The sequence below is a fragment of the Flavobacterium sp. HJSW_4 genome (genome assembly GCF_042436695.1).
In the GTDB taxonomy this organism is placed as follows: Bacteria; Bacteroidota; Bacteroidia; order Flavobacteriales; family Flavobacteriaceae; genus Flavobacterium.
Map to the genome: position 1 here is coordinate 1 of NZ_JBHNPP010000027.1, position 57,671 is coordinate 57,671.

A 57,671-nucleotide genomic window follows, 5' to 3' on the forward strand; every position below is an offset into this window, starting at 1 on the left:
TCTTTTATTGATGTAACATATTCTAAAGAAGGATATTTGTACACTCTAATAGTAGCATCAGACGATAATACTTTATTTGTTCCGTCTGTTACATCTTTAGTGTAAACGGGAACAAAAAGTTTATCTCCAGATACAGCAGCTCCAGTTGGCCAGTGTAAAACCTTTTTGTTTGCTGGATCTACAGCAAAATCATTAAACTTACGTCCTTCTATAGAAACTGTTGCAGGATTGTAAATCATAAGTTCGTAATCTGAAGAACTTCCATCCCAAGTTGCACCAATATTGATTAGTTTTTTATCATCTGTATAACCAACAGCATAAGACGATTCGAAAGCTAATTTTCCATCTTGCACTAATTTACCTGAGCTGTTAAGTTTAAAAGAAGCGGCTCCTTCATCATCAGTACTTAAAGCAAAAAATGTATTTTCGATAGGAAAACAAGTTCCGTTTTGCTCGATTCCAACTCCTTTAGCGCTTATTTCGCCAGTCATTAACTGATCTAAAGAATTGAAATCAAGAATATACTGCGTGTAATCGTCAAGCCAGTAAGAGGCAACATATTTAGTACCATTTATCGTTGGTTCAGTTGTTTCGGTTGAATCATTGTCACTGCTACATGAAAAAATAGAAAGCGACAGACAAGCCAATGCAAAGCATTTTGCAAATTTGTTTACAAACATGATTTAAAGTATTAAGGTTATTATTATTTAATTATTGAATAAAGTATCTGAACTTAACAGAGAAAGAGCGACCTGGTTTTTGAACTTTAAAATAGTCGTATACCTTTACATCTGTGATATTTCTGCACTCAAAAGCTAGATTATAGGTTCCGTTGAAGAAAGAATAAGCAATCATTGCATTTTGGGTAAACTGTTCCGGAATTGCCTTTTTAGTTTCTAAACTTCCCAAAACTGGCCACGTCAGATAAAAATCGTCAATGTAATTTGCACTTGCGTTTAAAGAAAGTCGGTCTCCTTTATATTTGATATTTTTAAAATTGAAAGTCAGGTCGGCATTTCCAAAAAAGATTGGAACGTTTGGCAATTGTGCATCATATAGTGCATCTGGACTTGTTGTTCCGGTTTTAAATTTGTTTTTATTGAGACTTTTTTGGTAAGTACCATTGACTTCGAAAGTAAGCAGATCTTTATATCCATATCTAAAAACTCCGTCAATACCTGTAATTTGTACGTTTTGAAGGTTTTCAAAAATGGTTTTATCTCCGTCTTGTTTCTCTCTAATGAAATCTTTTGCTTGTCTGTAGATCAAACTTGTTTCGGCACTAAAATGATTATTAGTTTGCTGGGTAAGAAAAGCCAATCCAAAATTTGCATTATCGCTGCTCTCTGGTTTCAATTCAATATTACTGTTGATTGTTAATCCGTCGCCCAGCATTTCTGTCGCTGAAGGCAAACGATAAGCATGTTCGAATGAAGCTTTTATCTGAAATTTATCTGATAAATGATACGCCGAACTCGCTCCATAACCATAATTATTGGACGATGCAGATTGACTAATCGAATTGGAAACCATTTTGGTAGACAAATCATACATCTTACCAAAAGCAGAAATGGCAAGTCGATTATCTAAACCGCTAAAATTGTAGCCAAAACCTAAAATGCTTTTGTCAATAGTTGGTTCACCTAGATCAACGACTTTTAGAAACTCTTCTGTTGCCTTTCTTTTGTATGCTAAATACGTATAATTTAAAGCAATAGAATGCTGACTATTTAATTGATATTTCAAATTAGACGTTAATTGTGCATTTGCCTCATCGTATACATAAATTGTTTTATTGCCCAATTCTCCTTTGTCTCCTGCATTGGCAAACTGTCTGTAAACGTAATTTCCAGTCCAATCGTAAACTCTTGAAGAAGTATCTATAGAACGATTATTTACTAAAGCATAAGTAGAATTAATATTCAAAGACAAGCCTTTAGTAAAAAGATTATCCTTTTTATATTTTAAAGAAGTGATAAAACTTTCACTGTCTGTAAAAGCCTGACCAACGACTTTCTGCATGGTTCTTCCCTGCTGAATTTCTTTTTTATTTCCTGCCATTGCAAAACCAACAAGCAAATAATCTGCAAAACTTCTGTTCTTAAATCCAGCTTCAGCCATTATTGTTCCTGACTTGTATGCATCGTGAAAGTGTCTGTATTTCTGCTCTGGCAAAAACTTAGAAGTGTTTTTATCTACCACACTTACATCAACTTTATAATCATTATCAGAATAATTAGCAAATGCATTAATGTTGGCAATAAAACCATCTCTACCAGAAAATCTAGTATTCACCGCAGCTCTGTGCGTATTAAACGAACCATAACTGTAAGAAGCATCAATATAACGATTTACATTTTTGTTCGTTACGATATTAACCGCTCCACCCAATGCATCAGCACCTAATTCTATTGGCACAACACCTTTGTAGACATCAATTCGTTCCGCCATATTTACTGGAATATTATTCAGCGTAAGCGCAGATCCATAACTATCCATTGGCACGCCATCTAGGAAAAACTTAACCTGACTTCCTGAAAAGCCATTTAGAGAAAAATTGAAAGCAGAACCTAATCCTCCGTATTCGCGAATACGAACTCCTGTAGTTTTATTCAAAACCTGATTTAAATCTTGAGATGTGTTGTATGTTTTTTTAAGATCGACTGCCGTAATATTATAAGCCTGTTCTCGAACGCGTTGCACTTTCGATTTACCTGTTACAGCCACTTCATTTAAAGCCGCCATATCTTCTTGAATGGTAATATTTTCAACAGTTTTACCGCTTTCTTTTAAAGTTATTGCTGTTTCTGTTGCTTTATAACCTGTATACGCAACCACCAATGTGTAATTGCCTGGTGCAAGGGTAAATTTGTATTCACCTTTACTATTAGTTAATGTCGCATAAGGCGTTCCTTTTAGCGCAACCGAAACTCCTTCTTGCGGTTTTCCAGCATTTAAAATGACTCCGTTTAAAATCGATTTGTTCTTTTGTGAATACCCTTGAAAAGAAGTTAACAGAATTGTAATCAAGAGCAATAATCTAGGTAATTGCATTAGAATTTTTTGATTTTGAAAATTAAAGTGTCCCAAATTTAGGGTCTTCACCAAGTTTTTCCAAGTTTATTTTTAATTATTCTAAATAAAAACAGTATTTAACTTTTAAAGAAGAAATTCAATAAAAAAAATACGCTTTCTTAAGAAATAATTAAGATTACATTAATTTTACCTTAAAAATTAAAACACCAAAAGTTAAATATTCATACATTGTTTTAAATGAAATCGAAATAAAAAGCATAAAAAAAGCCCGCTTATCAAATAAACGGGCTCTTAAATCATGCGGTATAATATTAGATTTCCATATCCAAAATCGTTTCTTTCATTTCTTCAATAACTAATTTAATATCTTTTTCTGTCGTTCGCCAATTTACAAATGAAGCTCTAATTCCTTTTTTGTTTTGATAAACTGTTGGCGTCATAAATACTTTTCCAGTATCATTTAAAGCAGATAAAAACTCACTTACTTTTTCCTGATTGTGTTCTCCCTTCAGCGTAAAACAAACATTATTTAGACGAATTGGAGCTAACAACTCAAAACCATTTTCTATTAAAGCATTTCCAAAATGCAAGGCCAATGTGGTACTACTTTCAATAATGTCTCTAAAACCTTCTTTTCCATACGCTTTAAGCGAAAACCAAGCAGGCAACGCACGCAAACGACGTGAATTTTCAGGAAGCACATTCAAATAATTAAAATTCTCTAAAGGATTCCCTAAATAAGGTGCATTTGAATTCTGAAACGTTTCAATCTGTAAGTTGACGTGATCTTTTTTAATTAAAAAGAAAGCGCTTTCATAAGGAACATTTAGCCATTTATGACAATCAATTGTAATACTATCTGCTCCTTCCCAGCCTTTTACCAAATGATTGTATTTGTCTGAAACCGCTGCAAAACCACCAAAAGCTCCATCAACATGCCACCAGAAATTGTATTTTTCCTTTAATGCTGCAATGGCTTCAAAATCATCAAAATCGGCAGTATTTACAGTTCCTGCACTTGAAATCAAGATGAAAGGTTTTCCGTTTAACTTCTTAATATTTTCTTTTAAATCAGCAATATCAAGTGCTTCACGGTTTCCTTCAATCGTTTTTACCGTGGTGTAATTCTGGCTTCCAATTCCTAAAAGCGATAAACATTTTACAGAAGAAGAATGCGGTGTCGCCGTTAGAATATTAACTGTTTCTGAAATCCCGTTTTTAGCAAAATCTTTTCCAAATTGTTTGCCATACCATTGTCTGGCAACTCCAAGCGAAGTAAAGTTTGACATTGTCGCGCCAGTAACAAATCCTCCCAAAAATGTATCTGGAAGATCTAAAAGTTGCAGCAATAAATTGATTGTTTCAAATTCTATTAATGCCGATGCGCCTCCTTGTGCTTTTATGGCCTGCGTATTTTGATCGTAAACAGCCGCAAGCCAATCGCCCACGATAGAAGCTGGAGTTGAACCGCCTGTTACAAACCCCCAATATCTTGGCCCTGAAGAAGAAACCATTAAAGGAGCCAATCTTTCATTAAACTCTTTTAAAGCATTAATAGAACCTAATCCTAATTCATTTAAAGTCGTTTTTGGATCAATTGTATAGGTATTTGACGTTGGAATATTTTCGATATCATTCAGAAAATCAATTCCTTGTTGTTTTGTTTTTTCTAAAATATTTTCAAAATCGTTAAGATCTTGCTGTAATATTGAATTCATAAGTTTGTTGTATTAGTTATGTTGCGCAAATAGCACAGATATTATTAGATTTATAAAAAAGTGTATTTAAAAAGAGCGCTCTACCACTTGGTTTTCTCGGAAAATCGAGAAACTAGCATTGACGAAATCACGTCACCATTTGCATTTAATAAAGTTGCAATTGGATCAACTAAAGTCCCTAAAATCATAGCAACGGGCAAAGCTTGTTCCATCGGAAAGCCATAAACGGTAATGGCAAGAACTTCTCCAATGTAACCGCCATTTGGAATTCCTCCTTCAACAATGGAAACGATTACTGTAATTCCTAATGCCAAAAGAATGGTTGAAGGTTCTGTGAAGTCTTTTCCAAACATGGCAAACAGAAAAGTAATTTTTAAGATGGACGACATACTTGAACCGTCTTTATGCAAAGGCGCTCCAAGCGGAATTACGAGATTTCGAACATGCGCAGGAATTCCCATTTTTTGTGCTGCATCCAAATTTGCTGGAATTGTTGCAATACTACTGCAAGTTCCTATTGCAGTTAATGAAGGCGTTATATTATTACTCCAAAAAACTTTAAAAGCCCGTTTCCCGCCCGCTATAAAAGCATATAAACTGAAAAATGTAAAGAAGTAAAAAATACAAGCGGCATAATAAACTGCCATTGGTTTCGCGTAAACGCCAAACAATTGTGGCCCGAAAATACCAACCTGATAAGCAAAATAAGCTCCTAAACCTATTGGTGCAAATTTCATGATGATGTTTAGCAATTGCTTCATGACTTCGTTTCCTGAATCTAGAAAGCTCTTGAAAGCATTTCCTTTTTCTCCTGATTGCAAAGTGGCAAAGCCAATTAAAAACGAAAATATAATTAGAGCCAACATGCTTTTTCTTGACAATAATTCGAAGAAATCATTTGTCGTAACCAATTTTGCAATCTGATCGCCAACAGATCCGGATTGAATATCTTCAAAAGGAACTTTCGCAATGGCAATATCTTCATGAATTGGAAAAAGATAAACGGCAAAAATCATGACGATTGCAGAAATCAAAAGTGTACTTAGGAAAACCAAAATCATTATTCCGAATAGTTTTCCGAGTTTTTCTTTTTGTTCCAAATTCGCAACCGACGAGCCAATTGTAAAGAAAATCAACGGAATAATAGCTGTGAAAAGTAAATTCAGAAAAATATCTCCAATTGGTTTTATAACCAGAACTTTTTCTCCGAAAACTAATCCAAAAATACTCCCAACTATAATACCTCCAAGAAGTAGAAGTATACTGCTGTAACTTTGTAGAAAATTGATTTTTTTAGTTTCCATAATGATAAAAGGATTATTTAAAGTTCAGCAACCTTTAGTTTTAAACACATAGAAACATAGATTTTTTTCTGGAAAAGATGTTTGAAAGAAACTAGTTTCTAACACATAGTCCTGAAGCTTCGGGATGTATTTGTGCAAGTGAAACCTCTTTATTGATTCCAATAAACTATGTTTCTATGTGTAAAAAATTTTGTGCTGTCCTATTTCTCTAGCACTATTGTAGTAAAAGCTCTGTCAACCAATTCGCCTGTTTTGCTTTTTACTTTTTCGGTCTGCGTTTCGGTGTAAACAATTTGAAAAGCGGTTTTCCCAATTAATTGCTGCGCTTTTTCTGTGCTGTAAAGCTCAAATTCAAATTGAGTAAATGGTAATGTTTTCATGAAATCTTCTTCAGCAAATGTCAAGCAGAAATTTCCATTTGGTTTTAAAACTCTGTAGATTTCTGAAAGCAATTCTTCTGGCTTCTGCCAAAAATAAATGGTATTTACTGTGAATATTTTGTCAAAAGATTCATCTTCAAACGGAATTTTATTTCCGTCATAAATCGAAAAGAATGCCTGTTTTTGAGAAACAAAATTTCTATTAATCTGGCGTGCTTCCTGAAACATCAATTCAGACATTTCAAGTCCGTAATATTTTAGGTTTTCTGCTTGCTCGAAAAGAAATTCAACGTGGCCTGCGTTTCCGTGACCTAATTCTAGAATTTTATTTTCCTTTGAAATATTTAGATTTTGAATGGAATGTTTGGTCATATTGATGTTCGTTTCGTTCATCATATTTCCCATTTCGATTCCTTTTTCTCCCGATGGATGTTTTAACTGAGAAGCGATGGCTTGTAATTCTTCATTTTTCATAATACGAAAATTTTAAACTTCTAAATTAAACAATATCTTAATTCAAATTCCAAATTTTGAAAATTCCAAATTCCATTTTTTTGTCATTTCGACGAAGGAGAAATCTTCGCAAGTAGCTCCGCAAAGTTTTTCAATCTTTGTCGATTTAGCAACGGAGATTTCTCCTTCGTCGAAATGACAAACTGTGCCGACAACTTTATCAAAGTTTTAAACTTTGACAAAGTTCTATGCGCTTGCAATTAAAAAACCTGACTAGCAATCTGGCGAATATTCTCAGATTTACCCATTGAATAATAGTGTAAAAACGGAACTCCGGCTGCTTTTAATTCTAATGACTGCTGAATCGCCCACTCGATTCCGACTTGTTTGATTTCAGCGTTATTTTTGCATTTGTCCACCGCATCGATTAAATCTTCAGGCAAATCGATTCTGAAAATTTGTGGTAGAACTTGTAAATGTCTTTGAACGGCAATTGGCTTAATTCCAGGAATAATCGGAATTGTAATGCCCATTTCTCTTGCTTTTTCTACGAAAGCAAAATATTTAGCGTTATCAAAAAACATTTGCGTAACTACATAATCAGCTCCGGCATCTACTTTTTCTTTTAATCTTTTTAAATCAGATTGTAAAGAAGGAGATTCTAAGTGTTTCTCTGGATAACCTGCAACACCAATACAAAAATCTGCTTTGTTATCAGCATCGATTACTTCATGCAGATATTGCCCGCAGTTTAGATCTTTAATTTGTTTTACTAAATCAATTGCATAATGATTTCCACCTGCTTTTGGTACAAAAGACTGTTCATCTTTCATTGCATCGCCACGAAGTGCCATTACGTTATTGATTCCTAAATAATGACAGTCAACCAGCATGTATTCGGTTTCTTCTTTTGTGAAACCACCGCAAAGCAAATGCGGCACCGTGTCAACATTGTATTTATGTTTTATAGAAGCGCAAATTCCAAGCGTTCCCGGACGCATACGAGTCAGTTTTTTGTCCAAAAGTCCGTTACCTTTATCAATGTAAATATACTCCTCACGAGAAGTCGTTACATCAATAAACGGCGGATTAAACTCCATTAACGGATCAATATTATCGTATAATTCCTGAATACTTTTGCCCTTTTGAGGCGGAATAATTTCAAATGAGAATAATGTTTTTCCTTTGGCGTTTTCTATATGTTCTGTTACTTTCATTTTAAGTCTTAAAGTTGTAAAGTCGAAAGTCGAAAGTCTTTCCTTTCGGACTTTAGACTTTGGGCTTTAGACTAATTAGTTTGCTATATTTAGGATTCAACTAGTTCTAAAGTCAAAAGTCTTTCCTTTCGGACTTTATGACTTTCGACTTTATGACTAATTTTTAATCTGCTATATTAGGATTTAACCATTTCATTGCATAATCAAGCGGGACATTTCGGCGTTTTGCGTAATCTGTAACTTGATCTTCTTTTATTTTTCCTAATCCGAAATATCTACTTTTTGGATTTCCGAAATAATATCCTGAAACTGAAGACGCTGGCCACATCGCCATACTTTCTGTCAGTTTTACTCCTGTTTGTTTTTCAACATCTAAAAGCTTCCAAATCGTTGGCTTCTCTAAGTGATCCGGACAAGCTGGATAACCCGGAGCAGGACGGATTCCTTTATAATTTTCTTTAATTAATTCTTCGTTTGTTAAAGCTTCTTCTGAATCATAGCCCCAGAAATCTTTACGCACTCTCTCGTGAAGATATTCGGCGAAAGCCTCTGCAAAACGATCTGCAAGCGCTTTAACCATAATCGAATTATAATCGTCTAAATTCTTTTCGTATTCTGCTGCCCATTCATCTACACCAAAACCAGTTGTTACACAGAAAGCGCCCATGTAATCTTCGATTCCGCTTTCTTTTGGAAGAATAAAATCGGCTAAAGCGATATTTGGAGCACCTTTCGTTTTTTGTGATTGCTGACGAAGCGTTAAGAATTTCTCTAAAACTTTTCCATTTTCATCACGCAATTCGATATCGTCGTCATCAACCTGATTGGCAGGGAAAATTCCGTAAATACCTTTTGCCTTTAGTTTTTTCTCTTCTAAAATGACTTTCAGCATTGCCTGAGCATCGTTAAAAACAGAAGTCGCTTGTTCACCTACAACCTCATCGGTCAAAATTGCTGGATATTTTCCATACAATTCCCACGTTTGGAAGAATGGCGTCCAGTCGATATACGGAACTAAAACATCCAATTCAACTTCGATTGTTTGCGCACCGATTACTTTTGGTTTCACAGGAGTATATTCGCTCCAATCTAATGGTAATTTATTTTTACGCGCATCTTCGATCGTCAAGAAGTTTTTGTCTCTTGAACGATTTAAAAACGTTTCTCTAAACGAATCGTATTCTGCACGAATATCTGCTGCATATATTTTTCGATTATGATCTAACAGGTTTCCTGCAACAGTAACGGCTCTCGAAGCATCGTTTACGTGAATTACAGTTTCTCTGTATTGAGGCGCAATTTTCACGGCTGTATGCGCACGCGAAGTTGTTGCTCCACCAATCATAATCGGGATTTTAATTCCTTGTTTGTCTAATTCTTTGGCCAAATAAACCATTTCGTCAAGCGAAGGCGTGATCAATCCGCTTAATCCGATAATGTCTACTTCGTGTTCGATTGCCGCTGCAATGATTTTCTCCGGAGGAACCATTACACCTAAATCTACAATCTCGTAATTGTTACAAGCCAAAACTACCGAAACGATGTTTTTTCCAATATCGTGAACGTCACCTTTTACAGTCGCCATCAGGATTTTTCCGTTTCCAGATTTGTCTCCCGCTTGTTTGCTCGCTTCAATAAATGGCAATAAATAAGCAACCGCTTTTTTCATTACACGAGCCGATTTAACAACCTGAGGCAAGAACATTTTTCCGCTTCCAAATAAATCTCCAACCACATTCATTCCCGTCATCAAATTGATTTCGATAACTTCAATTGGTTTTGTAGCTGCCAAACGCGCTTCTTCAACATCTTCTTCAATAAAAGCATCAATTCCTTTTACCAAAGAATGTGTAATACGCTCCTGAACAGTTCCAAAACGCCATTCTTGAACCGCTTTTTCGTCGCTTTTTACTTCGCCTTTTACATTTTCTGCAAAATCCAAAAGTCGTTCTGTAGCATCGTCGCGTCTGTCTAGAATTACGTCTTCAACGTGTTCTAATAAGTCTTTCGGAATATCATCGTAAATCGTCAACATTTCTGGATTTACGATTCCCATCGTCATTCCTTCTTTAATGGCGTGGTATAAAAACACTGAGTGCATCGCTTCACGAACAACGTCATTTCCTCTAAATGAGAATGAAACGTTACTCACACCACCACTAATGTGCGCGTGAGGCAAGTTCTCGCGAACCCATCTTGTTCCTCTAAAAAAGTCCAATGCATTCAGGCGGTGTTCTTCCATTCCTGTTGCAACTGGGAAAATATTCAAATCGAAAATAATATCTTGCGGAGGGAAACCTACTTTGTTTACCAAAATATCATACGAACGCGCACAAATTTCCACACGACGATCGTAATTATCAGCCTGCCCCACTTCGTCAAAAGCCATGACAATAGCGGCAGCACCGTAACGTTTGATTAATTTAGCATGATGAATAAATGCTTCTTCTCCTTCTTTTAACGAAATCGAGTTGACAACACTTTTTCCTTGTACTACTTTCAGACCCGCTTCGATAATTTCCCATTTCGAACTGTCGATCATAATCGGCACTCTCGAAATATCTGGTTCTGCAGCAATTAAGTTTAGGAATTTGGTCATAGCAGTTACACCGTCCAACATTCCTTCATCCATATTAATATCGATGATTTGCGCTCCTCCTTCTACCTGCTGTCTTGCAATATCAAGTGCCTCGTCATACTTCTCTTCTTTGATTAATCGAAGGAATTTTCGCGAACCCGTTACATTCGTACGCTCACCAACGTTTACAAAAACGCTTTCTGGCGTAATAATCAAAGGTTCTAATCCTGATAATACAAGGTCTCTTCTTTTTTCTGTCATTTCTTTTTTAAGTTACTAAGATCCTGAGATACTAAGGTTCTAAGTTTTTTAATCTATATTTTTTAGGTTTTTAAGCCTGTAATCTTTTTATTTTGGGCGTGATTCGCCGCGGCGAACCGGGCTATCCGTTACAAGTCCTCGACCAATTCCGTTGTCACTGCATTGGTCTGCGGGCTTTTCACTTCTATCCCTCACGCAAACTCGGTTTCATAAGAAGTTTTATGTTCTTCTAATTTATTTCCACTTCCATTTTCCTAAATACTCAGCTTTTACATCATCATATTCATAATATTTAGTTTTTGTAAAACCCGCTTTTACAAGTGTTATAGAATCGGGTTTTAATTCTCGTAAAATAATAAAGTGTCCTTTTTCTGGATTATTTAAATCATATCTTACTTTATAAAATTTATTTACAAGATTCTGATCTGCTTTAGCTGCTCCTCCTAAAATCTTTTTATTATCTACATAAAAGCAATATCTTAAAAAACTCGATTTACCTGACTTTTTAATTCTCAAAGTAAGTCCTATTGTTTCTCCTTTAAATGTCTTTCCATATTCATGATTTCTTTTCTCTCTGCATTCTGTAAAAACTATGACTGAAAGAAGGGAAATAATAAAAGGGACTATGAAATATTTAAGTCTATTATATTGCTTCATTGCAATTTCTATTCAAACGTTGGCGCTACTCTCGGCTTATAATCCTTTGCAACCTCAGCCATTAAACGAATATGATCTGGAGTTGTTCCGCAACAACCACCGATGATATTGATTAAATTATCCTCTAAATATTCTTTAATGAATACCTGAGTTTGTTCTGGCGTTTCATCGTATTGTCCGAAAGCGTTTGGCAATCCAGCATTTGGATGCGCCGAAACATTAAAACTTGTATGCTGTGCTAATGTTTTCAAATACGGTTTCAATAAATCGGCTCCTAAAGCGCAATTGAAACCAACACTCAATAACGGAATATGCGAAACTGAAATCAAAAAAGCTTCAACCGTTTGCCCAGAAAGTGTTCTTCCTGAAGCATCGGTAATCGTTCCTGAAACCATGATCGGAATATCGATATTACGTTCGTCTTTTACTTCTTCGATTGCGAAAAGTGCTGCTTTTGCGTTTAACGTATCGAAAATCGTTTCTACTAAAAGTAAATCACAACCTCCGTCCATTAAAGCTTCTACTTGTTCTTTGTATGCAATTCGTAAATCATCAAAAGTTACGGCTCTGTAGCCTGGATCGTTTACGTCTGGTGACATACTTGCCGTACGGTTTGTCGGCCCTATTGAACCTGCTACAAAACGTGGTTTATCTGGATTTTTTGCTGTGAATTCATCCGCAACTTCTCTCGCCAATTTAGCCGATTCATAGTTTAGTTCGTAAACCAAATCTTCCATGAAATAATCGGCCATACCGATTGTGGTTCCAGAGAATGTATTGGTTTCTACGATATCTGCACCCGCATCAAAATAGGCAGTATGCACTGCACGAATGGCGTGTGGCTGTGTCAGGGATAATAAATCGTTATTTCCTTTTAATGGATGCGGGAAATCTTTGAAACGCTCGCCACGGAAATCTTCTTCTGAGAAGTTGTAACGTTGTAACATGGTTCCCATTGCTCCATCAAGGATTAGGATATTTTTCTTTATTGCTTCTTGAATTGTAATCGACATATTCTTTTCTTTTAGATTCTAAGACCCTAAGGTTCTAAGATGCTAAGTTTTTTTATTATTAATTCCAAAAATGCACTATTGCTGGCTCATTAGCCCCGATTGAAGTGGAAATCCTTTTATCCGCCGCGGCGGACAAAAGATTGCAACGAAAAGCGGGAACTATTGACTGCAAAAATGCGCCAATGATTCGCTCCTTACCGAAATTGCTTTCAGTAAATTATTTGTATGTTGTCTGGAAAAGTTTTAGGAAATACGAGAATGTATTTGTGTTATCTATCTTAAATACTGTGTTTTTACAGTAAAAAGTAGAATTTAGCACCTTCTTTATAGTAAAGGGTTGCTAAGGTTTCATCGGGTCTATCCCTCCGCCTTTCGTGATAACGAACAATAAATTTTAAGAACAGTGCAAAGGTATGAAATGGCAATACGATTTGCAAATGTTTTTTTTAAGTTGCTAAGATTCTAAGACACTGAGTTTCTAAGTTTTCCTTTTGGAAATTTATATTTTAAACAATCAAGCTCCGGAGGAGTATAATATTTATAGAAAATAATAACCTAACATAGATAAGCTCCAGCGGAGCGAAATATATGCCGCTCCGCTGGAGCTCTTTTCTAACGCATAATTTCTAATCTATAAATATTTCATCCCTCTGGGATTCTCTGTGATGAATAAAAAAAGCTCAAACTTATAGTTTGAGCTTTCTATATAAAAATCTTAGTAGCTTAGAAACTTAGCCTCTCAGCAACTTAAACAATCGCTTTAACAACTGCCTTAGGAGCTTCTTTACGAGTTCCGTCGAAACCGTCTACTCCAGATACTGTCGTATATTTCAATACGTATTTTTTACCTGGGTTGATGATTTGGTATGCTGCCTGACACATTAAAGTCGCTTCGTGGAAACCACAAAGAATTAATTTTAATTTTCCAGGATATGTATTTACGTCTCCAATGGCGAAGATTCCAGGAATGTTTGTCTGGTAATCTAATGCATTATTAACTTTAATTGCATTTTTCTCGATTTCTAATCCCCAGTCTCCAATTGGACCTAATTTTGGTGTTAATCCGAAAAGTGGAATGAAATAATCACAATCGATTTTACGGTGCGCTCCGTTTTCTTCGATATCCAAAGACTCTACGTGTTCTGCTCCGTTGATTCCGATAACTTCTGCTGGAGTGATTAATTTGATTTTTCCAGCTGATTTTAATTCTTGTACTTTTTCTACAGAATCTAAAGCTCCTCTAAATTCATTTCTACGGTGAATTAAAGTTACTTCTGAAGCTACGTTTGCTAAGAAAATTGACCAGTCTAATGCTGAATCTCCTCCTCCTGCAATAACAACTCTTTTATCTCTGAATTTCTCAGGATTTTTGATAAAGTATTTTACTCCTTTATCTTCATAAAACTCGATATCTTCGATAAGTGGTTTACGAGGCTCGAAACTTCCTAAACCTCCAGCGATTGCGATAACTGGCGCGTGGAATTTAGTTCCTTTATTAGACGTTACAATGAAAGTTCCATCTTCTTGTTTTTCGATTGTTTCTGCACGCTCTCCTAAAGTAAAACCTGGTTCAAACTGCTTAATTTGCTCTTGCAAACCGTCGATTAGATCTCCAGCTAAAACTTCTGGGAATCCAGGAATATCATAAATTGGCTTCTTAGGATATAATTCTGAAAGCTGTCCTCCTGCTTGCGGTAAAGCATCTAAGATATGACATTTTAATTTCAATAATCCTGCCTCGAATACGGCAAATAAACCTGTTGGTCCTGCTCCAATTATAAGTATATCTGTTTTAATCATTATGTTGTTGTTTATAATCATTCTTAATAACGCAAAGAAACGAATAAATCCTTGTACTTTCAATGATTTTTATCATTTATTTCTTCCCGAAACTTTTTTACTCTTTATTTTTTAATGAAGAAGTGATCTCATTCATTCTTTTAACCTTTTCTTCAAAATTGCCTTTTAGTGTCTTTCGGTATTCATTGAGATTTTCAACCATTTGATTGATATCTTCTGGAATTACTTCTTCGAAAAACTCCCGAAGCCTTTTGGCTGTTGTTGGCGATTTTCCGTTGGTTGAAATGGCAATTTTTACATTTCCTTTCGTTACGATTCCGCCCAAATAATAATCACACAAATCTGGCGTATCGGCGATATTGCAAATCAAATAGCGTTTTCTAGCTAAATCGTACACTCTTTTATTGACTTCAAGATTATCTGTACAAGCGATTACCATGTGGCGCTTTTTGAGCATTTTCTTTTTGAACTTCGATTTTGTCAATTTTATCGAAGGATGCTGCTCTGCTAGAATTTTTATTTCTAAATGAAATTCTTTTGCTACTACCTCTACATTTGCATTCGGACTTGATTTCAACAAGAAAGAAAGCTTTTCCAGACCTACATTTCCTCCACCTACAATCAATACATTTAAATTGTGAAGCTTTAGAAATATTGGATATAATTCGTTTTGTTCCATTTTAATTTATTTTCATCCAATCAAAATTAGATGATTTTCTTCAATCGATCATTTTTTTCCAACGAATTGGTTCTGACGGAACATTTTATCCAACTCCTTTTTTTGACAAAATTCTTCGTAAAATCCTTTTAATTTATGGCTTTCGCGAACCACTTCGCCTAAAACGATAATGGCTGGAGAACCTAATTCTTTTTCTTTTACGATTTCTAAAATAGAATCGACTGTTCCTACGCCAACTTTTTCTTCTGCTGTTGTTCCGTTTTGAATGATGGCAACTGGCAGATTTCCTTTGTTTTCTTTTTGAAACAAATCGATAATCTGAGGCAGTTTGTGCATTCCCATCAAAATTACAACTGTTGCAGAAGATTGTGCTGCCAAAGCTACATCTGAAGATAATTTTCTATCTGATGTTGTGCCGGTAATCGCCCAAAAGCTTTCTGAAACGCCTCTTTTTGTAATCGAAATTCCTTGACTTGCTGGAACCGCCACTACAGATGAAATTCCTGGAACGACAATCGTTTCAATTCCGAAACTTTCTGCAAATTCTATTTCTTCGCTTCCTCTTCCAAAAATAAACGGATCGCCGCCTTTTAATCGAACTACATTTCCATACGTTAAAGCATTATCTACAATCAATTGATTGATTTGATCTTGCGAGTAAGCATGGTTTCCAATTCTTTTTCCAACAAAAATCTTGATGGCGTTTTTTGGCGCGTAATCCAGAATTTCTTCGTTAGCCAAGGCATCGTATAAAACCACATTAGCTTCAACCAGTGCTTTTACAGCTTTTAGCGTCAATAATTCGGGATCGCCCGGACCTGCACCGACTAAAGTTATTTTTGGTTTTATATTAAGCATTTGCTAATTCTTGTGCTCTGAAAGTTTCGATTTTATCAAAGAAAACAATGGCTTGCGCGATGTAATCTTTAGCGAAAGCTTCAGATGGTTCATTTTTATTGATTTGGTAAACCAAGTCTTTAAAAGTTGAATTCAATTCGATTTTATTCGTATCGATAAAAACAGTATCAAACAAATCAACGATTCCTGCGTGGTGGTTTGTTTTTTGGTTTTCTGCTAATAATAAAGCTTTTGCTCCATTTACAAATCCTGCGTAAGCGTGATAAATTGCATCTGACCATTTTTGGTTGTCGAAAGCTTCCTGTGCGAAAGAGATTTTTTCTTTAGCTTCTAATAATAAAGTCGCCACTAAATCGATCACAACACCAGCACATTCTCCAACTCCAACTGCTTTTACGTAATTATCTGCGTTACCCCAATCTACAAAATCAGCTTCTGTTAGATTTGTTACATCAGATAATGGTTTTAAGATTTCGTAGAAGTATTTCTCTCCTTTTAAATCATAATAGTTTAGGAATTTTTCTCCATTCGCATTAGCGTCAAAATCATTTAAGATTGTACGCAAAGCTTCTGGGCCTCTACGGCTAGGGATTTTGATCACTTTATCAGCAAAACGCCCTTCTCCGTTTCCTAATCTTCCTCCACCCAATAAAACTTGTAAAGCTGGAGCTACTAATTTTCCTGAGTTGATAGACATTCCTTGGAATCCAATTGCAGACATATTATGTTGTCCGCAAGCATTCATACAGCCCGAAATTTTAATTTCAATTTCGCGATTGTTTAAATATTGAGGATATTCTGCACTTAAAACTCTTTCTAATTCTTCGGCAATACCAGTACTGCTTGCAATCCCCAAGTTGCAAGTATCGGTTCCTGGACATGCCGTAATATCTCCAACTGAATTATATCCTAAATGAACAAAGTCCAATTTGGCTAATTCTTGATAAAAGAAAGGAAGATTCTCTTCTTTTACGTGACGTATTACAATATTTTGACGCAATGAAAAACGTAATTCGTTTGCTGCGTAATTTTTAATTAAATCTGCTAATAATCTCGCTTTATCAGTATAAAAATCTCCTAATAAAACTTTGATTCCGATAGCATAATATCCTGCTTGTTTTTGTGCAATTACATTCGATTTTTTCCAAGCTTCATAAGCTACTGAATCTTCGATTGTAACTTGTGGCACTTCTAAAACTGGCTCTGCAATTGGTCCATCAAAAGCAGTTGTATCAATTTCGTATGTTTCAAAAGCGATTGCTTTTTTCTCTTTTTCAACTAAATCAAGGAAAACATCTTTCCCCATTTCTTTGATTAAGAATTTCATACGCGCTTTCATTCTTTTTGCACGCTCACCGTATCTGTCGAAAATACGGATGATTCCTTCTGCTGTTGGAATGATTTCGTTAACCGGAATAAATTCAGAAAGCAATTCTGCGTGCGCTGGCTGAGATCCTAAACCTCCTCCAAAAACAACTTTAAATCCTTTTTGTCCGTCTTTGATTTTCGGAATAAATCCTAAATCGTGTAAATAACTCAAAGCTGTATCTTCATCTGAAGAAGAGAACGAAATTTTGAATTTACGTCCCATTTCCTGACAGATTGGATTTCTTAATAAGTATTGGAACAAGCCGTGTGCGTAAGGCGAAACGTCAAATGGTTCGTTTACATCTACACCCGCTAATTCGCTTCCTGTGATATTTCTAACTGTGTTTCCACAAGCTTCACGCAAAGTAATATCGTCTTTTGCCAGTTCTGACCAAAGTTCAGGTGTTCTGTCCAAACTCACATAGTGAATCTGAATATCCTGACGTGTTGTAATATGCAAACGCCCTGTAGAATATTTATCTGAAACTTCCGTAATTCTTCTCAATTGCTCACTGGTCACTTTACCATAAGGCAATTTGATACGAATCATCTGAACGCCTTCCTGACGCTGACCGTAGATACCACGCGCTAAACGAAGGCTACGAAAACGCTCATCATCAATTTTTCCCCCACGGAATAAGTGAATCTTTTTTTCTAATTCGATAATCTCCTTCTGAACTACCGGATTTTCTATTTCTGTTCTAAAACTTTCCATCTTGTCTTTAGTTGTTGGTTGTTAGTTTTTGGTTGTTGGTTATTGTTGAAACTATCAACTAAAAACCATCAACTATCAACTGTTTATCGAATAAACCCTACTCCTGCTGTTGTGTTCGTAGCTGTATCAATTAAGATAAAAGCTCCGTTTGATTTGTTGTCGTTATAAGCGTCAAAATATAAAGGCTTGCTTAATTTGATACTTACTTCTCCGATTTCGTTTATTGCTAATTGTGAAGCTTCTGTTGTTCCTGAATAATCAGTTGCAATCGTGTTTTTGATGCTTTCTACTTTTGCTAAAACTCTGTTCGTATTGTGCTGTACTAAATATTTAGTTCCTGGAACCAATTTCTTGCTATCCATCCAGCAAACTGTTGTTGTAATATCTTTTTCAATTCTTGGAAGTTCGTCTGATTTTACAATCATGTCACCTCTCGTTACATTGATATCATTTTCTAATTCGATTGTCACTGAAGAACCTGCAGAAGCTTCGTCAAATGATTTATCGAAGAAGTGAATTTTCGTAACTTTTGATTCTGTTAAAGAAGGAAGAACCGTTACAGCATCTCCAACTTTAATTGAGTTTCCGTATAATTTTCCAGCGTAACCTCTGAAATCGTGGTATTCTTCAGTTTTTGGACGAATAACCGTTTGAACTGGGAAACGTGCTTTTCCTGGTTCGTAAACATCATGAGAATGTAATCCTTCTAAATGTTCTAAAACTGTTTGTCCATCGTACCAAGGCATATTTTCAGATTTGTCCACAACATTTCCTCCGTTGATTGCACTTAACGGAATATAGCTTACGTTTTGTTCTTTGAAAGTACTTTTTGCGTTTAAAGCCTCAAAATCAGCTTTGATTTTATTGAAAACTTTTTCTGAGTAATCTACTAAGTCCATTTTATTGATGGCAACAATTACTTCTTTTACTCTCAATAAATTGTTGATGAAAAAGTGACGGTAAGTTTGCTCGATAACTCCTTTTCTAGCATCGATCAAAATGATAGAAACCTGAGAAGTTGAAGCTCCTGTAACCATGTTTCTTGTATATTCTACGTGTCCTGGAGTATCGGCAATAATGTAACTTTTCTTTGCAGTCGAAAAATAAATGTGTGCAACGTCAATCGTGATTCCTTGCTCTCTTTCTGCTACTAATCCATCAGTTGCCAAAGAAAAATCCAAATAATCGTATCCTTTTTGTTTACTGCTTTTTTCGATTGCTTCAATTTTATCTGTAGTCAATGATTTTGTATCGTACAATAATCTTCCGATCAAAGTACTTTTTCCGTCATCTACACTTCCTGCTGTTGCTATTTTTAAAACGTCCATTCTTTTTATGTTGTTGGTTGTTGGTTTATGGTTGTTGGTTTTTCTAAAACATCAACTAAAACCATCAAATATTAATTCTGTTATTTTTATGTTATTGTTATAATTATTGAATTTTTCAGCTATCAACTAAAAACTATCAACCAACAACTTAAAAATATCCTTGTTGTTTTCTTTTTTCCATTGCAGCTTCAGAACGTTTGTCGTCGATTCTAGCTCCTCTTTCAGAAATTGTTGATGATCTGATTTCGCCAACTACTTCTTCGATTGTTGCTGCATACGATTCAACAGCAGCTGTACAACTCATATCTCCAACGGTTCTAAAACGAACAATTCTTTCTTCGATTTGTTCGTCTTCTTCTTGGTACACAAAAGGAGAATGCGACCAGATTAAACCGTCTCTCAAAAAAACTTTTCTTTTATGTGAGAAATAGATTGATGGAATCTCGATTTGTTCTTTTTCGATATAGCTCCAAACATCTAATTCTGTCCAGTTTGAAATTGGGAAAACACGAACGTTTTGACCATTTTCGATTTTTCCATTTAAGATATCAAACAATTCAGGTCTCTGATTTTTCTCGTCCCATTGTCCGAAATCATCACGAACAGAGAAAATACGTTCTTTAGCTCTTGCTTTTTCTTCATCACGACGCGCACCACCAATACAAGCATCAAACTTGAATTCTTCAATTGCATCCAAAAGTGTTGTAGTCTGTAAGCTGTTACGGCTTGAATATTTTCCAGTTTCTTCAACTACTTTCCCTTCATCAATAGCATCCTGAACATTACGAACGATCAACTCTAAACCTAATTCTTCTACCAATTTATCTCTGAAAGCAATCGTTTCAGGGAAATTGTGTCCCGTATCAACGTGCAATAGAGGAAACGGAATTTTAGCAGGGAAAAATGCTTTTTGCGCTAAACGCACCAATGTAATAGAATCTTTTCCTCCTGAGAAAAGTAAAACCGGTTTGTCAAACTGTGAAATTACTTCTCTGAAAATGTATATCGCTTCACTCTCTAAAGCGTTTGTTTTTAATACTGAACTCATTGTGTTTTTGTTTGATATTTTATTTGTGAAAATTTTGTTTCAAGTTTCAAGTTTTTCCCCTGATCTAAAATCTCCACTTCTTTATTCTATAATCTATTAAGAAGTCTTGCCTCTTGCTTCTTTCTTCTACTTACTCTTTCTTAGCGCTATGAAGTCCACATTCTTTATGGCTTGATTCCCACCACCATCTTCCGGCTCTGATATCTTCACCTGGGAAAATCGCTCTCGTACAAGGTGCGCATCCAATACTTACGAAACCTTGTTTGTGTAAAGCATTCTGAGGAACATTATTTTCTGAAAGATAGGTTTCAACCTCCTCTAAAGTCCATTTTAGCAACGGATTGAATTTGATGATTTCGAAACCTCCATCGTATTCAAACAAACTTAAATCTTGTCTGTTTTCTGATTGTTCTGCTCTTAAACCCGTAATCCAAACTGAATTTCCTGCCAAAGCTTTTCTTAACGGAACCACTTTTCGAATAAAACAACATTCTTTTCTGTTTTCAACCGAATCGTAAAAACTGTTTGGTCCTTTTGTTTTCAAAAGATTTTCAACTGAAGCCGCTTCTGGAAAAAACACTTCGATTGGTCTTTTATATTTTTTTAATGTTTTATGAAAAACATCGTAAGTTTCCTGAAATAATCTTCCTGTGTCTAAAGTAAATACCGTAATATCGGTGTTACTTTTTGCAATAAAATCAGTAATTACCTGATCTTCCTGACCAAAAGACGTAGAAAAAATCACTTTTCCCGGAAATTCTTTTGCTAAAAAAACTAAGGTTTCGTCAAGCGAAAGATCTTTTGTTTTTTCTAATAATTCTTGTACAATGCTCGCACTCATAATCTCTCCTTTCTAAAATTATCTTTTACAATAATTTAGATAATGTTTTTAAACTCAATAATATAATTAGAACCCCAACCGCAACCATCATTGGTTTTCTTTTAATTTTATTTACCAAATAAGCCGCAATTGGCGCTGAAATAACTCCTCCTAAAATCAATCCTATAATAATCTGCCAGCCATGAATTCCGCCAAAAAGCATGAAAGTGATTCCGCTTGCAAACGAAATCGCAAACTCTGCTGCATTCACAGACCCAATAGTATATTTCGGATTTCTTCCTCTTCCTAATAATGTCGAAGTTACGATCGGGCCCCAGCCTCCTCCTCCAACAGAATCCATAAAACCTCCAAACACTGCTAAAACGCCTAGTTTTTTAGTTTTCTTTTTTACAACACTTTTTCTAAGAGCCTTTCTGATGATTACAACCGCCAGAATAATCATGTAAACCGCAATAAATGGCTTAATAATATCTCCATCAATCACATCAGATAATAAATAAGCTCCTGTAATTGATCCTAAAACTCCAGGAATCAATAGATGCTTTACCAATTTTTTATTGATGTTACCAAAGCGGTGGTGCGAAAGCGCCGATGCTCCAGTTGTAAACATCTCTGAAACGTGAACTGCCGTACTACTCAAAACTGGCGAAACTCCATAAGCCAATAAAAATGACGTAGAAGTTGCTCCATATCCCATTCCTAAAGCGCCGTCTACTAATTGTGCAAAAACACCAATTAAGAAAAACACCAAAAGGTTTTCATCAAATCCCTGAACAAAACCATCCCACGAAAATTCGGCGTGATGATTATAAACTAATGTAACTGCCAAACCTAACAACAAAACAACTGGTATTGCGACCCACAATCTTTCTTTTGATAAAGAATCAGACTTTACTATCGCATTGTTTAATTTAAGCTCATTTTCCATATTTTAAGAATTGTTTTTTATTCTCAAAAATCCATTACCCTATCGGCTTAGTAGATTACTTTGCAAAAGTACTATATATTTCGAAATATCAAAACAATATATTTACTTTTTTGCATCAGCTATCATCTTATAAACCAAGATAAAAGACATTTAAAAAAGAATTAGTGATTATTTTAACAAATTAAATGTTGCTTACTATTATTTTAACAACAGTCTCAAATTTTGTGATTCACAAAAATACGCATTTAATCTCTACCAAATCCATAGGATAATTATAAAATTGTTATTATTTTAGCAGCAAATATTTTTTCATGGATTTTCAGATTGGTCTTGTAATAGCAGGTTTAGTAGTTGGATTTATTGTCGGGTTAACAGGAGTAGGCGGAGGCTCACTTATGACTCCTATTTTATTGTATTTCGGAATTCCTCCAACAAAAGCCGTTGGAACTGATTTACTTTACGCTGCTTTTACAAAAGCGGGTGGCGTATTTGTTCACAACAAAAAAGGAAATATCAATTGGAAAATTACCGGTTGGCTGACTTTAGGAAGTGTCCCTGCTGCTTTAATTACGTTATGGATTTTAAACAGTATTAAAACTGATATTGAAACTATCAATAAAGTCATTAAGTACAGTTTAGGATGGGCTTTATTATTTACTTCAGTAGCAATTATATTTAAACAGAAGCTTTTAGTTTTTTCTCAAAAACATGCTGGAGATAAATTTCATAGTGAAAGTACAACTCAAAATATGCTGACTATCGGCATTGGAGTTTTATTAGGAGCTACCGTAACTTTAACTTCTATTGGCGCCGGAGCATTAGGAACCGTAACTTTATTTTTCCTTTATCCGCTTTTACCGACTCCTCGTTTGGTTGGAACCGAAATTGCACACGCTGTTCCATTAACTCTAGTTGCAGGTCTTGGACACGCTTCTATGGGAAATTTAGATATAGGATTACTTGGCCAATTATTAATGGGCTCGTTGCCTGGAATTTATATGGGAAGCATGTTAAGCGGAAAAGTTCCAGATCAATTCCTTAGAAATGCAATTGCTGTAATGCTTTTCATGGCTGGATATAAATTGATATTTTAAGATAAATTTTTCAACCATATAAGTAATATAAGTTCATTTAATCAAACTTTACGCAAAGTCTAAAATGGACTTATATTACTTATATGGTTTATTTTTTTTAGAATGCAATATCTGCCAAAGAATTACTTTCTAATATTTTAAGTGTATTATCACGAACTTCTGTCATTAAACGTCGTGCGGCACAAGTTGTTTCGTCATCGCAGTCATCACATCTTTCGTAGAAATTATGACTTGCACAAGGCAACAATGCGATTGGACCTTCTAGAATCCTATAGACTTTCGCCATGCTAATATCTTTTGGATCTTTTATTAGATAATAACCGCCGCCTTTTCCTTTTTTTGCTCCTAGAAAACCTGAGTTTCGAAGCAATAACAAAATACTTTCCAAAAACTTAATCGAAATATGTTCACTTTTTGCAATTTCAGCTATTTGTACAGGATCGTTATTTTCTCTTCTGGCCAAATAGGTTAAAGCTTTTATTCCGTATTTTGTTTTCTTTGAAAGCACTAATGTAAAATTTAGATTGCAGCATTTAATCTCCGACCAAATCCTTGCAAATTATTGAATGACAAAAGTATGCTTTTTGTTGGAACTATCACAACGAATAAAGTTAAATTCTACTAAATCTATCAGATTACTTCGCTATGAAAATTAAACCTACTAAAGGAAAGAAGAAATACCAAGAATATTTCTTAGCTAAAACAAAAATAGACTTTTACTGGATTAATTACAAAAAACCACTACAAATAAGAAAAGCATTTTCTTTCTCCTGATACAAAAGATGTCCCTGATTTTCAATAATCTGATTTGAAATTTTTAAATCTAGAAACCAATTATAATTTGGCGCATTTAAATCCTTCTCTCCAAAATAAACCTTGATTTTACAATTAGGCATTTCGGTTTCAAAACGCAGTCTTGTTGAAGAGACAGCAACTAATTCTTTCACTTTTAAACCTCCTAAAGAAGCTTTCCAAGCAATTGTTCCGCCAATACTGAAACCCAGAATTGCAACATTTTCCTTTTCTGAATTCAATAAATTAGTCACAGCCTTTTCAATTCCACCATTCAAAAATTGATTGTGTATTTCCTTTTCATCAATTAATGAATCAATCTCAGCTAATTTTAAAACATCATAATATTGAATTTGAAATTTAGGTTCTAAAATTTCGATGTAGTTCTGAATCCATTCGGGATTGCCTCCAAATAAATCTGACAATAATAGCAATCTTGGTTTTTTCATGTTTTGTAAAACTAAAATTTAAAAAGCGATTCTCTCAATAACAAGAAAGGGCTATTTAAAAAAAATAGCCCTTCAAAAGTATTATATTTTATGTTTTAAGCCAACGCTTGTTTTAAATCTGCAATTACATCTTCAACAGTTTCTAAACCAACAGAAACACGAACTAAACCTTGCGTGATCCCAACTGCCAATTGATCTTCTTCAGATAATTTGCTGTGCGTTGTAGAAGCTGGATGTGTTACAATTGTTCTTGTATCTCCAATATTTGCTGATAATGAGCAAAGTTTAATTGCGTTCAAGAATTTTCTTCCCGCTTCGATTCCGCCTTTAATTTCAAATGCAATGATGTTTCCACCCGCTTTCATTTGTTTTTTAGCGATTTCATATTGCGGATGCGATTTTAAGAAAGGATATTTTACGCTATTTACATTTGGATGGCTTTCTAAAAATTCAGCCACTTTTAGAGCATTTTCGCAATGTCTGTCCACACGAACTGCCAATGTTTCTAAACTTTTTGAAAGAACCCAAGCATTAAATGGCGCTAAAGCTGGACCTGTATTTCTAGAGAATAAATAAATCTGTCTGATTAAATCTGCGTTTCCAACAGTAACACCACCAAGAACACGACCTTGTCCGTCGATTAATTTTGTGGCTGAGTGAATTACTAAATGTGCTCCAAATTTAATTGGCTGCTGTAAATATGGCGTTGCAAAACAGTTATCGATAACTAAAATCAAATTGTGTTTTTTAGCAATATTTCCTAACAATTCTAAGTCAATTACATCAACTCCAGGATTTGTTGGAGATTCAGCATATAATATTTTGGTGTTTGGTTTAATAAAACTCTCGATTGTTTCTGGCTTATTGATTTCGAAATAAGACGTTTCAATATTCCATTTTGGAAAATAAGTCATAAACAAAGCGTGAGTTGATCCAAAAACACTGCTTGCAGAAACAATATGATCTCCAGAATTCAATAACGCCGCGAAAGTAGAATATACTGCTGCCATTCCTGTTGCAAAAGCATAACCTGATTCAGCACCTTCCATTTTGCAAATTTTATCCACAAACTCAGTTGTATTTGGATTGCTGAAACGGCTGTAAATATTTCTTTCTTTTTCTTCTGTAAAAGAAGCTCTCATGTCTTCAGCATCTTCAAAAACGAAGCTTGATGAAAGGTACAAAGGCACCGAATGTTCTAAATATTGCGATCTTTCTAATTGTGTTCTAATGGCTTGTGTTTCAAAACCAAATTCTTCTGTATTCATTGTGTTGTTATTTTTTTGTTTTTTTTGTTTCAAGTTTCAGGTTCCACGTTAAAACCTGAGCTTAAATTCAAATTGTTCAGAATTAATTATCTAATTAACTCATTTTCTAATTTTACAAAGCTTCGTTGTTTAAAACTACTTTGTATTTAATTGTTGCTGTTGGCTCAACCGTTTTGGCTACTGAACAGTATTTTTCGAAAGAAAGTTGCGCCGCTTTTTTTGCTTTTTCCGGATTGATTTCTCCTTCTAAATAAAAAACCACATCGATTTCTTTAAAAGGTTTAGCTTCTTCGATTTGAACTCGCGTACCTTCAACCTCAGCATTGAAAGAAGTGATTTCCTGACGCTGTTTTTTCAAGATTGAAATCATATCGATAGCGCTGCATCCTGCAACTCCCATTAAAACTAATTCCATTGGACTTGCGCCTAAATCGCTTCCGCCAAATTCGGCTCTGCTGTCAACGTCAACTATGTGTCCGCGTTCATTTTTTACTTTAAAATGAAATGCGTCGTTTACTCTGTTTAAAGTTACTTTCATTGTGTTGTTATTTTTTTGTTTTGTTTTCGTTCAAATCTAAAATCTGAACTCTAAAATCTAAAATTAAAAATCAATTATCCTTTATCAGACAATCTCAAAATATCTCCGAAAACTCCTCTCGCCGTTACTGCAGAACCTGCACCAGCTCCTTGAATAACGATTGGACGATCTCCGTAAGATTCTGTATAAATTTCGAAGAATGAATCAGAGCCTTTTAATCCGCCAAGCGCTGTGTCTGATGGAACCGAAACTAATTTTACTTCTAAATTTCCTTTATCATTCTGCAAATCTCCAGACAATTCACCAATGTATCTCAACACGTGATTTGGCTGTTGTTCTGCTTTTATTTTAGCATAAATTGGATCGAATTCTTTCAATTTCGTCAAGAAATCAGCTGCACTTCCTTCACGTAAGTGCTCTGGAATTAAATTTTGAATTGAGATTTCTTCAAACTCATTTTGCAAATCCAATTCTCTAGCTAAAATTAATAATTTTCTTCCAACATCATTTCCGCATAAATCCTCACGCGGATCTGGTTCTGTATATCCGTTATCAATTGCTTCCTGCAAGATTTCGCTGAAAGGCGCATCTTTCGCAGAGAAATTATTGAATAAATAACTCAATGTTCCAGAGAAAACTCCTTTAATTTTAGTGATATTTTCTCCTGAAAGGTGTAATAATTTAATTGTATCAATTAACGGTAAACCTGCACCAACATTGGTTTCGTATAAATAATTCTTTTGATTTTCTTCTAAAGCGCTTCTTAGCTCTTTATAGAAACCATAACTTAGCGTATTTGCTACTTTATTTGAAGAAATCAAGTCGAAACTGTTTTCTACAAGCGGAATATAGTTTTCTACGAAAGTCGCACTTGCTGTGTTATCAACCGCGATCAAGTTTTCTAAATGATGCTCGTTCGCGAAAGCGATAATATCTTTTATCGTATAAGCTTCGCCTTTTGTTTGAATATCTTCTTTCCAGTTGTTTGTAACGCCGTATTTGTTTAAAAGCACCTTTTTAGAATTCGCTATAGCGAACACATTCAGCCTAATATCTTTACGTTTTTCAATCGCTGAAGCCGATTCTAAAATTTGATTAATCAAAGTTCCTCCCACTAATCCGTGGCCGAAAATAGCAATGTTGATCTTTTTAGAAACTCCAAAAATCTCACCGTGAATTACATTTAAAGCTTTGTTTAATTCTTCTTTCTTAACAACCAAACTCACGTTTTTGCCTGTAACGGTATTATTAAACAAAATCGGAACAATTTTATTTTTGATTAAAGCCGTGTATGGTTTATGAAAAGTACTCAAATCCTGACCAATAATCGAAATTACCGATACATTGTCTGTTACCGTAATCTGATTTACATCTTTAGAATAAAAGTCATTTTCAAACTCTTTTTCTAATTCCACAACCGCAGTTGTTGCTTTATCAGTTGCTACAACCAATCCGATTCCTCTTTCTGAAGAACCTTGCGAAATGATACTCACGCTGATATTGTGATCACCCATTACTTTAAAAATTCGGGCATCAACTCCTGATTTCCCAAGTAATCCGCGTCCTTCAAGATTTACAAGAGAAACATTTTCTAAAACAGAAAGCGTTTTAATTCCTTCTTTAGAAGAATCTGAAGTGATTAAAGTTCCGCGATTTTCGTGATTGAATGTATTTAAAATTCGCAACGGAATATTCTTTTCTAACAAAGGAATAATCGTTTTGGCATGAAGAATCGTTGCACCGAAATTTGCCAACTCATTTGCTTCATTAAACGATAAATATTCGATTTTCTTAGCATCTGCAACCAAATCAGGATTTGCAGTGTAGATTCCGTCTACGTGCGTGAAGTTTTGTAATTCTTCAGCATTTAAATAATTTGCGATTAACGAAGCGGTATAGTTACTGCCATTTCTACCTAAAGTAGTTGTGTCGTTGTTGTTATTAGATCCAATGAAACCTGTAACTATATTAACCGTTTCTCCGTTATGCTCTTTAAAATAATTGACTACGTTTTTCTTCGAAAGCTGTTCTAAAGGCTGTGCGTCGCCAAATTTAGAATCGGTTTTCAATAAATCTCTTGTATCAACAAAATTGGCTGGAATTCCTTTTTCCAACAAAATAGCCGTCAATAATTTAGCAGAAAGCAATTCTCCTTTAGACAAAATCTGATCTTTGATTTTTTTGCTGTAATCGCCAATTAAGCTTACACCTTCAAAAAGTTTATCTAAGACATTAAATTCTTCAGACAAATCAACTTGTGGGTAATCTGAGATTTGATATTTTTTAAAATTCTCTAATAATTCTTTGTAGCTGCCATTTTTAGCAGCAATGCTTAAGATAAATTCCAATTCGTCTGTCGCATTTCCGCGCGCAGAAACTACAACTGCAATTTTTTCACCTTGATTTACTTTATCAGAAATGATAGAAACAACTTTGTTAAGTCCTTCTCCGTTTGCTAATGATTTACCTCCAAATTTTAATACTTTCATTTTATTTCTTTATTGTTTCTGCCTTAAAAATGTCGGCAAGTAAATGATCTAATTGTTTGTACTCGATTAAAAAAGCGTCATGTCCGTGAACCGAATCAATTTCGCTATAGAAAACATTGTCTTTAAACTTCTTCAATTCTTCGTAGGTTTCTACGTTTTCTTTTGCTGTAAAAAACAAATCCGAATTGATTCCGACAATATGAATTGAAGCTTTTGTTTGAGACATTAAGTTTTCAAAACTTTCACTATTTCTAGTAATATCAATTGTTTTAAGCAACTGATTCATTAATTTATAAGAAGATAATTGGAATCTTTTCTGCAATTTTTTTCCGTGATGTGCTAACCAGCTTTCGATATTAAAAATCAAAAGATCTTGATTGATGGTTCGCTGAAATTTTTCTTTAAATGATTCTGGCGAACGGTAACAAAGCATGGCATGTATTCTCGCGTCTTCGATTGGTTTTGAAGAATTGTTTAGAATTTGCTCTTGCAAGAAGCAATTTGCAATAAGCCAATCTGTAGATTTCCAATCGCTCGCAATCGGAATAAGATTTTCTGTGATGTTTGGCGCTAAAGCTAAAATTTCCCAAGCAATTCCACCACCAACAGAACCTCCAATAACTGCAAAAAGCTTTTCGATATTTAAAGCTTTTACGCCTTCGATAAAGATTCTTGCAATGTCTCTGGCCGTAAAGTCATGATAATTGTCGATTAAAAAAGAGTTGCTTCCGTTTCCAGGAATATCAAATGCTAAAACGGTATAAACAGCAGTATCAATGGTTTTACCTTCGCCAATTAAGTCATTCCACCAGCCATTTTCGCCAGTAACTTGCGAATTTCCAGTTAAAGCATGATTAACCAAAACAATAGGCGCGCTGTGCAAAGGTTGACCCGCCAGCGTAAAACTTAATGGTATAGAATGATAATTTGCACCACTTTCTGTGATGAAATCTTGAATTATAATGGGATTTGGTATATTTTCCAATTTCAAATCTGTTGTATTATTGATTTGTATATGGAAATATTAGAAAGAAAAACTAGGTTTAACTAGAAAAAATCTTGTTGTTATCTTTCCACGTTTGGCGTGGTAGAATGTAGCACCTTCTTCGTTTTACCGAAGGGTTGCTAAGGCTTCATCGGGTCTAATCCCTCGTCCTTTCTTTATAACATTTCAATATTTGTTTGAACTTAACGAGTGCAAATTAACTACTAATTTCTATAACAAACAAATTTTATCTAAAAGTGTTTGTTAAATTTCTGTGACTTACTGTAGCAAAAACTATTATACGCAAAAATTTACCGAACAAAAATGCCCAGTAAAATTAAGCAGGTTTTACCCTAATTTATGATGCTTTTCCGTTTAGATAAAAAGCGTTTCATTTTCTTTTGAATACATCAAAAACAATAAAGAGTTTGGTACTTTTTTCAAAGTATTTTTATCTTCCTCTGTGATTCCGAATCTTGGGTGAGCCAATTCATTTGTTGGCGGCGGATTACTATTTTTTGTCCTTCTGTTTTTCAATTTAGAAATTTTTTCTGCGAAGTAGTTCAATTTGCTCATGATGATAAGTTTTAGTTAAGTTGTGTTTTATAATCTTTATTTCTCGTTTATCTTTTTGTTAATTCGTTTTAATGAATAAAAAAACCCTTTTGGATTTTTTAGATACCAAAAGGGTTTAAGTTTTTAAACTCATTTATACTTTTAGTATCAACAGACGTTCACGCAAATAAGCGCGACAGCAAACATCTTCGTGTTCATCTGTAAGGATTTATTCATCTGTGATTTATATTGTTGTTTTAAATTCTGCATTTTTATTAAATTAAAAAGCCTCCTAAAATATTTCTTAGGAGGCTCTTACTATATTATTATTGTATTCTTACAATTTTTTAGCAATAGACACCCCAGCCTCGGTCTTAACCGAAATGGCACAAAACATTTTGTTGACTTTTAAGTTCATTTGATTTCTAGTAGTTTTTGGGTATAACAAATATGCAAATATTTTTCTTATTACACAAATAAAATTCAAGAATTTAATTACAAAATCCGTTGAAAATGTGTTTTTTAACGACAAAAAACATCTTACAAAAACGAAAACGAAATAATACAAGTAAAAAACTTACAAAATAAGCCGATTTTCCTTCATAATTCCATTTGACAAATCAATTTATCAAAGAACTTTTTTCTCTTTTATCTTTTTTTTAACTAAAAAATTACAGCCAAACCGCTTCTTTACTCCTAATTCGCTCCGCAATTTTCAAAATATCAGTTATAATTCCTCTAGAAATTGCTTGTTTGCATGGCGGAGCACTCTGAATTACGATCGGAATATCAGCATAAGATTTAGTGAAAATTTCAAAAATGGTGTCAGAACCTTTCAATTGTCCGATTGGAGAATCTGTTGGTTCCGAGATTAATTTGACTTCCAAAGTGCCTTTTTCTACATCAAATTCTCCTACATATCTCAACACATGATTTTCTGCTTGCGTAATTTTGGCGATCTTAAAAGATTTATCGACAGCGTCTTTATTTAACACTCCATTTTTCTCCAAATGTTCTTCGGTTATAAAAGGCTTGATTGTAATGTCTGAAAGCTCAAAATCTTTTCCTATTTCTCTGGCCAATATCAAAAGCTTTCTTGCCGTGTCGTTTCCTGAAAGATCTTCTTTAAAATTTGATTTCATTAATCCTAAAAGGCTCGCATCTTTTAAAACCGATGAAAACGAAACATCTTCCGATGAAAATCGATTAAAGACATAACTCAGATTATCAGAGAAAACGCCACGAATCTTAGTGATTTTTTCACCCGAATAATACAAATCTCTTAAGGTTTGCAAAACTGGAATTCCGCTTTCTACTGAGGTTTCATACAAAAACTCCTTGTCGTACTTTTTAAGATCTGCTCGTAGTTCTTTATATAAGTCAATTGGGAGCGTATTGGCTTTTTTGTTTACCGCTACAATATTGAATCCGTTTTTGATTAACGTGTTGTAATGCTTCACCAATTCATCGCTGGCGGTTGCATCTACGGCAATCAGGTTTTCGAATTCATTTTCTTGAGCAAATTCGACAATATCTTCTACTTTAAAAGGAACTGCCAATTGTCTAAAATTGGTTTCCCAAGCATAGCCAACTCCTTCTTTTTCAAAAAAAGCAACTGTCGAATTGGTTATTATGGGAAAATGAAAATCGACGTTTTTGCTTTCCAGGAAAAACTCCTGACTTTCAACAATCTGATTAATCAAAGTACTTCCGATATTTCCAATTCCGAAAAGGATAATGTTTATTTTAAGCTTTGACATAATTTCTAACATTTTAATTTTTTTTAAAACCATATAAGTAATATAAGTTCATTTTCGGATTGGCTAATTTCTGTGCGTGTAAATTGTGACGCAAGCAATTAAATGAACTTATATGCCTTATATGGTTTATTTTTTTTATAAAGATGCTTTTCATAAAAAATTACCTTTAGCAAAACCACTCGCTAAAGGCAATTTTTCAAACAAAAAACAAAAAAACCTAATTTTTATTGATGCTGAATTGAGAAACAGAAACGCTCTCAAAAACAGCTTGCAGATCTGCAATTAAATCTTCGATATCTTCAATTCCCACAGACAGACGAACTAAATCTTTTGAAACTCCTGTTTCTAATTGTTCTTCTTCTGTTAATTGCTGGTGCGTAGTACTTGCTGGATGAATAATTAGCGATTTTGTATCACCAATATTGGCCAACAAAGAGAATAATTTGGTATCGTCTACTACTTTTTTCGCAGCGTCAAAACCTCCTTTTAATCCGAAAGTGATAACACCACTTTGGCCTTCTGGCAAATATTCTTTAGCCAAAGCATTGTATTTGCTCGATTTCAAGCCTGGATAATTTACCCAAACCACCTCATCTTGTTTTTCTAACCATTCGGCCAGAGCCAAAGCATTTTCACTATGTTTCTTAATTCGGATTGGAAGTGTTTCTAGCCCTTGAATAATCTGAAAAGCATTAAATGGACTCAAAGCAGCACCAAAATCACGCAGACCTTCAATTCGAGCTTTTGCTATAAAAGCTGCATTTCCTAAAGCTTCATGATATACTAATCCGTGGTATCCTGCAGATGGCTCGGTAAATTCAGGAAATTTTCCGTTTGCCCAGTCAAAGTTTCCAGCATCAATGATAACGCCTCCTAATGAAGTTCCGTTTCCTGCGATATATTTAGTTAAGGAATGAATAACAATATCGGCACCATATTTAATTGGGTTTAATAAATAAGGTGTCGCAACTGTATTATCTACTATAAATGGCACTTTGAATGCTTTGGCTTCTGCCGAAATTGCTTTTAAATCGAGTACATCTAATTTTGGATTTCCAAGAGATTCTACAAAGAAAGCTCGTGTATTTTCTTTAGCTGCTTTAGTGAAGTTTTCAGGTTTTGAAGGATCAACAAAAGTTGTTGTGATTCCTAATCTTGGTAGTGTAACTTTAAGAAGATTATAAGTTCCGCCATACAAACTGTTTGACGCTACGATATGGTCTCCTGCTTTCAATAAAGTTAATAATGTTGTAGAAATAGCTGATGCTCCAGAAGCAGTTACTACCGCTCCAATTCCGCCTTCAAGCGCTGCCAGTCGCTGTTCTAAAACATCATTTGTTGGGTTATTTAATCTGGTGTAAATAAATCCAGCTTCGGCAAGACCAAATAAATTGGCCGCATGATCTGCGTTGTTAAATACATATGATGATGTCTGATAAATTGGCACTGCTCTTGTTCCTGAATTTTTAGTAACGTCGTGGCCTGCGTGTAATGCGTTTGTTGCAAATTTTTGAGTACTCATGATTTCTTAGTTTTTTTAATATTGTTAATACGTTATATTGTAATTTGATTTTTGAAATTGAATTTAGATTTAAGCGAAAAATTCTTCTGCTTCTTCCTCTAATTCATACATCTGAAATAGCAGTGATTTTTGACTTTTATTCTGTTCTGCGTTTATTCTTGAAATTTCTCTTTTTATCTCTTCAGATGTATTATCGTTATTTTGAGAATTGTTTCTTAATAAATATTCTATTGCGATTGAATTTAATGTTTTCATGATTTTTAATTTTAAATGAGTTGGAATAAAAAAAGCCCTTTCGGATGGCGACCAAAAGGGCTATAGCTTAACTATAACAAAGATTTACTCTTTCACTTTTGGCAACAGCAATGTGGGATGCACATTTGCATCATCTTACAACACATCATATTTCTTTTTGCTATTGCTTTCATTTTTGTATTAATTAATCTTATTTTTTAAACTCGACTATTTCTATAGAGTAAAAGTAGTAAATATTTTTAAACCACCAAATTAAAATCAAATTTTTTATGTTTTATTTTTTTGAAATCTCTTTCAAGCCTTTATTTGAAAGACTTGAAAGAGATTCATTTTAATTAGAATTTAAAGCTCAAACGAGCAAAACCAAATCTTCCGTTCAATCCAAATTGAGAAACTGCTCTTGAATATGCAAACTGATTCGCATTTGTCAAATCGGTACTTGGCGCTGGAGACAATGTTGGAGTTGTATTTGTAAATGCAGGAGTTGAAGGATTATTTCTGTCTGGATAAACATCTCCTATATTATTAACTCCAATTGTTGCTCTAAAATGCTCGTTGATTTGATATCCTAAAGATAAATCGGTAACCAATTTTGCGCTGTATTCTGGATGCTCGTACACAGAAGAAAATCCGTCTAAATTAACATCTGTTGCTCCTGGATCTGTTACTTTTCCGAAATAACTGTTTCTTAAATAAATATCCAGTTTTTTAATACTGAAAGTGGTCATTAAATTGGCTTTCACTTTCGGAATTGCTTCTTCTAAATATACTCGGCTTGATTCTGGGAAGAATGAATAAATATATGGTTCTCCTCCTGCATCAACGATTGATTTCGGCACATGCAAATCGCCTACTCTTTTGGTTTCGTTGAAACTAAATGCAAAATCATTTCTGATAACGAAATCTTGAATGACATCATATTTCTGAGAAATAACCAAATCAATTCCTTTTGTTTCAGAATCGATTCCGTTGGTCCAGAATGAAGCTCTTTCTACACCTTTCAAGTCAAATGCTTGTTGAAACAAAGTCAATGCTTCTGCTTGTTCTGGAGAAGTTGCAGCACCGATTTGTGCATCTGTTGGTCTAGAATACTGTCCAGACAATACAATTCTGTCGTTGATTCTTGTAAAATAAGCATCTGTTGCAATGGTTATGTTAGCTTCAGGAATTTTAAATGTAAATCCTGTACTGATGCTTTTTGATTTTTCTGGTTTTAAACTTTCAATACCAATACTTTTTGCAGCTTGAGAATCGTTTGTAAAATATCCAACTTGATATGGAGCCCCGTTTATAAATTGAGTTGAACTAGATTCAAAATATCTTTGCTGTAAAGAAGGTGCTCTAAATCCTGTTTGTCCAGAAATTCTCCAATTGATATTATCTGTTAATTTTAAAAGAGAGGCCAATTTGAAAGTAACTGTACTTCCAAAATCTGAATAGTTTTCATAACGTGCCGCTCCATTCACCAACCATTTTTCTGTAGCATTCAATTCTAAATCTATATAAGCAGCACCACTTTGTCTGTCTTTCTCTTTAGCATCTGAAGGCTGAAATCCAGAAAATCCTTGGGCTCCTGCTCCACGTTTGTTTCCAAAAAAGTCTGTTACGATTAATGGCGAATTGCTTGGCAAAATTCCAGAAACTAAAGCTCCGTTTACGTCATATAATCCGTAAGAAGCTTCTTCTCCTGCTTTAATTTGGTAGTTTTCATATCTGAATTCACCTCCAAAAGCTACGTTTAATCCAGAAAGAACATCATATTTTTTGCTGAAATCTAAATTGGTTGTACTTTGTAAAAACGAAACTTTTCCTGCATCAAAACTAAATGGAGAGTTCGTTCCCAAAGTCGCATTGATTGTATTGTTCACATCATAAGTAAATGAGTTTGTTCCTAAGTTGGTGCTTAAATCGGTATCAAAGCCAAATAATTGCGTATTTATTCCAACCGCTCCTGAAGCGTCTAAAATTTTTGACTCAATTTCTGGCAGGAATCCGTCTTGGTACACTTGCGTGAAAGTTCCAGAACCATTTGGCAATCTGTTGAATGCATACGATTTACCGCTTCTATAAGAAACCCCGCCAAAAGAATATAAAGAAGTGGTTTCGCTCAAAGGATATTTAGCATTGAAATACAATTGTCCCGCAGCCAATTCTGACTGTCCAACACTCATATTATAATCGCTTCTCTGCTGACCTCTATAAGCCAATTCATTATTTGTTACATCAAAATTTAAAGCCGTTTGCATTTGTCCAATTGTTGCTGCTGATGCAATAGCATTTTGTTGCGCTGGTGTAAAATAGCCCACTTGTGGAGCATATTGTTTCAAAGAAGACAAAATCTGAGCTGAATTTGTAGTCGTATTAATATTGCTAAACAAAGAGTTGATTTCTACACCATCTTGTGCTGCTCTATTTTCGACCGCATTGTAAGCATTAAAAATTGGATTACTTCTAATTCCTGCTCTACTTGTTGCTTGCCTAGTCACAGCAGTTCCAGTCACATTCAAGAAACTTCCTGGTTTTCCTAATGAAGTTCCGTAGTTTAAATCGATTTGAGCCGTTTGTCCGTCTGCGCCTCCTTCAAAATTATTTGATCCCGAAGATAGATTTGCTCCGTATTGAATTCCTCCAGTCAAATAATTAGCATTCTTTTTCAGAACAATATTGATTACTCCAGCAATTGCATCAGAACCGTATTGCGCGGCAGCTCCGTCTCTTAAAACTTCAATTCTTTCAATAGCGAAAGACGGAATTGCATTTAAGTCTGTTCCAACCGATCCTCTACCTGGCGATCCGTTTATATTTACTAAAGCACTTGTATGTCTTCTTTTTCCATTTACTAAAATCAGAACCTGATCTGGCCCTAATCCTCTTAATTGTGCTGGATCAACGTGATCTGTTGCATCTGCCGTAGATGTTGGATTACTCGTAAACGACGGCGCAACATAATTTAAAATTTGAGTTACGCTTGTTTGCGGCGCTCCTTTTGTTATTTCTGATACGTTAAAAACATCAACCGGAACTGGCACGTCTGTTTTTACTCTGTTTTTACTTCTTGATCCAATAATAGTAACTTCAGACAGTTCGTTGTTTTTTAAACTATCCTGCTCTTTTTTGTTGTCTTGAGCATAAAGTCCTGAAAAAGTCACAAGACCTAAAACGATTAGTACATTTTTCTTCATTTCTTTTTTACTGATTAATTAGTGTTTTTTTGGTTTAAAAAAAATCTTACAGGTTTCATTTTTGCAATAAAAAAAACCTCTGCGGTTTGGCAGAGGTTCTATTTATATTTTATTGAAAAACAATTACAATAGCGTCTCTGCGGATAACTCCGGCATCTTACAAGACATCATATTGCAAACTGTAAATTTCATTTGTTTCTTTTGTTTTAACGGGGCAAAGTTGCGAACTATTTTTGAATCAGCCAAACAAAAAACAAAATATCTTCTATTACCCTATCAAAATAGTATGTTATTGTTAAATTTCTGCTATAAAAAATAAAAAAAGTTGAACTTTAATTTGCAAATCAAAATGGTTTCATACCTTTGCACCCGAAACAGAGGAAAAATTTGAACTGATTGCAACCTCTTCATAATGAAATGGTTTCATTATGAATGCTGAAAGATTCATTTCAGCAGTAAAAAATGCTAAAGCAGGAACTCTCCTTTAGCCCTTTTTAGCAATTACTTTCCCTGCTGAATTTTTAAAAACTAATATATTATTATTACATTATTATGGCTTATTTATTTACGTCAGAATCTGTTAGTGAAGGGCATCCAGACAAAGTTGCAGATCAAATTTCGGATGCATTAATTGACAACTTTTTGGCATTTGACGCTGATTCAAAAGTAGCTTGTGAAACATTAGTTACAACGGGTCAGGTGATTTTAGCAGGTGAAGTAAAATCGAATACTTATCTTGATGTTCAGCAAATCGCTCGTGAGGTAATCCGTAAAATTGGATATACTAAAAGTGAATACATGTTTGAAGCTAATTCTTGTGGAATTCTTTCAGCTATTCACGAACAATCTGCAGACATTAACCAAGGTGTAGACAGAGCTAAGCCAGAAGAGCAAGGCGCTGGTGACCAAGGAATGATGTTTGGTTACGCTACAAACGAAACTGCAAACTACATGCCGTTGGCATTAGATTTATCTCATAAATTATTACAAGAGTTAGCTATTTTAAGACGTGAAAACAAAGAAATCACGTATTTACGTCCAGATGCTAAATCTCAAGTAACTTTAGAATACAGCGACGATAACAAACCAACTCGTATTGATGCAATTGTTATCTCAACTCAACACGATGATTTTGATGAAGAAGCTTCAATGTTGGCTAAAATCAAAAAAGATGTTGTTGAAATCTTGATTCCAAGAATTATCGCTAAAAACCCAGAGCACGCTCATTTATTCAACGATAAAATCAACTACCACATTAACCCAACAGGAAAATTCGTTATTGGAGGACCTCACGGAGATACTGGTTTAACAGGAAGAAAAATCATCGTTGATACTTACGGTGGAAAAGGTGCTCACGGTGGTGGTGCATTCTCTGGAAAAGATCCAAGTAAAGTAGATAGAAGTGCTGCTTATGCAACTCGTCATATCGCTAAAAACTTAGTTGCTGCTGGTGTTGCTGACGAAATCTTAGTTCAGGTTTCTTACGCAATTGGAGTTGCTGAGCCAATGGGAATCTTTATTGAAACTTACGGAACTTCTAAAGTAAACTTAACTAACGGTGAAATCGCTAAAAAAGTAGAAGCTATCTTTGATATGCGTCCTTACTTTATCGAACAACGTTTGAAATTAAGAAATCCAATCTACAGCGAAACTGCTGCTTACGGACACATGGGACGTCAGCCAGAAACTGTAACTAAAACTTTCTCTGCTCCAGGCGGAAATGAAAAAACAGTTACTGTAGAATTGTTTACATGGGAAAAACTTGATTTTGTTGACCAAGTAAAAGCTGCATTCGGATTGTAAATTTAGATTTATAGACTGACTTAGATTATTAGATATCTTAGTTTAGCTAAACATAAAAAAGCCGATTTCTAAATTAGAAATCGGCTTTTTATTTTATACTTATAATTCTTTATTAATAAGTTCCGTTACTCATTTTTGCTAGAACTTCTTTCATTTGATTTGCAGTTGTTTCATCAACATCCGCAGTGATAAACTTTAATGCCAAAACTTGTGTTTCGATCGCTTTTTGTGTTTGACCATCTTTATAATACAATTGAGCCAAAGTATCTAAATAATAAGGATTGTTTTTGGTTACAACCAAACTATATTCAGACCATTTGATGGCATCTTTAACAAAATTCACATTTTGAGAATTCTCTACTACCATCCAAGCTGCATTGTTGGAAAGATTTGAATGATAGTCTTTAAACGAATTCCATCCATCATAAGAATAGCTTGAACTAGAATCTAATCCTGAAAAAATTGCGTCTAATTTCTCTATTGGGCTTGCTCCCGCTAAAGTTTTATCAAAATAAGTATTAAACTCTTTTAAGAAAGTTACATTAGATCCATCATTTTCCTGAATTTGAGCTAAGTAGTAAAAGTAATTTCTATAAACATCAAAATTGCCTTTTCCAGATTCAATGATTCTTTTGTAAAGCGAATTGACTTTTTCTTTATTTATTTCTCCAGAAGCTCCATCTTGAGAAAGATACAGATTTTGCTGTAATGCATCTGAAATTTCAGTAACAACATTTCCAACAGTGTGAAGTTCTCCTTGTTTACTATTAAAATCAGCACGCTTACTTTCAATATCCTCTGAATGTTTTAGCAAATAATCAATTGCTAAGAAATCTGTGTCATTTAGAATTCTATCCGTATTAAAAAGCTGTTTTGTAAATCCTTGGTTTTTGATTTCTTTAATAATCGTTTCTGTCAAATACATATTTACAACTTTATCCTTTTGATGCGCCTCGATCAGTTTTTTCCAAGATTGTGCCACTGCTTTTTGATCTAAAGCCGTTTTTGCAATTACAAATTCAGTCGAATTAGGATCGCTTACAGAATTATCAGATTCATAATCATAAGATACTTCTAATAAAGCTGCTTTATTAAAAGCGGTAATTAAATCTGCATCTAAAGCTTTTTTATTCTTTAAAACATTATCTATAAAAAGGAAAGCATTCGCTCTCTGAAGCTTTCTATAAAAATCTCCATAATAGCTAAACTGATATTGTTGTGCCGCCAAATCTGATTTTGCAATAGCAAGCTGACTTCCTTCTCCGTTTAAAATAATTATACTTGGATCGCTGGTAATTTTATTGTTTTTAAGCCATTTTTTATCATCGGCTCCAGCCATATAATAATTATAGGTATCGTATTGTGCATTATACGCATCATACATATTATATCCCGTCTGCGTTTCCTGCTCTTTTACAAAAGCATCAAAACTTTCTTTTGCTGTTTTATTTTTGCTGTCAACAACAACTACCAAAAATTTATTGCTAACCGTTTTTGTAGATTCGATTGCTTTTTTCAGATTGTTTTCGACTTTTAATTTAAAGTCATACTTCGTATAGACTGGCGAAGCAGCATCAACTATTACAGCTGCACTATCCACAGCAACTCCAGAGCCAAAATCATCATTGATTAAAGTATTTTCTTTTCCTGGATAAGTCCAATTTGTTATGGATTGATTTTCTACAGGAACAACCGTAGGAACTTTAGCTGGCTTCTCCTCTTTTTCGTTTACAAATACCAAAGGGTCTTTTCCAAATTGATCAGAAATTTTCAATTCTTTTGTTCTTTTATCAAAAGATCCAACAAGATTTAAATCACTTATAACGGCCAAATCATAGTTTATTGTTACCTCAGAAACATCTTTTGGCAATGCATATTTGCTAACATCGCTTTTTCCGCCATACTCTTCATAAACTAAATAAAGGAAATCAGCTTTTTCTATTTCAAAATCTAAATCGGTCGTTTTCCATTCTGGATCAACTTTCGTTTTAATATCTACAATTTTTTGATATTGAACCGATTCCGAACCGTTTTGAGTTCCTATGTAGAAAGAATAATAGGAAGGATTCAAAAATTTAATCTTAACTTTTTTTGCATTTTTATCTTTAACAAAAGAAAGGTCAAATTTATTTTCTGCCTTTTTACTTTTTATGAAAACCAAAGAATCGCCTTTTATTTCATAACCTCCAGAATAAAAAACCAATTCGTATTTATTATCATCTAATAAATTTAATTTAATCTTTTCTCCTTTATTTTTAGATAAATAGGTTCCTTTTTCAATGCCGTTTGTTTGAGAGAAAGAAACAAACATTCCAGCAAATAAAAGTGCAGAACTCCATATAAAATTGCGCATGATCACGTTTTTAGTCGTTAATAATATAGCACAAAGATATTTGATTCTTCTTTAAACAAATCACAAAAAAATATATTTTTTGCAATCAAAATACTACAAATTATATTTCATCGAAAATATGATGTAGCGCGGTTGAACTGTGTATTGAGAAACTCGTGTAGAGAATTGCGAAAAACTATCATCGTTAAGATATTTAGTATTTAACAAATTGGTTGCCGAAACTTTATATTCCCATTTGCTATTCTTTTTCTGGTAAACCAAACTCGCACTTAAGAAATCATATTCGTTGTCAACCGTTTTATCTCCGTTGTAATAATGATAGAATTCATACTCCGAAACAAAAGAAAAACTATCCAAAAAATAATAATCCAATCTTGCAAATGGCTTATCGGTGTAAAAAGTTGAACCGCTGTATTTGTTAACCAACAAATTATAACCAAACTCAATATTTGGAAGGTTCTTATAATTTGTTGAAGCCCTTACTGTATAACTCTGAACAAAACTTTCTGTAGTTGCCAATTGGTCATTTTGAATATTGTTGAATTTCGACCAATTAAAACTAGCATTTGCAGAAGCTTTATAATTCTTTAAAAATGAACGCCCGTAATTTCCCATTCCTGTAAAAGTTTCATCGGCTAAATTCGAATTGTAAGGAACAGAAGATTGGTTAATTCCGTCAAAATTGGCTTTTGTTTTAATGGCATCAACTTTTCTCGTATAAGTTGCGTTGGCAAAAATGTTCTCAAAATTGAACATATTATATTTAAAATAACGCAACGAATGTACTTGCGAAGTAGCATTTTCTAAGAAACGATTTCCGCGAAACAAACTGCTGTAATCTGACAAAACATAACCCGAAGCCAATTGATTAATATCGGTAAAATCGTTTGTTAAAGAGAAATTATACGTCAGCGTTTCCGATTTTTTGATTTGATATAAAGCAAAGAAATCTGGAAGCACTTTTACGAAATTTTGAGAATAATCACTTCCCAATTGTCCGTTTGTCATTTGATACGTGTGCAAACTTACTCCCGGCGTAAACGTAAATTTTCCGGTTAGAATTTTATAATGAAAACCTAAAAAAGCATCATTAAAACTGTAATCGACATCATTATTATTTTCGGCATCACTCAAATCATTTTTATCGCCATTATCTAACATTTGGAAAATGTGCGAATTGAAATTTTGATATGAATACGTATTTCCAAATGTAATATTGATGTTACTTTTTGGTGTTACCATATAATAGTAATCCAATTTGGCATCTAGTTTATTGGTTTTCACAAAACGATCTTGATTCAAATCATTTCGATTTTGCCCCGTAATATATCCAGACAAATCAAAAGGTTGGGTTCTTAAATTGGCATTGTAAAACGGATTTTCGTCTTGATACAAATGCTGCATTTCGAAAGCAAAAATATTTTTACTGCTTTGCGTATAATACAAACTCAAATTCTGATTGATCGAAGTTGGATCTTGTTTCTTTTGAGTTAAAATCGTTTCTGTTGCTGAAATATTATTTACAACCGATTCACGAAGCAAATCTGTATCTTCATTCTGCTTTGATAATTTGGTTAAAATATCATAATCAAACTGAAACTTATCATTTGGTTTATAAGTCGAACTCAGTTTAAAAAGTCCTAAATTATTCTTTTGATGCGTCTCTTCTTCACGTTTCTGCTGATCTCCAGAATCTAAAATGGTAGTTTGAGATTTGGTCTCTAAATCTGTTTTTGATGTTGAAAGAATTCCGAAACCGCTAATATTCCAAGCTTTATTGACAGAATAGGCAAAGTTTGTTGCGCCAAATTTAGTTTCGATTTCTTTCGCGCGATTGTTTCGAAGCAATGAAATTCCTAAATCATTCGAAGAAATATTAAAACTGCTTCCTCCCTTTTTCATCATATTTTTGAATCCGCCCGTGAACTTAAAATAATCTTGCGCCGTAAGTGGCAATTCTCCAATATTATTAAAATTAGTAATTAAATTTATGCTGTATTTTGGACTATAATAGAACAATTTCGGATTGATGATATAACGACTGTCTAATTCTGCAACGCCAATTCCTGCGGTAACATCTCCAAACCAAAAGTTCTTTTTTCCTTCTTTTAATTTGATATTCATCGCCACATTATCCTGATCGTTTTCTAGACCTTTAAGTGCGCTTACTTCATTGTAATTTCTTAAAACCTGAACTTTATCAATAGCATCAGCTGGAATATTTTTTACGCCTAATTTGGTATCTCCGTCAAAAAAATCTTTCCCTTCCACCATCAATTTGCTGACTTTTTTTCCTTCAACTTCAATTTCTCCGTCAGCGTTTACCTCAACTCCAGGCAATTTTTTCAGAACATCTTCGAGCTTTTTTTCGGTTCCAGATTTAAAAGAATCTGCATTGTAAACGATCGTATCTCCTTTTATAGAAACAGGCATTTCGCGAACAATTTCTACACCTTCCAATTCGATTCCCGTTCCATCCATAACAATATTTTGCGTCATGTTCTCGGCTTTCGTAGCGACAGCAATTTCCTTAGATTTCATTCCCAAATAACTTATTTTAATTGTGTAAGCTGTGTTGGGTTTTAAAGTCAACTGAAACTTTCCTTTATCATTGGTAATTCCGTACGAATCCATTGCTTTTGTGCCATTATTAATCGCCATAATATTGGCCATTTCCAACGGATTTTTCTGTTCGTCTTGAATAAAACCATCAAAACGAACACTTTGCGCAAAAGAAAACGAAGTGATTAAAAAGGCAACGAAAAAATATAACTTGTTCATTAAAAAGAATGCTTAGAATAAATAAAAAAGGCTTAGAATTATCTTCCCATTGGAGGAGGTCCGCCCGCACGACCACGGTTCATTTCTCTAAATTCTTCCATTTTTTTAATTACCGTTTCGTCATATTCTTTTTGAGAAATTACTTTTCCTTTTTTAGAAGGTTTTATTTCCACTTTATCTTTCGCATTCAAAACAATTTTAGAACACAAAATCGTAGTAGTTCCATCGTTGATTTCTAAAATTAAACCTGGAAGTCCCCAATAATTTTCTGGCCCTTGATTAATTGGAATTTCTGGCGTGTACCAAGCTGTTACTGTAATTTCTTTTGGCATTTCAAAATTGTCAGCAAAATTGGTTTTAGTATCTCCCGAAGTCTTTTTTTCTTCCTCCTTTTTGTCCTCTTTTTTAGGTCTGAAGTTTCTAAAATCGGTTTTACTTGCTTGTTTTACAGCTGTTGCTTTATAACAATTGTAACCGCCAATTTGTTTGGTTTCTTGCTCTAATTTCCAATCTAATTTTGGAAGAGAATCTACAACAAGAAATTCTTTCCCCATAAATTCTTTGTCTACGGTATATGTTTTTGTTTTTACATCTTTATAAAAAGTTCCGCCGCCGCCAGTAAGAGAACCAAACATCATACGAAAACCGCCTTGCTGTTGGCCTGGCGCTTCTAGTTTTTCTTCTTCTTTATAAATAGATGCCGATTTATCGAAGTTTAAAACGAATGTTTTTTCGAGCATTTTTTTCATACGCTCTTCCATGTTTTTCTGCATTTCTGGCGTAATGTCTCGGTTTCCGCGCATTCCTTCAAACTTTGGCGCTTGTGTTTTTGACTCGTAAACAGCCATTCCTTGAAAATCTTTTTGCGCTTGAATTTGCAGAGAAACAAGCATTAGAGTCATATATAAAAATATCTTTTTCATTTTATTTTCTTTAAAGTGGGTAAATCCGATAAAACTTACACTCAAATGTATTATTTATTTTAAAATTCAAAAAACTAAATATATTAATCGCAATATGGTATAGATAGAATCGTCTATTTTTTAGACTATTAGATTTAGAAAAGGTTTAAGATCTAAAATTGAAATTTTAAGGAGAGTTTTTCGTAATTTGGTGCTCTTGTAAATTAATTTTCTCATGTCTAGAACTGTGCAAAAAATTTTATTCTTCCTATTTCTTTTCTGTACTTTTCATGCGGTTTCTGCTCAAGATTTGAGCATAAATCCGACTTTAATTTCGCACTATAAAAACACTTCAGACGAATTTTTAGGATATGATTCTTTTGGATATTCCTATCAAATCACCAACAATGTTTTTAGTAAAATTAAAGGGAAAGAGATTTTCGAATACAAGAATATCTCTTTAGGAAAAATTACAAAAGTTGACCTTCAGAATCCGTTAAAAATTGTTTTGTTTTATGAAGATTTCAATAGCGTTGTTTTATTGGATAATCAATTAAATAAAATGACCGAAATTAACTTTTCGCAGAATGCAACTCCGATAGTGGTAAGTGCAATCGGAATGTCGACGCAAAATCAGTTATGGATTTACAACGCTTTAAATCAACAAATTGGACTTTTTGATTATTTAAAAAATGAATATAAAACAGTTTCAATTCCGTTGACTGAACCGATTCAATATTATCAAACCGATTTTAATGCTTTCTATTGGATTGATAAAAAAAACAACTGGTACTCTTGTGACATTTTTGGAAAGATAACGTCGTTGGGCAAAATAACTGATTTTGATAAAATTGTTGTCGTCAATTCTTCGCAATATCTTTTCAGTAAGGATAATTTATTGTACTTTAAAGGGATTAATAAATCCAATTCCGATGTAATTTCTGAGATTAAAATTTTAGAAAAAACCTTTGACAATTTCTATTACAAAGACCAAATTTTATCTATTTTTACAGCTACAGATATATCAAATTATAAAATCGTAACACCGTAATGCACATAGCAATAGCAGGAAATATAGGCGCAGGAAAAACTACTCTGACCAAATTATTGGCGAAACACTTCAAATGGGAACCTCATTATGAAGATGTAGTTGATAATCCGTACTTGGATGATTTCTACCATCAAATGGAGCGCTGGTCATTTAATCTTCAGATTTATTTCCTTAATAGCCGTTTCCGTCAAGTGCAGCAAATTCGCGAAAGCGGAAAGAAAATCATTCAGGATAGAACGATTTATGAAGATGCGCATATTTTCGCACCTAACTTATATGCAATGGGATTGATGACAAGCCGTGATTTTGAAAATTACACGTCTTTGTTTGAATTGATGGAATCTTTGGTGAAAGCTCCAGATTTATTGATTTATTTGAGAAGTTCTATTCCGAATTTAGTGGGGCAAATTCACAAACGCGGACGCGAATATGAAAACTCAATTTCTATCGATTATTTAAGCCGTTTGAACGAAAGATACGAAGCTTGGATCCAAACTTACACGAAAGGAAAATTGTTAATCATTGATGTTGACAACATCAATTTTGTTGATAATCCTGAAGATTTAGGAAATATCATTAATAAAATTGATGCCGAACTAAACGGATTGTTTTAAGATAAAATCTAGATTTATACGAATATAAAAAAGCCTCTAAAATATTTAGAGGCTTTTCTTTTAAGAAAGCTTTGTCAAAGTTTTAAAACTTTGACAAAGCTGTTATTTCGCTGCTTCAACTTTCGCTAAAACTTCTTCTTCAGTTCCTTCAAAAACTTCTGTTGTTGTTTTGCCATCTACTGTTTTAGTAACAGTTCCAGTCGTTTTTCCATTAATATTTTTAACCTCAACTTTAACAGATTCGCTTTCTGTGTGAGCATATTTTCCGTTTGAATCAAAATGAGCCAGACATTTAGCTGTTTCTTCTTCAGAACAGCCTTTTTCTTTACACATTTTAATACATTCTTCTTTTGTCATTCCAGACATATCACCGCATTTAGAGATTCCCGCGTGCATTTCTGATTTAGCGCAGCAAGATGCTTTTCCTGCAATATCTGATGGCGCATGACCTTCTCCTAAAATTGGAGCAACTACCAACCCGATCAAGCAAGTTAATTTAATTAAGATATTCATTGAAGGCCCAGAAGTATCTTTAAATGGATCTCCAACCGTATCTCCTGTTACAGCAGCTTTATGCGCATCTGAACCTTTGTACGTCATTTCACCATTGATCATAACTCCAGCTTCAAAAGATTTTTTAGCATTATCCCAAGCACCTCCTGCATTATTTTGGAAAACTGCCCAAAGTACTCCAGAAACGGTAACTCCAGCCATATATCCTCCTAACATTTCAGCAATTAACTGATTGTTGTCTGAGTAAACTAACTTTCCTAAAAGAACAATTAAAATTGGAAAACCAATCGTTAAAACTCCAGGAAGCATCATTTCGCGTAAAGCGGCTTTTGTAGAAATCTCAACACATTTTCCGTATTCTGGTTTTCCAGTTCCTTCCATAATTCCAGCAATTTCTTTGAATTGGCGACGAACTTCATACACCATATCCATCGCTGCTTTTCCAACAGAATTCATCGCTAAAGCTGAGAAAACTACTGGAATCATTCCACCAACAAACAACATCGCTAAAACTGGCGCTTTAAAAATATTGATTCCGTCAATTCCTGTAAAGGTTACGTAAGCTGCAAATAAAGCCAATGAAGTCAAAGCTGCAGATGCAATTGCAAATCCTTTTCCTGTTGCTGCAGTTGTATTTCCAACTGAATCTAAAATATCGGTTCTTGTACGAACTTCTTTTGGCAATTCGCTCATTTCTGCGATTCCTCCAGCATTATCAGAAATTGGTCCGAAAGCATCGATTGCTAACTGCATTGCTGTTGTCGCCATCATTGCAGAAGCTGCCAAAGCAACACCGTAAAATCCTGCCAAAGCATAAGAAATCCAAATTGCTACGGCAAAAAGAATTACAGTTGGAAACGTAGAAATCATTCCTGTTGCCAAACCTGCAATTACATTTGTTCCCGCGCCTGTAGACGATTTTTGAACAATTGCCAAAACTGGTTTTGTTCCTAATCCTGTATAATATTCTGTTACAGATGAAATGGCTCCACCAACAATTAATCCAACCAATGTTGCATAGAAAACTCGCATTGAAGAAATGGCTTTAGAGCCTTCTCCAAAGAAAGTCATCTGCATGGTTTCTGGTAACATATGTTGCACCAAAAAGAAACAAGCCACAGCAGTTAAAACAATAGAAACCCAGTTTCCTATATTTAATGCTTTTTGAACTTGCGCTTCTTTAGCATTGTCATCTGATATTTTTACTAAAGTTGTTCCGATAATAGAGAATAAAATTCCGAAACCGGCAATTGCCATCGGAAGTAAAATCGGTCCGATTCCGCCGAAAGCATCATTAATACTTCCGCCCATATCTTTTATCACATAATTTCCTAGAACCATTGCAGCCAAAACGGTTGCCACATAAGATCCGAATAAATCAGCTCCCATACCTGCAACGTCTCCTACGTTATCCCCTACGTTATCTGCAATTGTAGCTGGATTACGAGGATCATCTTCTGGAATTCCAGCTTCTACTTTTCCAACTAAATCAGCACCAACATCGGCAGCTTTAGTGTAAATTCCACCTCCTACACGTGCAAATAAGGCGATTGATTCTGCACCTAATGAAAATCCTGCAAGAGTTTCCAAAACAACAGTCATCGTGTCTGTGTCTTTCCAAACTCCATCAGAAAAAAGGTTAAAGAAAATGATAAAAAAAGAGGTTAAACCTAAAACAGCTAAACCAGCAACACCAAGTCCCATGACAGTTCCACCGCCAAAAGAAACTTTTAAAGCTTGCGGCAAACTTGTACGTGCTGCCTGTGTAGTTCTTACGTTTGTTTTAGTTGCTATTTTCATTCCGATATTTCCAGCATAAGCTGAAAATAACGCACCAAAAATAAATGCTATTACGATTAATAAATGTGTTTTTACTCCAGGAATAAAAGTAATTCCCGCCAAAGCTAAACTGGCAATAATTACGAATATGGTTAATAGTTTGTATTCGGCTTTTAGAAAGGCTAAGGCTCCTTCGTAGATGTAATCAGAAATCTCTTTCATCTTACCGTCTCCAGCATCTTGTTTTAAAACCCAAGTCCTTTTTATTCCCATGAAAAGTAATCCTAAAACTGCCATGATTATTGGCAGGTAAATCATAAATGCATTCATAATATTTTAATGGTTTTGGTTAATAGTCAACAATCTAACTAAAACGAATTTAAACAAAAAAGCAATACTCTTAACGGAGTATTGCTTTTTTTACAAATTATAAAGGCTAAAATTATTTAATGCTAAATAATCCTGCTGGTTTATTTTCAATGTCATCAAAACGTTTTGTACACTCAGCGATGATATCGTAAGCTTCTTTAACGTCTCCCCATCCTTCAACATCTACTTTCTTGTTTTCAAGATCTTTGTAAACTTGGAAGAAGTGCTCGATTTCTTTTACTAAGTGAGGATTCATATCAGAAAGATCATTTAATGAATTCCAGATTGGATCTGAAACTGGTACACAAATAATTTTTTCGTCTGGTCCTTTATCATCTGCCATGTGGAATACACCGATTGGCTTAACTTCCATAACACATCCAGGGAAAGTTGGCTCGTTTACCAAAACTAATACGTCAAGAGGATCTCCGTCTAAAGCTAAAGTTTCTGGAATAAATCCGTAATCAGCTGGGTACATCATTGAAGAGAATAACATTCTATCAAAACGCATTCTTTTAATTTCAAAATCGTACTCGTATTTATTTCTGCTTCCTCTTGGTATTTCGATTAATACATCGAAAGTCGTTAATTTGTCTGCGGTCATTTTCGTTTTTTATTGTTTCTATAATTTCGGTTGCAAAAATAACTAAAGAATCTAGTTTTACAATAAAAAACAAGGTTAAATTATCTGTATTAACGTTTAAAAAACAAGCATTTAATAGGTAATTTTTCTATTTCTTTTCTTCAGGTAATAATGCCAGAGCAAATAAGTAGCATAAGAACGATATGGACTCCATTGTTCTGCATGGGTTTCCATCTCTTGTTTATCGTGAATATTGAGCAATTCTTTGATGGTATTAATTACTGCAATATCGCCCAGCGGAATCAAATCGGGCTCTTCTAGACAGAACATCAAATAAATATCAATGGTCCAATTTCCAATGCCTTTTAGTTTTATTAGTTCTTCACGAACTTGTTTTGCCGATTTTGAAGCCAAACTTTCGATATCTAATTCTTTGTTTAAAACCGCTTCCGCTAAAACTTTAATGTATTTTGTCTTCTGACGGCTCACTCCCAAATTTCTAAATTCTTCATCAGACAAAACAACCATGTTTTCGGGATTACATTCTTTATAAGCTTTGATTTTTAAAAATGTGGCTTTCGCCGAATCTATAGAAACCTGTTGTTCTAATATCAGCAAAACCAAAGTTTCAAAACCTGGAGGACGTCTTGGAATTGGAGGCAATCCATACTTTTCTATAATTTCAAGAAATATTGGGTTTTTAGAGGAAAGAAAATCAATGGCTTCCTTCATGATTTTATATTTAAATCTATTTCCAAAATTAAATAAAAAAGTCGCAAAGATTTAAAACCTTTGCGACTTTGTAACTTTAAGCCTTTGCACCTTTAGAAATAGAACCCAAAAGATCCTTTTATTGCAAATTTATGTGCATCTGGCATATCTAGATAATTTCCTCTCCAAGAAAAATCAATACGGAAAACTTTAAAAATATTTCCAATTCCTGCATGATATTCATAATATACTTTATCAGGAGCGTTATAAGGCAATCCCGAAGCATTAATAGCGCGATTGGCATCAGAAATTGTTCCGTGCACTGCTCTTACTCCAACAAATTCTCTCCAATTCAATTTTCTCATGAACGGAATTCTGGCGAACAATCTTCCTCCAAAATCATGATTCCACTGTAAAGTAGTATATTGGTCTGTTACGAATTCGTAGAAATTCAAGTTACTGAATGTATTCTCAATCGTGAAGTAAGTCTGATTACCCGGAATTACACTCATTAACCCTAACGGAATTGTACCAAATGTTTTTCCTGTTTCAACGGTAATATTTGTTCTTCCTAAAGGTCCAATAATAATTGGCTGTCTGTAGAAAACTTGAATTTTTTCGTAAGCAAAATCACTGTCAAAAACACCTTTTAAACCATAACTAAAATTCACAAAGAAATGACTAAAAGGACTATCAACTAAGTCTCTTTCTACACCATAACCAATAGTTTTTCTGTTTGGCATAAACTCAAACTGAATATTGGCTTCAGACTGCTTTACCATACTTTCTACAACTCCTGCAGGATTTGCTGCTGTTGGTAAAGTCGTGTAATAATCTAAACTAAATGTCTTTGAAGCAGATTCTAATGTTCGATAAGAAAGCCCAGCCGAAACAATAAAATTCTTTTTAGCCTCCATTTCAACAGAAACATTGCTCAGATTAATATTGGTCAATTTTCCATTACTTCCTGTTGTAAATAAAGCTGAAGAAGCAAAACTTCTTCCTAAGACATCATTTGTAGTCGTTAAACTCGCACCAATTTGCTCAATGTCACGCCTATTTCCTCCAGAGATAATAACACGGTTTTTCTTGTCTACCATCCATTTTCCAGAAACTCCGTATTTGAATTTATTATCGTCAAATCCGTAAGCTGTGTAGGCTTGAATACGCCAAGGATCATTCGGTCCAAAATAAGTTCTTCCTCCTACTCTTAGCCTCAAACCTTCAACCTCATTATATCCAAAAGTTGAAAAAATTGGACCGTAATCGAAGTTTTTAAATTCGACATAACCACTTCCCAATATCGAGACGAGATTATACAGTTGCTTAAATCGCTTGACAGTTTGTAATGTATCGAGCATTTTATAAATTCCCTGTTCGTCTTTATTTAGTTTTTCAAAACGATTTTCTTCCCAGAATTCAGGCGGTCGTTCATAAACTGCGTTATCAATAAAATTGACTTCTTCTTTATAAAACTTCTCAGGTTTCTGAATATTGAATTTATGATTTCTGTACAAAGTGGTTCTTTTACCATAAACTCCTTTTGATTTTTCTTTTTTATTCAAAGCAAAATCAGACATCATGTAATCACGAGTCAAAAGGAAAACAGAATCATTTTGTACATCAAATTCTTGCTCGATATAAATATCTTTTACCCAGTTAATATTGGCACTTTTAGTTACGCCCATATTAATTTTCTTGATCGCAAAAGTGGTATCATTAACCCAAAAATCTCCTTTAAAGGTTAATTCGTTTTTACGTCTTGGATAGAAAACAATATTATAACACCATTTTTTATCTACAAAAGCACTGTCTTTTAATACATAATTATAGACATCGATTCCTGTTCTTGAAAGCGGACTCGTAAAACTTTTATCAAAAAATTTAAGGTGATTATCGTAAATATTATAATCTGAATAAAGATCTTTTACAAAAGATAAAATCTGTTGATTTCCGTTAAAACCAGACATTTTATTTCCTGTTATATTTTCTTTTACTTTCTTTAATTTGTTGTCACCGTAAACATCATAAACCGATTCGTTGATAAAAACTGGTAAATATGTTTTTCCTGTAACATCTGAAGTATCAACATGATTAAAGATAAACTCCATTCCCTTGAAAAGTTTATTTTTCATGAATGCACTATCAATAGTATTCATGTCAAATTCTACTTTTTCATACTTCTGCATCTGATATTGATTAAACTGGTAAAGTCCATTTTTACGTTTTCTTTCCCAGATTTTCCTCAAAATATCCAATGCTGGATTGTTCTTTTTAGAAGTTTTACCTGTAAAAATTACAACTTCATTTAGCGCTTCGGCTTCGCCTAAAACAATTTTGAAATTATAATTAACTGCTTTTTCTAAAGGAACTTCTTTATCTGAAAATCCTGCCGAAGTAACAATAAGTGCCGTATAAGTATTTGGCGATTCTAAATAAAAACGGCCGTCTTCATTAGAAACGATTCCGATATTAGAACCTTTAAATACAACATTTGCAAAAGGTATCGGCTGATTGATTTTGTCCAAAACAACTCCACTCACCTTAGTTTGTGCAGTAGCAACATTCGCAAAAGCAAATACAATATATAAGAGAAGTAAAGTTAATTTGTTCATTATAAAGTAAAAAAAAACTTCACCAATCCATGTTGTCTGATGAAGTTTTATGAGTATTATGTATTTGTATTATTTATATAATACTTTTTTAACTGCTTTTACTACATCACCTGCATTTGGCAACCAGTCTTTAAGCAATACTGGAGAGTAAGGTGCAGGAGTATCTGCAGTTGTAATACGTTGAATTGGCGCATCAAGGAAGTCAAATGCTTGCTCTTGAACGATATATGAAATTTCAGAAGAAATACTAGCAACTGGCCAAGCTTCTTCAAGAATTACTAAACGGTTTGTTTTTTTAACAGAAGTAAGAATAGCATCTTTATCCATTGGACGAACTGTTCTTAAATCGATAATCTCACAAGAGATTCCTTCTTTAGCTAATTCATCAGCAGCGATAAAAGCTTCTTTGATGATTTTTCCGAAAGAAACGATAGTTACATCTGTTCCTTCACGTTTGATATCAGCAACACCAATTGGAATTGTATATTCTCCGTCTGGCACTTCACCTTTGTCACCGTACATTTGCTCAGACTCCATGAAGATTACAGGGTCATTATCACGAATTGCAGATTTTAAAAGTCCTTTTGCATCGTAAGGAGTTGAAGGAACGATAACTTTAAGACCTGGAGTGTTAGCAAACCAGTTTTCTAAAGCTTGTGAGTGAGTAGCTCCTAATTGACCAGCAGAAGCTGTTGGTCCGCGGAAAACGATAGGCACATTAAATTGTCCTCCTGTCATTTGACGCATTTTAGCAGCGTTATTAATAATTTGATCAATACCAACTAAACAGAAGTTGAATGTCATATATTCTACAATCGGGCGGTTTCCGTTCATTGCAGAACCTACTGCAATTCCTGAAAATCCAAGCTCAGCAATTGGAGTATCGATTACTCTTTTTTCACCAAACTCAGCAAGCATTCCTTTAGAAGCTTTGTAAGCTCCGTTGTATTCTGCAACCTCTTCTCCCATTAAATATATGGATTCATCGCGACGCATTTCTTCACTCATCGCTTCGCAAATGGCCTCTCTAAATTGTATTGTTCTCATATTTTATATTGTATGTTGAATTTTCTGAAGAGCAAAAATAAATATTTTAAATAACTTAAAAGCATAAATTGAATTTAAAATCGTACGAACTTCAATCTGTTCTGCCATTTTAACTTTTTTATCTTTATTGTGATATTTACGAAATCGATATAATAACGTATAATCCACACTTAATCGCTGTAAAATATTTTTTAGACAAACTTTTATCTATTTATTTAATTCTTGTTTCTCCAAAATTCATTCACTAAAACGTAAAAAATCAAAAATTAGTATTTATCATACAAAACCAATTTAGCCACAAGAGATCGATTATTGCAAAATTCCTAACAATCAGATTAAATAGCTGTTTTTTATTTTTTAGATTCCGATGAAATTCATTTCAAACTACAGAATCTGCGAAATCGTAATAGTTTTAAAAAATATTATGCATGCATAGTATAATTATTCCAAATTAAATTCTAAATTTGTAGAAGCATATTATAAATTCAAAATATATACTTATGAAAATACTAGTTTGCATCAGCCATGTACCTGATACTACTTCAAAAATTAACTTTACCAACGGTGACTCTGAATTTGACACTAACGGTGTACAATATGTAATTAATCCTAACGACGAATTTGGTCTTACACGCGCTATCTGGTTCCAAGAACAACAAGGAGCAAATGTAACGGTTGTAAACGTTGGAGGTCCTGATACTGAACCAACATTGCGTAAAGCTTTGGCTATTGGTGCAAACGAAGCAATTCGTGTTAATGCAAATCCTACTGACGGATTTTTTGTTGCTAAACAATTGGCAGAAGTAATTAAAAATGGTGGTTACGATTTAGTAATTGCTGGTAAAGAATCTTTGGATTATAACGGAGGAATGGTTCCTGGAATGATTGCTGGAATTTTAGGTTCTAACTTCTTAAACTCTTGTACAGCGTTAACGATTGACGGAAACAATGTAAAAGCGGTTCGTGAAATCGATGGTGGAAAAGAAACCGTTAGCACTACTCTTCCTTTAATCATTGGAGGTCAAAAAGGTCTTGTTGAAGAAAAAGATTTACGTATCCCGAACATGAGAGGAATTATGACAGCTAGAACTAAAGCGCTTACTATTCTTGAGCCAGTTGATGCTGCTGTAAATACAAAAGCGGTAAAATTTGAAAAACCAGCTCCAAAATCGGCAGTAAAATTAGTTTCTGCAGATAATTTAGATGAGTTAATCAATTTATTACACAACGAAGCAAAAGTAATCTAGTAAATAGTTTTCAGTCTCGGTTTTCAGTTTTCAGCTATAACTTGAAACTTTAAACCTGAAACTTTAACCTCAAAACAAAAAAATCATGTCAATATTAATATATGCAGAATCTGCAGAAGGAAAATTTAAAAAAGTTGCTTTCGAATTAGCTTCTTACGCTAAAAAAGTGGCAGAATCATTAGGAACTACGGTTACAGCTTTGACTGTAAACATCAGCGATGTTAGCGAATTAGGCAAATACGGAGTTGATAAAGTTCTAAAAGTAACCAACGACAAATTAGCTGGTTTTAATGCAAAAGCTTACGCTGATGTTATCAAACAAGCGGCTCAAAAAGAAGGAACAAAAGTAGTTTTACTTTCTTCTACAACAGACAGCATCTACCTTTCTCCACTTGTTGCAGTAGGTTTAGAAGCTGGTTTTGCTTCAAATGTAGTTGGATTGCCAGTTAGCACTTCTCCATTTCAAGTAAAAAGAAATGCTTTCTCAAACAAAGCTTTCAATATTACTCAAATCGATACAGATGTAAAAGTTCTTGGCTTAGCTAAAAACTCTTACGGCCTTTTTGAAAGCGCAGGAGCTGCTGCTGCTGAAGATTTCACCCCAGCTGTTGGAGACAATGACTTCGGAGTAAAAGTAGAATCTGTAGAGAAAGTTTCTGGAAAAGTTTCTATCGCTGACGCGGATATCGTAGTTTCTGGCGGACGTGGATTGAAAGGTCCTGAAAACTGGGGATTAGTTGAAAATCTAGCTGAAGTTTTAGGCGCTGCAACTGCTTGTTCTAAACCAGTTTCAGATTTAGGATGGAGACCTCACAGCGAGCACGTTGGGCAAACAGGAAAACCAGTAGCAACAAACTTATACATTGCAATTGGTATTTCTGGAGCTATTCAGCACATTGCGGGTATCAACTCTTCTAAAGTGAAAGTTGTCATCAATAACGACCCAGAAGCTCCTTTCTTTAAAGTAGCTGATTATGGCATTGTTGGAGATGCTTTTGAAATTGTACCGCAATTAACAGAGAAATTAAAAGCTTTCAAAGCTCAGCATTCTTAATACAAAGAATTCTCTTTAAAAATATTGCTGCCTAAAAACAAGATGTTGTATCTTTGTTTATAGGCAGCTTTTTTGTTCCATATTTTTTGATTAAAATTGCAGCTTTATTTTCTAATCAAAAACAGTATTAAAATAAGGCGCTAAGTGCCTTTTTTACAAACATATATGAGTCTAGTAAAATTATCCATAAAAGGAATTTCATACAGTCAAACTCAAAATGGCGCTTATGCCTTAATTTTGAATGAAGTCGACGGCGAAAGAAAATTACCTATTGTTATTGGTGCTTTTGAAGCCCAATCGATCGCTATTGCTTTAGAAAAAGAAATAAAACCGCCACGTCCTTTAACTCACGATTTATTCAAAAATTTTGCTGAAAGATTTGATATCGTAGTCAAACAAGTTATCATTCATAAATTAGTTGATGGCGTTTTTTATTCAAGCTTAATCTGCGAAAGAGATAAAATAGAAGAAATTATCGACGCAAGAACTTCTGATGCTATTGCACTTGCTTTGAGATTCAACGCTCCTATTTTTACTTATAAAAACATTTTAGATAAAGCTGGTATTTATTTAAAATCGAATACTGCTGAAACAGATTCTGGAGCTCAGGAAATTGATGATGTTCTTTCAAACCCTGAAACTTTCGGACACGAAGAAGAAAGCAATCAATCTGGAGACGTCTATTCAAAACATTCTTTGCAAGAATTAAACGAACTTTTGGATCAAGCAGTTTCTCAAGAAGATTACGAAAAAGCAGCTAAAATTAGAGATGAAATCTCTAGAAGATAAATTCAATGTTTAATCGTTGAACCGTTTATTCGTTAAATCGATTAAACAATTAAACGAATAACCGAAAACAAACAAATGAAACAATACTTAGATTTAGTAAAACACGTTTTAGAAAACGGCAATCAAAAAGGAGACCGAACCGGAACTGGAACAAAAAGTGTTTTTGGCTACCAAATGCGTTTTGATTTAAGTGAAGGTTTCCCAATGGTTACAACTAAAAAACTTCATTTAAAATCTATCATTTACGAATTGCTTTGGTTTTTAAAAGGTGATACGAACGTAAAATACCTTCAAGAAAACGGAGTTAAAATCTGGGATGAATGGGCAGATTCTAATGGCGATTTAGGGCCAGTTTACGGTCACCAATGGCGCAATTGGAATAGTGAAGA

General features: G+C 34.2%; 44 protein-coding genes and 2 riboswitches (1 of these 46 running past the window's edge). Of the genes, 8 read left to right on the forward strand and 36 right to left on the reverse strand.

Going from position 1 to position 57,671, the window contains the following annotated elements:
• The 17 genes from ACE01P_RS19765 to ACE01P_RS19845 all read right to left on the reverse strand — a co-directional run.
• Window positions 1-680, reverse strand: a 680-nt coding sequence (locus ACE01P_RS19765; RefSeq protein ID WP_379700761.1) for a hypothetical protein, incomplete at its 3' end; no start/stop codon positions are given.
• Window positions 681-711: 31 nt separating this feature from the next.
• A complete protein-coding gene (locus ACE01P_RS19770) occupies window positions 712-3,054 on the reverse strand; it encodes a TonB-dependent receptor (RefSeq protein ID WP_379700762.1) in 2,343 nt (780 codons plus the stop codon).
• Between the two features lie 293 nt (window positions 3,055-3,347).
• Entirely contained in the window at window positions 3,348-4,754 is a 1,407-nt protein-coding gene (locus ACE01P_RS19775; RefSeq protein ID WP_379700763.1) for a pyridoxal phosphate-dependent decarboxylase family protein, read from the reverse strand.
• Window positions 4,755-4,834: 80 nt separating this feature from the next.
• Window positions 4,835-6,058 (reverse strand): dicarboxylate/amino acid:cation symporter, encoded by a 1,224-nt coding sequence (locus ACE01P_RS19780; RefSeq protein ID WP_379700764.1) that lies wholly within the window; start codon window positions 6,056-6,058, stop codon window positions 4,835-4,837.
• Between the two features lie 200 nt (window positions 6,059-6,258).
• Window positions 6,259-6,912 (reverse strand): class I SAM-dependent methyltransferase, encoded by a 654-nt coding sequence (locus tag ACE01P_RS19785; protein WP_379700765.1) that lies wholly within the window; start codon window positions 6,910-6,912, stop codon window positions 6,259-6,261.
• Window positions 6,913-7,151: 239 nt separating this feature from the next.
• Window positions 7,152-8,108: a methylenetetrahydrofolate reductase [NAD(P)H] gene (metF, locus tag ACE01P_RS19790; RefSeq protein ID WP_281235477.1), complete on the reverse strand. Its 957-nt coding sequence runs from the start codon at window positions 8,106-8,108 to the stop codon at window positions 7,152-7,154.
• A gap of 163 nt (window positions 8,109-8,271) precedes the next feature.
• Window positions 8,272-10,947, reverse strand: coding sequence for a methionine synthase (metH, locus tag ACE01P_RS19795; protein ID WP_379700766.1), 2,676 nt, complete (start codon window positions 10,945-10,947; stop codon window positions 8,272-8,274).
• Window positions 10,948-11,181: 234 nt separating this feature from the next.
• Complete coding sequence (locus tag ACE01P_RS19800) at window positions 11,182-11,604, reverse strand: hypothetical protein (RefSeq protein WP_379700767.1); 423 nt, start codon at window positions 11,602-11,604, stop codon at window positions 11,182-11,184.
• A gap of 8 nt (window positions 11,605-11,612) precedes the next feature.
• On the reverse strand, window positions 11,613-12,617 hold the full coding sequence (locus tag ACE01P_RS19805; protein WP_379700768.1) for a homocysteine S-methyltransferase family protein: 1,005 nt from the start codon (window positions 12,615-12,617) through the stop codon (window positions 11,613-11,615).
• Window positions 12,618-12,883: 266 nt separating this feature from the next.
• A riboswitch (SAM riboswitch) is annotated at window positions 12,884-13,001 on the reverse strand.
• Between the two features lie 363 nt (window positions 13,002-13,364).
• Entirely contained in the window at window positions 13,365-14,417 is a 1,053-nt protein-coding gene (locus ACE01P_RS19810) for an NAD(P)/FAD-dependent oxidoreductase (RefSeq protein WP_379700769.1), read from the reverse strand.
• A 97-nt stretch (window positions 14,418-14,514) separates the two neighbouring features.
• Window positions 14,515-15,096 (reverse strand): bifunctional precorrin-2 dehydrogenase/sirohydrochlorin ferrochelatase, encoded by a 582-nt coding sequence (locus ACE01P_RS19815; RefSeq protein ID WP_125722120.1) that lies wholly within the window; start codon window positions 15,094-15,096, stop codon window positions 14,515-14,517.
• A 48-nt stretch (window positions 15,097-15,144) separates the two neighbouring features.
• A complete protein-coding gene (gene cobA / locus ACE01P_RS19820) occupies window positions 15,145-15,954 on the reverse strand; it encodes a uroporphyrinogen-III C-methyltransferase (RefSeq protein WP_379700770.1) in 810 nt (269 codons plus the stop codon).
• Window positions 15,947-18,037 carry a nitrite reductase gene (locus tag ACE01P_RS19825; protein WP_379700771.1) on the reverse strand — a complete coding sequence of 697 codons (2,091 nt, stop codon included), beginning with the start codon at window positions 18,035-18,037 and terminating at the stop codon, window positions 15,947-15,949. The genes cobA and ACE01P_RS19825 overlap by 8 nt, the downstream gene beginning before the upstream one ends.
• An 83-nt stretch (window positions 18,038-18,120) precedes the next feature.
• On the reverse strand, window positions 18,121-19,365 hold the full coding sequence (locus ACE01P_RS19830) for a sulfate adenylyltransferase subunit 1 (protein ID WP_379700772.1): 1,245 nt from the start codon (window positions 19,363-19,365) through the stop codon (window positions 18,121-18,123).
• Between the two features lie 148 nt (window positions 19,366-19,513).
• Window positions 19,514-20,413 carry a sulfate adenylyltransferase subunit CysD gene (gene cysD, locus ACE01P_RS19835; protein ID WP_057117574.1) on the reverse strand — a complete coding sequence of 300 codons (900 nt, stop codon included), beginning with the start codon at window positions 20,411-20,413 and terminating at the stop codon, window positions 19,514-19,516.
• A 130-nt stretch (window positions 20,414-20,543) separates the two neighbouring features.
• Entirely contained in the window at window positions 20,544-21,254 is a 711-nt protein-coding gene (locus tag ACE01P_RS19840; protein WP_379700773.1) for a phosphoadenylyl-sulfate reductase, read from the reverse strand.
• A gap of 25 nt (window positions 21,255-21,279) precedes the next feature.
• Window positions 21,280-22,182, reverse strand: a complete 903-nt coding sequence (locus ACE01P_RS19845; protein WP_379700774.1) for a sulfite exporter TauE/SafE family protein — start codon at window positions 22,180-22,182, stop codon at window positions 21,280-21,282.
• 311 nt (window positions 22,183-22,493) lie between these two features.
• On the opposite strand from ACE01P_RS19845, the gene ACE01P_RS19850 reads away from it, so the two are divergent.
• Window positions 22,494-23,276 carry a sulfite exporter TauE/SafE family protein gene (locus tag ACE01P_RS19850; protein ID WP_379700775.1) on the forward strand — a complete coding sequence of 261 codons (783 nt, stop codon included), beginning with the start codon at window positions 22,494-22,496 and terminating at the stop codon, window positions 23,274-23,276.
• 97 nt (window positions 23,277-23,373) lie between these two features.
• Here the strand turns inward: ACE01P_RS19850 and ACE01P_RS19855 are convergent, their stop codons facing one another.
• The 11 genes from ACE01P_RS19855 to ACE01P_RS19905 all read right to left on the reverse strand — a co-directional run bounded on the left by ACE01P_RS19855 (window position 23,374) and on the right by ACE01P_RS19905 (window position 37,071).
• Window positions 23,374-23,784 (reverse strand): Rrf2 family transcriptional regulator, encoded by a 411-nt coding sequence (locus ACE01P_RS19855; RefSeq protein ID WP_193846572.1) that lies wholly within the window; start codon window positions 23,782-23,784, stop codon window positions 23,374-23,376.
• A gap of 220 nt (window positions 23,785-24,004) precedes the next feature.
• Entirely contained in the window at window positions 24,005-24,517 is a 513-nt protein-coding gene (locus ACE01P_RS19860) for an alpha/beta hydrolase (RefSeq protein ID WP_379700776.1), read from the reverse strand.
• Window positions 24,518-24,612: 95 nt separating this feature from the next.
• Window positions 24,613-25,785, reverse strand: a complete 1,173-nt coding sequence (locus ACE01P_RS19865) for a trans-sulfuration enzyme family protein (protein WP_379700777.1) — start codon at window positions 25,783-25,785, stop codon at window positions 24,613-24,615.
• A 112-nt stretch (window positions 25,786-25,897) separates the two neighbouring features.
• Window positions 25,898-26,323: an OsmC family protein gene (locus ACE01P_RS19870; protein ID WP_073408333.1), complete on the reverse strand. Its 426-nt coding sequence runs from the start codon at window positions 26,321-26,323 to the stop codon at window positions 25,898-25,900.
• A 74-nt stretch (window positions 26,324-26,397) separates the two neighbouring features.
• Window positions 26,398-28,812, reverse strand: coding sequence for a bifunctional aspartate kinase/homoserine dehydrogenase I (gene thrA, locus ACE01P_RS19875; RefSeq protein ID WP_379700778.1), 2,415 nt, complete (start codon window positions 28,810-28,812; stop codon window positions 26,398-26,400).
• Between the two features lies 1 nt (window position 28,813).
• Window positions 28,814-29,797, reverse strand: coding sequence for an alpha/beta fold hydrolase (locus ACE01P_RS19880; RefSeq protein WP_379700779.1), 984 nt, complete (start codon window positions 29,795-29,797; stop codon window positions 28,814-28,816).
• 77 nt (window positions 29,798-29,874) lie between these two features.
• Window positions 29,875-29,982: riboswitch (SAM riboswitch) on the reverse strand.
• A gap of 190 nt (window positions 29,983-30,172) precedes the next feature.
• The gene (locus ACE01P_RS19885) at window positions 30,173-30,373 is read right to left on the reverse strand and encodes a hypothetical protein (protein ID WP_379700780.1); all 201 of its coding nucleotides are present in this window, start codon (window positions 30,371-30,373) and stop codon (window positions 30,173-30,175) included.
• Window positions 30,374-31,023: 650 nt separating this feature from the next.
• Entirely contained in the window at window positions 31,024-32,112 is a 1,089-nt protein-coding gene (locus ACE01P_RS19890; RefSeq protein ID WP_379700781.1) for an aspartate kinase, read from the reverse strand.
• A 217-nt stretch (window positions 32,113-32,329) separates the two neighbouring features.
• Window positions 32,330-33,634 carry an O-acetylhomoserine aminocarboxypropyltransferase/cysteine synthase family protein gene (locus tag ACE01P_RS19895; protein WP_379700782.1) on the reverse strand — a complete coding sequence of 435 codons (1,305 nt, stop codon included), beginning with the start codon at window positions 33,632-33,634 and terminating at the stop codon, window positions 32,330-32,332.
• A 69-nt stretch (window positions 33,635-33,703) separates the two neighbouring features.
• Window positions 33,704-33,889, reverse strand: coding sequence for a hypothetical protein (locus tag ACE01P_RS19900; RefSeq protein ID WP_379700783.1), 186 nt, complete (start codon window positions 33,887-33,889; stop codon window positions 33,704-33,706).
• A 335-nt stretch (window positions 33,890-34,224) separates the two neighbouring features.
• Complete coding sequence (locus ACE01P_RS19905) at window positions 34,225-37,071, reverse strand: TonB-dependent receptor plug domain-containing protein (protein WP_379700784.1); 2,847 nt, start codon at window positions 37,069-37,071, stop codon at window positions 34,225-34,227.
• Window positions 37,072-37,623: 552 nt separating this feature from the next.
• On the opposite strand from ACE01P_RS19905, the gene metK reads away from it, so the two are divergent.
• The gene (gene metK, locus ACE01P_RS19910) at window positions 37,624-38,874 is read left to right on the forward strand and encodes a methionine adenosyltransferase (RefSeq protein ID WP_379700785.1); all 1,251 of its coding nucleotides are present in this window, start codon (window positions 37,624-37,626) and stop codon (window positions 38,872-38,874) included.
• A 112-nt stretch (window positions 38,875-38,986) separates the two neighbouring features.
• Here the strand turns inward: metK and ACE01P_RS19915 are convergent, their stop codons facing one another.
• The 3 genes from ACE01P_RS19915 to ACE01P_RS19925 all read right to left on the reverse strand — a co-directional run bounded on the left by ACE01P_RS19915 (window position 38,987) and on the right by ACE01P_RS19925 (window position 44,931).
• On the reverse strand, window positions 38,987-41,227 hold the full coding sequence (locus ACE01P_RS19915) for a hypothetical protein (RefSeq protein ID WP_379700786.1): 2,241 nt from the start codon (window positions 41,225-41,227) through the stop codon (window positions 38,987-38,989).
• A 93-nt stretch (window positions 41,228-41,320) separates the two neighbouring features.
• The gene (locus tag ACE01P_RS19920; protein ID WP_379700787.1) at window positions 41,321-44,008 is read right to left on the reverse strand and encodes a carboxypeptidase-like regulatory domain-containing protein; all 2,688 of its coding nucleotides are present in this window, start codon (window positions 44,006-44,008) and stop codon (window positions 41,321-41,323) included.
• A gap of 38 nt (window positions 44,009-44,046) precedes the next feature.
• The gene (locus ACE01P_RS19925) at window positions 44,047-44,931 is read right to left on the reverse strand and encodes a GLPGLI family protein (protein ID WP_379700788.1); all 885 of its coding nucleotides are present in this window, start codon (window positions 44,929-44,931) and stop codon (window positions 44,047-44,049) included.
• A gap of 214 nt (window positions 44,932-45,145) precedes the next feature.
• On the opposite strand from ACE01P_RS19925, the gene ACE01P_RS19930 reads away from it, so the two are divergent.
• Both ACE01P_RS19930 and ACE01P_RS19935 read left to right on the forward strand, forming a co-directional pair.
• Window positions 45,146-45,961: a hypothetical protein gene (locus tag ACE01P_RS19930; protein WP_379700789.1), complete on the forward strand. Its 816-nt coding sequence runs from the start codon at window positions 45,146-45,148 to the stop codon at window positions 45,959-45,961.
• Window positions 45,961-46,575, forward strand: a complete 615-nt coding sequence (locus ACE01P_RS19935; RefSeq protein WP_260672371.1) for a deoxynucleoside kinase — start codon at window positions 45,961-45,963, stop codon at window positions 46,573-46,575. The genes ACE01P_RS19930 and ACE01P_RS19935 overlap by 1 nt, the downstream gene beginning before the upstream one ends.
• 102 nt (window positions 46,576-46,677) lie before the next feature.
• Here the strand turns inward: ACE01P_RS19935 and ACE01P_RS19940 are convergent, their stop codons facing one another.
• The 5 genes from ACE01P_RS19940 to ACE01P_RS19960 form a co-directional block, all read right to left on the reverse strand.
• Entirely contained in the window at window positions 46,678-49,197 is a 2,520-nt protein-coding gene (locus ACE01P_RS19940) for a sodium-translocating pyrophosphatase (protein WP_379700790.1), read from the reverse strand.
• Between the two features lie 112 nt (window positions 49,198-49,309).
• The gene (locus ACE01P_RS19945) at window positions 49,310-49,840 is read right to left on the reverse strand and encodes an inorganic diphosphatase (RefSeq protein WP_379700791.1); all 531 of its coding nucleotides are present in this window, start codon (window positions 49,838-49,840) and stop codon (window positions 49,310-49,312) included.
• Between the two features lie 111 nt (window positions 49,841-49,951).
• On the reverse strand, window positions 49,952-50,551 hold the full coding sequence (locus ACE01P_RS19950; protein WP_379700792.1) for a DNA-3-methyladenine glycosylase family protein: 600 nt from the start codon (window positions 50,549-50,551) through the stop codon (window positions 49,952-49,954).
• Window positions 50,552-50,643: 92 nt separating this feature from the next.
• Window positions 50,644-53,145, reverse strand: a complete 2,502-nt coding sequence (locus ACE01P_RS19955) for a DUF5686 family protein (protein ID WP_379700793.1) — start codon at window positions 53,143-53,145, stop codon at window positions 50,644-50,646.
• Window positions 53,146-53,214: 69 nt separating this feature from the next.
• Window positions 53,215-54,192: a pyruvate dehydrogenase complex E1 component subunit beta gene (locus ACE01P_RS19960; protein ID WP_379700794.1), complete on the reverse strand. Its 978-nt coding sequence runs from the start codon at window positions 54,190-54,192 to the stop codon at window positions 53,215-53,217.
• Window positions 54,193-54,692: 500 nt separating this feature from the next.
• Here ACE01P_RS19960 and ACE01P_RS19965 point away from each other — a divergent pair, with 500 nt between their 5' ends.
• The 4 genes from ACE01P_RS19965 to ACE01P_RS19980 form a co-directional block, all read left to right on the forward strand.
• Window positions 54,693-55,439, forward strand: coding sequence for an electron transfer flavoprotein subunit beta/FixA family protein (locus ACE01P_RS19965; RefSeq protein WP_198854647.1), 747 nt, complete (start codon window positions 54,693-54,695; stop codon window positions 55,437-55,439).
• 85 nt (window positions 55,440-55,524) lie between these two features.
• Window positions 55,525-56,493 (forward strand): electron transfer flavoprotein subunit alpha/FixB family protein, encoded by a 969-nt coding sequence (locus tag ACE01P_RS19970; protein ID WP_379700795.1) that lies wholly within the window; start codon window positions 55,525-55,527, stop codon window positions 56,491-56,493.
• A 165-nt stretch (window positions 56,494-56,658) separates the two neighbouring features.
• Window positions 56,659-57,282, forward strand: coding sequence for a bifunctional nuclease domain-containing protein (locus ACE01P_RS19975; protein WP_379700796.1), 624 nt, complete (start codon window positions 56,659-56,661; stop codon window positions 57,280-57,282).
• Between the two features lie 75 nt (window positions 57,283-57,357).
• Window positions 57,358-57,671 carry the beginning of a thymidylate synthase gene (locus ACE01P_RS19980; protein ID WP_379700797.1) on the forward strand. 538 nt of this gene lie beyond the right edge of the window, so 314 of the gene's 852 nt are visible here — the first part of the coding sequence; the start codon lies at window positions 57,358-57,360; its stop codon lies off the right edge, out of view.

What these genes read in the sequence shown, in the direction of transcription:
- ACE01P_RS19770 (WP_379700762.1), bottom strand. Translation starts at nt 3,054, where the DNA reads ATGCAATTACCTAGATTATTGCTCTTGATTACAATTCTGTTAACTTCT.
- ACE01P_RS19775 (WP_379700763.1), bottom strand. Translation starts at nt 4,754, where the DNA reads ATGAATTCAATATTACAGCAAGATCTTAACGATTTTGAAAATATTTTA.
- ACE01P_RS19780 (WP_379700764.1), bottom strand. Translation starts at nt 6,058, where the DNA reads ATGGAAACTAAAAAAATCAATTTTCTACAAAGTTACAGCAGTATACTT.
- ACE01P_RS19785 (WP_379700765.1), bottom strand. Translation starts at nt 6,912, where the DNA reads ATGAAAAATGAAGAATTACAAGCCATCGCTTCTCAGTTAAAACATCCA.
- metF (WP_281235477.1), bottom strand. Translation starts at nt 8,108, where the DNA reads ATGAAAGTAACAGAACATATAGAAAACGCCAAAGGAAAAACATTATTC.
- metH (WP_379700766.1), bottom strand. Translation starts at nt 10,947, where the DNA reads ATGACAGAAAAAAGAAGAGACCTTGTATTATCAGGATTAGAACCTTTG.
- ACE01P_RS19800 (WP_379700767.1), bottom strand. Translation starts at nt 11,604, where the DNA reads ATGAAGCAATATAATAGACTTAAATATTTCATAGTCCCTTTTATTATT.
- ACE01P_RS19805 (WP_379700768.1), bottom strand. Translation starts at nt 12,617, where the DNA reads ATGTCGATTACAATTCAAGAAGCAATAAAGAAAAATATCCTAATCCTT.
- ACE01P_RS19810 (WP_379700769.1), bottom strand. Translation starts at nt 14,417, where the DNA reads ATGATTAAAACAGATATACTTATAATTGGAGCAGGACCAACAGGTTTA.
- ACE01P_RS19815 (WP_125722120.1), bottom strand. Translation starts at nt 15,096, where the DNA reads ATGGAACAAAACGAATTATATCCAATATTTCTAAAGCTTCACAATTTA.
- cobA (WP_379700770.1), bottom strand. Translation starts at nt 15,954, where the DNA reads ATGCTTAATATAAAACCAAAAATAACTTTAGTCGGTGCAGGTCCGGGC.
- ACE01P_RS19825 (WP_379700771.1), bottom strand. Translation starts at nt 18,037, where the DNA reads ATGGAAAGTTTTAGAACAGAAATAGAAAATCCGGTAGTTCAGAAGGAG.
- ACE01P_RS19830 (WP_379700772.1), bottom strand. Translation starts at nt 19,365, where the DNA reads ATGGACGTTTTAAAAATAGCAACAGCAGGAAGTGTAGATGACGGAAAA.
- cysD (WP_057117574.1), bottom strand. Translation starts at nt 20,413, where the DNA reads ATGAGTTCAGTATTAAAAACAAACGCTTTAGAGAGTGAAGCGATATAC.
- ACE01P_RS19840 (WP_379700773.1), bottom strand. Translation starts at nt 21,254, where the DNA reads ATGAGTGCGAGCATTGTACAAGAATTATTAGAAAAAACAAAAGATCTT.
- ACE01P_RS19845 (WP_379700774.1), bottom strand. Translation starts at nt 22,182, where the DNA reads ATGGAAAATGAGCTTAAATTAAACAATGCGATAGTAAAGTCTGATTCT.
- ACE01P_RS19850 (WP_379700775.1), top strand. Translation starts at nt 22,494, where the DNA reads ATGGATTTTCAGATTGGTCTTGTAATAGCAGGTTTAGTAGTTGGATTT.
- ACE01P_RS19860 (WP_379700776.1), bottom strand. Translation starts at nt 24,517, where the DNA reads ATGAAAAAACCAAGATTGCTATTATTGTCAGATTTATTTGGAGGCAAT.
- ACE01P_RS19865 (WP_379700777.1), bottom strand. Translation starts at nt 25,785, where the DNA reads ATGAATACAGAAGAATTTGGTTTTGAAACACAAGCCATTAGAACACAA.
- ACE01P_RS19870 (WP_073408333.1), bottom strand. Translation starts at nt 26,323, where the DNA reads ATGAAAGTAACTTTAAACAGAGTAAACGACGCATTTCATTTTAAAGTA.
- thrA (WP_379700778.1), bottom strand. Translation starts at nt 28,812, where the DNA reads ATGAAAGTATTAAAATTTGGAGGTAAATCATTAGCAAACGGAGAAGGA.
- ACE01P_RS19885 (WP_379700780.1), bottom strand. Translation starts at nt 30,373, where the DNA reads ATGAGCAAATTGAACTACTTCGCAGAAAAAATTTCTAAATTGAAAAAC.
- ACE01P_RS19890 (WP_379700781.1), bottom strand. Translation starts at nt 32,112, where the DNA reads ATGTCAAAGCTTAAAATAAACATTATCCTTTTCGGAATTGGAAATATC.
- ACE01P_RS19895 (WP_379700782.1), bottom strand. Translation starts at nt 33,634, where the DNA reads ATGAGTACTCAAAAATTTGCAACAAACGCATTACACGCAGGCCACGAC.
- ACE01P_RS19900 (WP_379700783.1), bottom strand. Translation starts at nt 33,889, where the DNA reads ATGAAAACATTAAATTCAATCGCAATAGAATATTTATTAAGAAACAAT.
- ACE01P_RS19905 (WP_379700784.1), bottom strand. Translation starts at nt 37,071, where the DNA reads ATGAAGAAAAATGTACTAATCGTTTTAGGTCTTGTGACTTTTTCAGGA.
- metK (WP_379700785.1), top strand. Translation starts at nt 37,624, where the DNA reads ATGGCTTATTTATTTACGTCAGAATCTGTTAGTGAAGGGCATCCAGAC.
- ACE01P_RS19915 (WP_379700786.1), bottom strand. Translation starts at nt 41,227, where the DNA reads ATGCGCAATTTTATATGGAGTTCTGCACTTTTATTTGCTGGAATGTTT.
- ACE01P_RS19920 (WP_379700787.1), bottom strand. Translation starts at nt 44,008, where the DNA reads ATGAACAAGTTATATTTTTTCGTTGCCTTTTTAATCACTTCGTTTTCT.
- ACE01P_RS19925 (WP_379700788.1), bottom strand. Translation starts at nt 44,931, where the DNA reads ATGAAAAAGATATTTTTATATATGACTCTAATGCTTGTTTCTCTGCAA.
- ACE01P_RS19930 (WP_379700789.1), top strand. Translation starts at nt 45,146, where the DNA reads ATGTCTAGAACTGTGCAAAAAATTTTATTCTTCCTATTTCTTTTCTGT.
- ACE01P_RS19935 (WP_260672371.1), top strand. Translation starts at nt 45,961, where the DNA reads ATGCACATAGCAATAGCAGGAAATATAGGCGCAGGAAAAACTACTCTG.
- ACE01P_RS19940 (WP_379700790.1), bottom strand. Translation starts at nt 49,197, where the DNA reads ATGAATGCATTTATGATTTACCTGCCAATAATCATGGCAGTTTTAGGA.
- ACE01P_RS19945 (WP_379700791.1), bottom strand. Translation starts at nt 49,840, where the DNA reads ATGACCGCAGACAAATTAACGACTTTCGATGTATTAATCGAAATACCA.
- ACE01P_RS19950 (WP_379700792.1), bottom strand. Translation starts at nt 50,551, where the DNA reads ATGAAGGAAGCCATTGATTTTCTTTCCTCTAAAAACCCAATATTTCTT.
- ACE01P_RS19955 (WP_379700793.1), bottom strand. Translation starts at nt 53,145, where the DNA reads ATGAACAAATTAACTTTACTTCTCTTATATATTGTATTTGCTTTTGCG.
- ACE01P_RS19960 (WP_379700794.1), bottom strand. Translation starts at nt 54,192, where the DNA reads ATGAGAACAATACAATTTAGAGAGGCCATTTGCGAAGCGATGAGTGAA.
- ACE01P_RS19965 (WP_198854647.1), top strand. Translation starts at nt 54,693, where the DNA reads ATGAAAATACTAGTTTGCATCAGCCATGTACCTGATACTACTTCAAAA.
- ACE01P_RS19970 (WP_379700795.1), top strand. Translation starts at nt 55,525, where the DNA reads ATGTCAATATTAATATATGCAGAATCTGCAGAAGGAAAATTTAAAAAA.
- ACE01P_RS19975 (WP_379700796.1), top strand. Translation starts at nt 56,659, where the DNA reads ATGAGTCTAGTAAAATTATCCATAAAAGGAATTTCATACAGTCAAACT.